Below are 55586 nucleotides of genomic sequence, written 5' to 3' on the forward strand. Positions count from 1 at the left end.
TTCCGCCCCCCCCCCCCCCCCCCCCCGCCCCCCCCCCCCCCCCCCCCCCCTCCCCCCCCCCCCCCCCCCCCCCCCCCCCCAACGCGGTCCGTCACGGCATGCCGCCGCCCCGCCCCGGTGCTTGGCTGAGATCCGGATCTCCGGGCGACGGGCCCGGCGTAGGCGCGCACGCATGGAGGAGCGGGACATCGTGAGTTCCACCGAGGGGACGTCCGCGTCCGGGGCGTCCAAGGACGTGATCCCCAGTCATCTGCTGCGTGGGCAGAAGGCCCTGGTGACCGGCGCGAACTCCGGCATCGGCAGGGCGACGGCCGTGGCCCTGGGCCGCGCCGGGGCCGACGTCGTCGTCAACTACGTGGCCGGCCGCGAGGAGGCCGAGGAGGTGGTCGAGGAGATCACCGGCCTCGGGGTCCGGGCCGCCGCCTACGAGGCGGACGTCTCCGACGAGCAGCAGGTCGTCGCCATGACGGACCGGATGGTCCGGGAGTTCGGCACGATCGACATCCTGGTCGCCAACGCGGGCCTCCAGCGGGACGCCCCGGTCACCGAGATGACCCTCGCCCAGTGGCAGAAGGTCCTGGACGTCAACCTCACCGGACAGTTCCTGTGCGCCCGCGAGGCCACCAAGGAGTTCCTGCGCCGGGGTGTCGTACCCGAGGTGTCGCGCGCGGCCGGGAAGATCATCTGCATGAGTTCGGTGCACCAGGTCATCCCGTGGGCCGGCCACGTCAACTACGCCTCCTCCAAGGGCGGCGTGCAGATGATGATGGAGACGCTCGCCCAGGAACTCGCGCCGAAGAAGATCCGGGTGAACGCGATCGCCCCCGGGGCCATCAGGACCCCCATCAACCGCAGCGCCTGGGAGACGCCCCAGGCCCTGGAGGACCTGATGCGCCTCATCCCCTACGACCGCATCGGCGACCCCGAGGACATCGGCCACGCGGCCGTCGCCCTCGCCTCCGACCTGATGGACTACGTCGTCGGCACCACCCTGTACGTCGACGGCGGCATGACCCTCTTCCCGGGCTTCGCCACCGGCGGCTGACAAGCCGGATCCCGGCTCTGCCGGCGGACCTACCCCTGCCGGGCGAGCCCCGACCGCCGGCTGTCGAGGGCCTGGTCCAGGGTGAGGGCCGAGTCGATGAGGGCGAGGTGGGTGAACGCCTGCGGGAAGTTGCCCAGCTGACGTCCCGTCGGGTCGATCTCCTCGCTGTACAGGCCCAGATGGTTGGCGTACCCCATCATCTTCTCGAACACCAGCCGCGCCCGGTCGGTCCGCCCCGCCCGCGCCAGGGCGTCGACGTACATGAATGTGCACAGCGAGAAGGTGCCCTCCGAACCGCGCAGGCCGTCGGGTGAGGCGTCGGGGTTGTACCGGTAGACCAGGCTGTCGCTGACCAGTTCGTCCTCCATGGCGTCCAGGGTGGTCGACCACATCGGGTCCCCGGGGGTGAGGAACCCGACCGTCGCCATGCGCAGCAGCGAGGAGTCCAGGACCTCGCTGCCGTAGTGCTGGACGAAGGCCTGCCGGTCCTCGCTCCAGCCCCTGGCCATGACCTGTTCGTAGACGGTGTCCCGTTCGGCCTTCCAGCGGTCGGCCGCCGACGGCCACCCCTTCGACTCGGCGAGGCGCAGCGCGCGGTCGAACGCCACCCACGACATCACCCGGCCGTACGTGAAGTCCTGGCGGCCGCCGCGGGTCTCCCAGATGCCCTCCTCCGCCTGGTCCCAGTGGTCGGCCAGCCAGTCCAGGTCCGTCCGCAGCGAGGTCCAGCCCCCGTGCCCGACCGTGAAGCCGTGCCGGTGCGCGAAGTAGATGCTGTCCAGGGCCTCGCCGTAGATGTCCAGCTGAAGCTGGCTGGCGGCGCCGTTGCCGATGCGGACCGGCGCCGAACCGGCGTAGCCCTCCCAGTGGTCGAGGATCCGCTCGTCCAGGTCGGAGGAGCCGTCGACCTTGTACATGATGTTGAGCGGGCCCGTGGTCCGGTCGCCGCCTGCCCCCTCCTTGACCCGGTCGCCCAGCCAGATGATGAACGCCCTGGCCTCCTCCGTGAAACCCAGTCCCAGCAGGGCGTACACGGAGAAGGAGGCGTCCCGGATCCAGGTGAAGCGGTAGTCCCAGTTGCGCTCGCCGCCCAGCTGCTCCGGGAGCGCCGCCGTGGGAGCGGCCACCACCGCGCCGCTCGGGGCGAAGGTCATGAGCTTCAGCGTGATCGCGGACCGCTCCACCACCTCCCGCCAGCGGCCGGTGTAGGTGGACCGCGCCAGCCAGGTCCGCCAGAACAACGCCGTCTCGTCGAAGAGCTGTTCGTGCTCGGCCCGCCGGATCTCCCTGGGCGGACCCTCGGCGCCCGTCTCCAGGATCAGCCCGCGCTGCTCACCGGCGGCCAGGGTGAGCGAGACCCGCAGGTCGGCGTCCTGGTCCGTCATGACGTCCGCGAGCCGCTGGTCCTCGGGCTCCCGGATGGGGTGCACGGTCAGTTCCGTGCCGTCCTCCGCGGCGAAGACGGCTCCGTGCGGGGTGAGGTGCAACTGGTGCTTCATGAGCCCGTAGTCGAACCGCGGGGCGATCTCCACGTCGAAGGTCATGGTGCCGCGGACACAGCGGACCAGACGCACCAGCCGGTGCCGGTCCGTGGCCGTCGTACCGGTCACGGGCATGAAGTCGACCACCTCGCCGGCGCCCGCCTCGGTCATGAACCGGGTGACCAGGATCGCCGTGTCGGGCAGGTACAACTGCTTGGTCGAGCAGGTCGGGTGCGCCGGCCGGACCGTGCAGTGGCCGCCCTTGTCCTTGTCGAGCAGGGCCCCGAACAGACTCGGCGAGTCGAACCGCGGGGAGCAGAACCAGTCGACGGCCCCGTCCGTGGTGACCAGCGCCGCGGTCTGCAGGTCGCCGATCAGCCCGTGGTTCTCGATCAGCGGGTAGTCGTCCATCGGGGCGCCCCTTCCGGTGTGCGAGTCACCCGAACGCACCCCCTCGATCAGCCTATGCCGCGGCCCCTGCTCCGGCTCGTCGGGCGGGACCCCCCGGATGCCGCCGGCCGGGGTCGGCGCTGCGCCGGCTGCCAGTACCGGGCCAGGGCCCCTTCGCGGTACGGGGCCGGCTGACGCTGAGGTCACCGGAGAAGGGGCGGTCCAGGACGAAGACGAGGAGCAGGCTGAAGCCGACGAGCCCGGCGACCGAGGCGACGAAGAGGATCTGGACCCGAAGAGGATCTGGACCCTCGGTTTGCGCATGCCGAACAGGAACGTGAGCGGGACCAGGACCAGTGCGCCCCCGACGGCCAGGGCCTGGAGCAGCGGGGGGAGTTCCTGGCGGGCCATGGTGATGCGGGCGCGCCGCTGGGAGGCGACGTCGTCGAGATGGCTGACGGTCTGCTCGTAGAAGACCTGCGCCTGCTCGCCCTTCGGGTCGTACGTCCGCAGCGCCTGGAAGGCGGCCTGGAGATGGGTCTCCGTGGCCCCGTAGCCGGGGTGCCCGGCGCGCATCCGCGGCCACTGGTCCTCGACGACCGCGTTGGACGTAGCCGCTCGTGGCCGAGTCGAGCCGGGCCCGCACCGCCGCCGGGAACGCGGCCGCGTCGCGGGTGATGAGCGCCGCGTCGGTGGCCTGGGCGGCGACGATGGTCTGGGTCTCCTCCAGCTGCGTCCACAGGGTGTGGATCACGAACGCGAGGGTGATCCCGTAGATGGCGCCGAACATCCCGGGCGTCACGCCTACCATGTCGTCGTGCTCCCGCCGGCCGGCGAAGGGTACCTGCGCCGCAGCAGCACGCTGCCGGCGACGGCCGGCACGACGGTGCCGCCGACGGTGACGACGGCCAGCGTGACGGTGCTGAAGTGGTTGAGCAGCCAGAGCGACATGGGCCCGGAGTCCAGGACGGGCACCACACCCCGAAATCCCAGCTCCGCGGGCAACTGTGGGCGCACCGGGAGAAGTTCACACCACCGAGTGAGCGGACCGGCGCGGTACGCGACCGGAGTGCCGGAGCCTAGTGGGCGGTGGGATCGCGCAGCCGCAGGTGGGCGACGACCAGCTTGCCGGTCTCCTGTTCCAGCGTGACCAGGCGCCCGCACAGCCGGGTGACCAGGTGCAGGCCGTGGCCACCGACACGGCCGGGATCGTAGGTGGACAGTACGGGCGGCCGGTGCGAACCGTCGCTCACGGCGATGCGCAGCAGGCCGGCGTCGGGCGACACCTCCAGGGACAGACCGCCGGGTCCGGGTGCGTGGCGCACCGCGTTGGTGACCAGCTCACTGACGACGAGCTGGGCGTCCTGGCTCGGCCGGTCATCCGGGTGGTGACCGGCCCGAGCCAGCAGGGCGCGTACGGCGACCCGGGCGTCGGCGATCGGGCTGTCCGCGGTGTCCCAGGTGAGGCGATGTCGCAGGGGCGCCCCGGGTTCCTGTTCGTCCGAGGCCCGATACTTCAGCGGGGTGACCATAGAGCTCTTTCCGTAGGCATCCTTGTCATCTCGTCACAGGCGCTCTCGCCGTTCTGCGAATTCGCTTACCCGCCGGTTCCTCGTTCATGAGGCGATCCGGCAAAGCGCCGCGATACCGGCACAACCGGTAAGGCCTCTCCCGGTTCGATCCGGGCCGCGTTCCCGGTGTGTGGACGGCGGTGTGCGTGGGGACCCGGGGTCACCTGCCGGGTACGCGGGGCCGCGGCCGGGAGCCGGGCACTCCGGGCAGAGCGCATGCCAGAACGGACAGGAGCAGCAACCGTGACTCAGGAACCGGCACCCCTGCCGCCCGACGACCCCACCCGTGACCTGGTCGTCGCCGACCCCGACGCGGCCGGCGCGACCCACGTCGCGCTCGCCGGCGACACCTACACGATGCTCGTGACGGGCGCCCAGACCGACGGCAGGTACTGCCTGATCGACATGCACGTGCCGGCCGGCGGCGGCCCCCCGCTGCACCGGCACGACTTCGAGGAGATGTTCACCGTTCTCGACGGCGAGATCGAGTTCGTCTTCCGGGGCACCACGACGAACGCGCGCGCCGGTACCACGGTCAACATCCCGGCCAACGCGCCGCACCACTTCCGCAACCGCTCCGCCGCACCGGCCCGGATGCTGTGCATGTGCACACCGGCCGGCCAGGACGAGTACTTCGAACGGTGCGGCGACAAGGTCGGCGGCCGGACCGCCCCGCCGCCTGGGCTCGGCCGCGGCGAGCTCGACGAGCGCCGGCGGCGCGCCCTCGACCTGGCACCCCACTACGCGACCGAGCTGCTCCCCGACGACGGCATGTGACGCGGCCATGCCGTGAACAGGGTCACAGCCCGAATTCGAGGGGCCCCTCATGTTAGCCTGGAGCCATGAGCCAGCACGTCCTGCCCGCGCCGAAGGAGCCGGCCAAGCCACTGCGCCGTGACGCGCAGCGCAACCGGGACGCGATCGTGGCCGCCGCCCGCAAGGCCTTCGCCGAGCAGGGGCTGGACGCGTCCCTGGAGGGTGTCGCCCGCGAGGCGGGCGTCGCCATCGGGACGGTCTACCGGCACTTCCCCCGCCGGCTCGACCTGGTCGAGGAGCTCTTCACCGCGAAGTTCACCGATCTGCTGGCCGCGGCCGAGGAGGCCGCCGCCATGGACGACGCCTGGGAAGCGTTCTGCCACTACCTGGAGCGGCTCTGCGAACTGCAGGCCTGTGACCGCGCCTTCAACGACCTGGTCTCGGCCCGGCTGCCCCTCCACGCGCTCGGCAGGGGAATGTACGAGCGCGCGCAGGAACGGGGCGCCCAGATCTTCCGCGCCGCCCAGGAACAGGGCGTCCTCCGCGCCGACGTCACCCCGGAGGACCTGGCTTTCGTGATCTGGTCCCAGGCCGGGATCATCCAGGCCACGCGCGCCGTCGCCCCCAACGCCTGGCGGCGCCACCTGCACCTGATGCTCGACGCGTTCCGCGCCCCGTGTGCCCATGAGCTGCCGGAGCCCCCGCTGACCCCGCAGCAGGTCGACCAGACCCTCACCACACTCGAGTGCCCCGAAGCGGACTGCCACGAGTGCCACGAGGAGGCATGAGGCGGCAGGAGACGGCGGCGGCGCCGCCGCGGGTGGGTTCAGTTCCCCGTCAGCAGCTGCGCCAGCTCCGCATCCAGGTCCAGCCGGCCGGGTTCCGTCCCCGGCGGCACCGCGGACCACGTCTCGCGGAGGAAGGACTCCACGTCCTGCGCGGGGAACCGGAGCAGGGCCGATCCGGCCGGTGAACACAGCGCGACGAGGATCACGTCGCGTCCCGAGTCGGTGCTCGGCCACATGTGCACGTCCCCCTGCCCGGTGCGCCCGCTCAGCGCCTCGGCGAGCATGTCGCGGCCGAAGAACCACTCGACCGGCTGTTCCTGGCCCGGGGGATGGAAGACGGTACGGACCGCGTAGGGGTCGTCCGTCTCGTACCGCAGTGCCGCGTGCATCGGCACCGACATCTCAGGTGACAGGACGAGCTCCACGGGGAGCTCGCACGCCACGATTCTGACCGCTCTCACTGCTTCACTCCTGCGTCCGGCCGACGTCGGCCCGGCGAACCGGCCCGGCCGGCCTGTGGCCGCGTCAGCGCTGGTGCAGGTACCAGTCGAGCTGGTCCAGGTACCAGCGGTCGGCACTGACGGTGACGGCGGTGGCCGACGGCCGCGCGTGCTCCGCGGGTGCCGAGGTGGTCGCCGCCGACGCCGAGCCGCCGGCTCCGAGAAGGGCTCCGCCCGCCACTGCCGTGGCAGCGACGGCGATCGAGACGCGCCTGATCCACCTGTTCATGGTCATTTCCTTGCCGTTTCCTTGTGCTGTGCGGCGCTCCGGAGATTCCGGACCGGCCGCCGGGTGCCGAGCCGCGGGAGACATCCGGAGGGACCCCTCATGTTCGACTCCGCCAGCGTACTTGAGGGGTGCCTCATGTTTACGGTGAAGCCCGTCACAGCACGTCGCAAGCGCCGGACCCGTGCAGCGGAAGACCGGATTGCGAGCGCGCCCCCGAACCGCCCGCCAGCCGCCGCCGGCCCGGCGGACAGAGGCGGTGGCCGTGCGGCGCGGCGGCCCGGCGATCGACTCGAAGGTGACCGTCCGCCCGGATGCCGACCCCCTTGCGTACGACCTTCCGGGCGGTCGCGGGCCGACCGTTGACAGATCTGGCTAACAGCATTAGCTTGAGGCTAACAGCGTTAGCCGCACTGGTCTCCTGGAGGACGCAATGACCGAGTACCTCGCCGTCGACGGCGGCACGATCGCTTACGAGGTGGCCGGGTCCGGCCCGCTGGTCGTTCTCGCGCACGGCATGGGCGACAGCCGCGCCGCGTACCGTGCCGTGGTCCCGCGGCTGGTGGCGGCGGGCTACCGGGTCGCCGCGGTCGACCTGCGCGGCTGCGGCGAGTCCAGCACCGACTGGCCCGCCTGGAGCCGTACCGCCATCGCCGGTGACCTGCTCGCCGTGATCCGCCACCTGGGCGGCCCGGCCGTGCTCGTCGGCCACTCGATCTCCGGCGGTGCCGCCACCGTCGCCGCGGCGCTGGAACCCTCGCTGGTCACCGCGGTCGTCGAGCTGGCACCGTTCACCCGCAAGCAGTCGGTCCGCCTGGGCGACCTGCGGGTCGGGCGGTTCCGGCGGGGCATGCTGCGGCTGCTCGGCGCGGGCGTGTTCGGCAGCGTGCCGCTGTGGCGGTCGTACCTCGACGTCGCCTACCCCGGCGTGAAGCCGGCCGACTGGGCCGAGCGGCTGGGCCGGATCGACGCCATGCTCCGCGAGCCGGGCCGGATGAAGGCCCTGCAGGGCATGGGCCGCACCACCCCGGCCGACGCCGGCGCGCACCTGGGCAACGTCCGCTGCCCGGTGCTGGTCGTGATGGGCACCCTCGACCCCGACTGGGCCGACCCGCACGCCGAAGGGGCGGCGATCGTCGACGCCCTGCCCGCCGGCCTCGGCAGCCTGGAGATGATCGAGGGCGCCGGACACTACCCGCACGACCAGTTCCCCGACCAGGTGGTCTCGGGCATGCTCCCCTTCCTCCGCTCGGCCGCCGCCCGTGCCTAGAAGCGGCCTGCACCCGGCGGCCGTCGTCGCGGCCGGTGCCGACCTCGCCGACGAGGTGGGCTTCGCCAACCTGACGATGGGCCTGCCGGCCGAACGGGTGGGCGTACGCACCCCGTCCCTGTACAAGCACGTGGGCGGCCAGGAGGACCTCAACAGGCGCATCGCCGCCAGGGCGTTGGAGGAGGCCGCCGACGCCGTGGGCGGAGCGACCCTGGGGCACGCGGGCGGCGAAGCCCTGGCGGCCGCGGCCCGCGCCTTCCGCGCCTTCGTCCTGGCGCACCCCGGCCGGTACGCCGCCACGATCGGCGCGGAACCGGCCGGCCCCGACGATCCCCTGGCCGTCGCGGGGCAACGGCTGCTCGGCGCGTTCACGGCCGTCCTGAGCGGCTACGAGATCCCCGAGTCCGACGCGGACCACGCCCTGCGCACGCTCCGCAGCCTCTGCCACGGCTTCGCGACGCTGCAGGCGGACAACGGCTTCCGGTGGAGCTCCGGCGTCGACGAGAGCTTCGACTGGCTGATCGCCTTCACCGACCGGGGCCTGCGCGCCACCGCACGGCGCACGTGAGCCTCCGGCAGCCGCGCCGCCCGCGCGCTCGCGTGCGCCACAACCCGACATGGCCGCCCTCGCCTGGCGAGCGTGCCCCCGGGGCCGACCGTCGCCGGTACGGCCTCCCCCGGCTGGTACGAGACACGGACCCGCCGTGACGCCGATGGCCTTTGCCGCCTGGGCACGGCAACGACCCCGACCGCATTCCTAGTCCCAACCTAACCACTTAACTCACCTTGACAGGTTAGATGGGGCGTGCTCGACTGGCGATGTAACCACTCAAGCTCGACAGAAGGGTTAGAGACATGGCACTCGCGGCGCCCGCAGTCCACCACCGCACCACCACCGTCGACGGCCTCGAGGTCTTCTACCGGGAGGCCGGCGACCCGGAGGCCCCCGCGGTCGTCCTCCTGCACGGCTTCCCGACCAGCTCGCACATGTTCCGCAACCTGGTCCCGGCGCTCGCCGACCGCTACCGCGTGATCGCCCCCGACCACATCGGGTTCGGCCAGTCCGCGATGCCGAGCCCCGAGGACTTCCCGTACACCTTCGACGCCCTCACCGAAGTCACCGCCGGCCTGCTCCGTCACCTGGGCGTCGAGCGGTTCGCGATGTACGTGCAGGACTACGGGGCCCCCATCGGCTGGCGGCTCGCCCTCCGGGCCCCGGACCGGGTCACCGCGATCATCACCCAGAACGGCAACGCCTACGAGGAGGGCTTCGTCAAGCCCTTCTGGGACGGCGTCTTCGCCTACGCCGAGTCCCCCGGGCCGGAGACCGAGGCGCCGATGCGCGCGGCCCTGACACTCGAGGCCACCCGCTGGCAGTACCTGAACGGGGTCGCCGACCCCAGCCTGGTCAGCCCCGACAACTGGGTCCACGACCAGGCCCTCCTCGACCGGCCGGGCAACGCCGCGATCCAGCTCGGGCTCTTCCGCGACTACCCCACCAACGTGGACCTCTACCCGCGGGTCCACCGGTACTTCCGGGACTCACAGGTCCCGTTGCTGGCGGTCTGGGGCGCGAACGACGAGATCTTCGGCCCCGCGGGCGCGGAGGCCTTCCGCCAGGACCTGCCCGACGCCGAGATCCACCTCCTCGACAGCGGCCACTTCGCCCTGGAGAGCCACCTCGGCGCCATCACCGAACACATCCGCGACTTCCTCGCCCGCACCCTCGCCTGACCGCAGGACGTCAAGGCGGCAGCGTCCGGTCCCTGCGTAACGCCGCGTCAGGGTCGCTGTGGCAGCGGTGTGGCGGTGAACATCCCGGCGGCGTCGAACGTCGTCTTCGGCACGCCGCGCCGGGGTTTCAGGTGGCCCGCGGTGGCGTCCGCCCATCGCCGGTGGGACCCGCGAGGTGCGCGAGCGGTGGGGCGCGTCATGCGTACACGGTGCTCGCGACCGGTGTCAGCGTCGGCGCCGGCCCGTCCCGCGGCTTCCGGGCGCCGTCGCCGGGCTCCCCGCGTGAGGCGCGTGGTAGCGTCCGTATACTCCGTATACAACGTGTATGCGAGCACTGGGGGTGGCCGTGACGTCCGGGCGGGAGAAGGCGTACGGGTTTCTCAAGGACACGGTACTGACCGACCCCGGCATGCAGGGCGCCTTCCTGTCGGAGCAGGAGCTTGCGGACCGCATCGGCGTCTCCCGCACGCCCGTCCGGGAGGCGCTGCTGCAGCTCGCGGCCGAGGACCTGGTCGAACTGGTGCCCAAGCGGGGCGCCCGGGTGACCCCCCTGACCGGACGGCAGATCCGCGAGCTCATGGAGCTGCGGGGCATCGTCGAGCGGTACGCGGCCGAGCAGCTCGTCGCCGCGGGACGAGCGCCGGTGGCGGAGCTGCGGTCCCTGCTGGCACGGCAGCGTGAACTCACCGGCGCCGACCAGGCCCGCGAGTTCATCGCCGTGGACCACCGCTTCCACTCGGCCCTGGTCTCCGCCGTCGGCAACACCCTCCTCGACCGGCACTACGACGGCCTGCGCAGCCGTCAGGTCCGTACCGGCGTGACCGCCCTCTTCAACCAGCAGGGCCGCCAGGAAGCGGTACTGGCGGAACACGAGGCCATCCTGCACGCCCTGGAAGCCGGTGACGCGCGGGCCGCGTGCGCCGCCATCGACCACCATCTGGAGTCGACCCTCAAGGTGCTGCTCGCGGGCTAGGCGGCGGGGTAGGTGATCACCAGCATGGTGACGCCGTCCGGGGACGTCCAGGGGCCGTGCGGCATCCCGGGCGGACGGCAGGCGTACATGCCGGCGGTGAAGGTCCGGTCCAGCGTCAGGTCGTGCAGGGCGCCCGCCACCAGGTAGACCTCCTCCCAGAAGTCGTGGCGGGTCACCCCGGCCGCCGAGGTGTCGGTGCCCGGCGCCCAGCGGACCAGCGCCGTACGGGACCCGCGTGCCGGGTCGTCGGCCAGGACGCGCTCCTCGACACCCGGACCGGCGCCGGCCGGGGTCCGCCACGGACCGTCGGGAAGGTGGAACTCCAGCTCGGGCTTGCTCATCGCCACACCTCCGGGCGCCGGTTGGCCAGCACCGAGGTCCGCTGCCGGACCGCCGCGACCTCGTCGACGTCCAGGTCCGCCACCAGCAGCTCGGGCCCGGCGCCCAGCGCGTGCCGCACGGTCCCGTCGGGTCCGGCGACGAGACTGTGCCCGATCCCCGTCGGCGCGGTACCCGGTCCGGTGCCGGGGTCGGCCTGGTCGACGGCGGCGAGCCACACGGTGGCGTCCAGCGCGCGGGCCCGCACCAGCAGCTCCCACTGCTCGCGCTTGCCGGGCCCGGCACCCCAGGAGGCGGCCAGCAGCGTGCCGGCGGCGCCGGCGTCGGCGTGCGCCCGGAACAGCTCGGGGAAGCGGACGTCGTAGCAGGTGGCCAGGCCCAGCCGTACGCCGTCCACCTCGATGACCGTCGTGGCGGAGCCCGCGGCCACGGTGTCGGACTCGCGGAAGCCGAAGGCGTCGTAGAGATGGATCTTGTCGTACGACGCCTCGACGCCGGGCCCGGTGGCGAGCAGGGTGTTGGCCACCCGGCCGCCGCCGGCGGTCCCGTCCGCCGGGGTGAACATGCCGGCCACGACGACCGTCCCGGTGGCCAGGGCGATCCGCCGTACGCCGTCGGCCCAGGGGCCGTCCAGGGGTTCGGCGAGCGGTGCCAGGGGGGTGCCGAAGCAGGCCATCGACGCCTCCGGGAAGACGACGACGCGGGCTCCGGCGTCCGCGGCCCGCCGGGTCCACTCCTCGATGAGGACGAGGTTCTTTCCGGGGTCGGGGCCGGTGGTGAGCTGGCTCAGGGCGATGCGCACGGTGCGCTCCTCCTCAGAGGCGGGTGGGGACGGTGTCCGCCGCGGGCGCGGCGAGGGCGGCGTCCTCGTCGGCGGCGGCCTCGGGGCCGCGCCCCAGACAGACGCCGACGAGGGAGACGGCCGAGGCGAGGGCGATGTAGACGGCCAGCGGCGCCCAGGTGCCGTAGGCGCTCAGCAGGGTGGTGAACAGCAGCGGGGCGACGGCGCCGCCGATGATCCCGGCCAGGGTGTAGGCCAGGGACGAGCCGGTGTAGCGCAGCCGGGGCGTGAACTGCTCGGCGATGAAGGCGGCCTGCGGACCGTACAGACAGCAGTGGATCACCAGGCCCACGACGACGCCCGCGGCGAGCGGCAGCCAGGTGCCGCCGCCGATCATCGGGAAGAACACGAAGGGCCACACACCGGCGGCCACCGCGGCGCCGCCGTACAGCAGACGGCGGTCGACCCGGTCGGAGAGGGCGCCGGCCAGCGGCATGAGGAAGACCTGGACCGAGGAGCCGATGAGCACGGCCGCGAGGGCGGAGCCGCGCGACATGCCGAGCTCCTGGGTGGCGTACGTCAGGACGAAGACGGTGAACATGGCGTACAGCACGTCGGGGCCGACGCGGCAGAGGATCGCGGCGAGCAGGGCGCGGGGCTGGGTGGTGAACACCTCGCGGATCGGCGCCTCGGGGCGGGAGTGCTCGGCCTCCATCGCCCTGAACACGGGCGTCTCCTCCAGCTTCGCCCGGATCCACAGCCCGAACGCGACGAGAACGCCGGAGAACAGGAACGCCACGCGCCAGCCCCACGCCTCGAACTGCGCCTCGGTGAGGAGCGCGCCGAGGGCCGCCAGGACACCGTTGGCCAGCAGGTTCCCGGCGGGCGGACCGACCTGCGCGGCGGAGGCGTAGAAGCCGCGGCGGCGCGGGTCCCCGAACTCGCTGGACAGCAGCACGGCACCGCCCCACTCGCCGCCGACACCGACGCCCTGCGCGAAGCGCAGCACCACCAGGGCGATCGGGGCGGCCACGCCGACCGAGGAGTACGCGGGCAGGACGCCGATCAGGAACGTGGCCACGCCGATCAGCACGAGCGTGGCGATCAGCACCTTCTTGCGGCCGATCACATCGCCGAGGCGGCCGAACACGAACCCGCCCAGCGGCCGCGAGACATAACCGACCGCATAGGTGGAGAACGCCAGGAGGGTGCCGGTGAGCGGGTCCTCGGAGGGGAAGAAGAGGTCACCGAAGACCAGGGCGGCCGCGGCGGAGTAGACGGCGAAGTCGTACCACTCCAGAGCCGTGCCGGTCAGGCTCGCGACGAAGGCCCGGCGGACGCCGGAGTGCCGGTCGGAGGCCCGACAGGAGACCTGATCGGACGCCTGGCCGGACGCCTGGCCGGACGCGTGGGCGTCACCCTTCGGGATGTCGGACATGGTTCCCATCCTTGTCGGGGAGAGGCCGGGGACATCGACCTTCCGGCATACTTCTTGTATACAGGTCGTATGCGCAACCCCTGCGCGGAAACTTCACCGCGGCGAAACGCGACGAAACACGGCTGAACGCCGTGAAACGCGGCGAGCGACCGCCGCCGCGGTCCCGTCACCCGATCCCTGGGAGTGCCCTCATGGCCGTGCTGACCTTCGAACTGCCCGACGGATCGACGCGCGAGGTCGACGTCGTCCAGGTCCTCAACGCCGGGTACGCCGGGCGCAGCCAGGAGGACGTCGCCGCACACGTCGCGGAACTCGCCGAGCTGGGCGTACCCGGTCCGTCCGCGACGCCGGCCCTCTACCCCGTCTCCCCCTACCTCGCCCAGCAGACCGACCGCGTCCACGCCCAGCACGGACACACCTCCGGCGAGGCGGAATGGGCGCTGGTCGTGGCGGACGGCGGGGAACTGCTGCTGACCGCCGCCTGCGACCACACCGACCGCGACCTGGAGGTGCACGGCGTGGCCTGGAGCAAGAACGCCGGACCCGACGTCCTCGCCCGCCGCGCCTGGCGGCTGGCCGACGTCGAGTCCCGCCTCGACGACCTCACCCTGCGCGCCTGGGTCACCCACGGCGACACCCGGACCGAGATCCAGCACGGCACGCTCGCCGAGCTCCTCGCCCCCGCCTACTGGATCGACGTCCTGCGCTCCCGGGGCGCGCTCACCCCCGGCACCGTCCTGGTCTCCGGCACCATCCCCATGGCCTCCGGCGTCGACCAGTTCGCCGACGGCTGGAGCGTGGAACTGGCCGACCCCGCCACCGGAGACACGATCCGCCTCCACTACGACGTCCGGCCCATGCCGGCCCCCATCGGCTGACCGACGGCACGCCATGGGCGTCGTCGCAGGAGCACACTGGGGGCGGCTCGGCAATGACGGAACATCTCTGGCGTACGCGCCGACCTGGAGGTGCTGGGATGCGCTGGTGGACCGGGGGATGGATGGTCGCCGCGATGGTCGTCCTGGCCGGATGCCACGCGTCGGAGGGTGGCGGACCGGTGGGAGGCCCCTCGGACGACAGCTCGGTGAGCCCGGCCACGGAAAGCCCGTCCGCGTCGGCCACCGGCCCCTCCGCCGTGCCGGGGAGCTGTGCCGCCGGGCACGAGAAGGTCACCGTCGGTCCTGGTGACGCGGTCGAACGGCGACTCTGTGTGCGGCCCGGGACCGTGATCTCGCTCGTCCTGCGGCCTCGCACGGACGACAAGCGGTGGACGGCCGTGCGGAGTTCCGCACCGGCTCTCGTCCTCGCCTCCGGCTGGCGGGTGGACGCGGACGGTACGTCGCGGGCTTCACTGCGGTGTGCGGGGACCCGGGCCGGTGCGGCCCAGGTCACCGCGTCGGCGAAGGCACCGGACGTGGCGGGTGCCGCGAGGGTCGCCTTCACCCTGCACGTGAGCGTGGTGCCGTACCCGACGCAGGGGTGACCCCGGCGGCCCGGGATCACCCCTGCACGTCACTGCGTCAGCTGCGCCACCTACCCCACTTGCGCCACTTGCTTCAGTGGCAGTCGCGCACGTCGGTGGTGTAGATGCCGCGGCCGTGGGTGGCCGCGTACAGCGTCCTGCCGTCCGGGCTCAGCTTGAGCTGGAGCACGGCGACGGCCGGGAGGCTGCCGACGCGCTTCCAGGTCGTGCGGCCCGGTGCGCGGTAGACGACACCGAGGTCGGTGGCGACGGCGAGGCCGCCGTTCGGTGTGACGACCGCGGAGTTCGTCGGCACGTCGGGGAGGTTCTTCGAGATGTCCTTCCAGGTGGTGCCGCCGTCGGTGGACTCGAATACGTGGCCCACGCCCGCGCCGGGACCCTCGGTCCAGTGCCGGGAGAAGCCGTTGACGGCGAGGAAGACGTGGTCGGCGTTCTTCGGGTCGACGGCGAAACCGGCGAGGTAGCGGTTGGGCACGGTGCCGTCCGCGCCCGTGCTCGGCAGGGTGATGTCGTGCCAGCCGGTGCCGTCCGCGTTGCCGACGGAGATGCCGCGGGCGAAGCCCTGGTTGTTGCAGGGGCCGCACCAGGCCGCGTACACCTTGCCGCCCGAGGCCGCGACGGCGGTCGCGGTGCGGCCTGCGCCGAGGTCGTACACGCTGGTCCACTCGTCGCCGCTGCGGATGGCGTAGCCGTGGGTCTGCACCCAGATGTGGCGGCCGCCGGCGATCCAGGTCGAGCTGTTCTTCGCGTCGGCCGTGATCGGGGCGATGAAGCGGGCCTCACCGGTGGCGTTGTCGGCGGGAGCCACGTTGTACGACGTGATCCTGCTGGGGTCGGTGACCCAGCTCCCGTCGTTCACCGCACAGTTCTGGGTCACCTGGACGGCCAGGTAGACGTACTCCTCGGCGATGTTGCAGCCGTTGGCCGGGTCGGTGAGGGTGTCGCCGCCGTCGCCGCCGAAGTCGGAGCCCATGACCTTGTCGTTGCTGCGCAGGATCGACTGGCCGTTGTCCTGCAGGCCGCCGGTGACGGAGACGCCGCCGTAGGTCAGGTCCTTGCCGACGCCCACCGAGTAGTACTGGAGGGTGTCGATGGTGCCGTCGTTGAGCGAGGTCCAGTCGGTGGCGTGCCCGGAGGCGTCCTGGGAGCCGTTGAGCGGACGCCTGTAGGCGCCGCCGTCGTTGCCGACGTAGACGAAGCTCCTGCCGTGGTAGCTGCCGATCGCCACGCCGTGCTGGTCGGAGTGGGTGGTCTGGTTGCAGTCGCCCGTCTGCTTGGCCGGGTCGATGCTCCAGCACGGGAAGCCGAAGTTCCAGTACGGGCCGACGGTCGACCAGCTGGTGCCGCCGTCCTTCGTCTCGTAGACCTCCTCAAGACCCGCGTACACGTGCTCCGCGTTCGCCGGGTCGACGGCCAGGAACTGGTTGTACCAGGCCTGCACGCCCGGCATGTAGCCGCTGCTGGTGAGCGCCGAGCCGTCGGCGGCCAGGCCCTGGTAGTCGGCGATCTTCGTCCACGGGCCGGTGGGAGAACCGGACTTGGAGACGTAGATGCCCTCCAGGCCGCTGTCCGGGTTGGTGTTCAGCTGTTCCGGGGACTGGTCGATGGCGTAGTAGCGCGAGCCGTCGGCCGAGCGCGCGAAGGTGACGTTGCCGACGTCGTCCGCGTCGGCGGGCAGGTCGCCCAGGCCGCTGGTGATCCGCGTCCAGGTGCCGCCGGAGCCCTTGGTGTAGAAGCCGTTGTAGTCGTCACCGCTGCGCCAGCCGACCGCGAGGACCACCTTGGACGGGTCCTTGGGGTCGATCGCGATGTCGTTGGCGATGTTCTTGTACGCGGCCGAGGCGTCGTTCGCGAGGGAACCGCCCGGCAGGTAGTCGGGGTTGGGCGCGAACTCCAGCTTCCAGGCGCCGGTGAGCTTCTTCGTGGAGTGGCTCCACACGCCCTCGCTGGTCGCCGCCCACACCTTGCCGCCGCCGAAGCGGAGTTCGTGGATGGTGGTGGACTCCAGCTCGTCGCCGCCGACCCGGCTGCGGGAGGCGAAGGTGCCGTGGTGCGGGTCGGACAGGACGTAGACGCCGCTGCCGAGGTAGGCGTCCGCGTTGGTCGTCGCCTCGCCGGTGCCCAGCCACAGCCGCCCGGTGCCGTCCAGCGCGAGCGCGCCGGTGGACTGCGAGGGCAGCCTGTCGCTGATGGGCTGCCAGTGGCCGCCCCCGGTGCGTGAACGCCACACTCCGCCGCCCGCACTGCCCGCGTACACGTATCCGTCGTCGTCGGCGGCCATCGCGGCCATCCGGCCGGTCACGTTGCCCGAGCCGCCGCTGGAGTTGGAGTCGTAGTCCCGGTAACGCGGGTCGTCCGAGTTGTACGGCAGGTCGGTGACGTTGCGCCACCTGTTGCCGGTGCTCGACAGGTTGGTCAGGTCGGTCCAGGCGGCGCCGTACGCGCCGGGTGCGACGACGCCGGGTGAGGTGCGGGCCTCCGCGTACTGGTCCGCGCCCTCGGCTATCTCGTCGGCCTCGTTGCCGTCGTCGCCTCCGTCGCCACCACCGCCGTCCTCGGCCTTCGCTTCGGGGCTTGCGGCACCCACCGAGTGCATCCGCTCGGCGGCCAGCCGGGCGAGCGCGCGGGCCCCGAAGGGACCGCCGTCCGGGCCGGCCGCCGCGCCGGCGGGTACCGCCACGAGCGCGGCGGACGCGGTGATGGCGCAGATCGTGAACCAACGTCTCTTACGGGTCGGTGCTGACACCGGGTCCTCCCCATCGGGAACGGGTACAGCCGTCGGGGACGACCCGACCACCGCCGGCAGGGGCCGTCCGGCTTTTGGACATCCCTTGACCAGAACCTGTCACTTCACATGGCCGGAAAGCCCCCCCGCCCCGTCGCTCCGCCGCCGGGACTCCGGGTGGGACCGCCGGGGACTGCGGGTGGGACCGCCGGGGACTCCGGGTGGGACCGCCGGGGACTCAGTGCGGGGCCCGGCCGGGCCCTACCGGTTGCCGCCGGGCATCCTCACCGCGGCCGAGTCCCAGGTCCCCGGCTTTCCAGCCGGCGAACGGCGCATGCGTCGCCTTGATCACGCACGTCGTCACCAGCCGAGCGCGCCCTCGTCGGCTCGCGCATCCCGGAGCGGCGCGGGCGGGGGCGCGTCGTGGCAGGTGAAGCCGAGCCGGGTCAGGGCGCGCCGCATCTCGAACGACGTGAAGTCCCGGCGGTTCTGCCTGGTGATCACTTCCCCGACCTGCATCACGGGGTAGACGCGGCCCTCGATGGTCACGGAGACGCCGGTGACGGGTTCGGGCGTGATGCCGCCCATCGACTGCTCGACCTCGCTCTTGGTCAGGTCGAAGGGGAAACGGGCAATGACACAGCGCATGGATGCCTCCGCAGGAGTGAGTGAGAACACCGGGGAACGGCTCTGGAGAAGGCCCGACGCGCGTCGGCGGCCGGACGGCGTGGTCAGGGGGTGAGCGCGAGGACGCCCAGGGCGTAGCCGTGGTCGTCGACCACGGGGGAAACGTTCAGTATCCGGACCCGCATGGCCGCCTCCGCGTCGCCGAGCGCGGCCGCCGACGCGGTGAACGGCCCGCGGTCGAGCGGGATGTCGCGCAGCCGGGTCCGGTCGCTGAACCACGAACCGCCGCGGTGCGCGGTGAGCTGGGCCCGGGTGACCAGTCCCGCGCACCGCCCGTCCTCGTCCTGGAGGAGCAGGTGCGGGACGCGAGCCCCGATGAGCACGGACAGGGCCACGTCGACCGCCATGTGGTCGTCGACCTGCGGTCCGGGGGCGTACAGCATGGCGTCGCGGGCGGTCAGACCGGTGCCGTCGGCCTTGCCGGACCGGTGTGCCCGGGGCGGCGGAGTCGGTGTCGTCGGCGTGCTCGGCGTCAAGGGCTTCTCCTCTTCGTCGGGGCGGGCGGGAGCGCGGCGTCTCGGCCTGGCCGGGAGCGGGGGCGCGTTCCCCGTGGCCGGGCTATGCGGTCGGCCCGGGGGCGGAGCGTCGTCCGACGGCGGCCGGCGCGCGGACGGTGACCGGCACGCCGGACGGGGTCCGGGCTCCGGTGATGGCGTGCAGTTCGGGCGCGCCGGGGCGGATCCTGGCCGTGTGCGGGGTGATGCCGGCGTCGGCCATCAGGCGGTCCACCGCCCGGCGCTGGTGCGGCAGGACAAGGGTGACGACGGTGCCGGACTCGCCGGCCCGGGCGGTACGGCCGCCGCGGTGCAGGTAGTCCTTGTGGTCGCCGGGCGGATCGACGTTGACGACCAGGTCGAGGTGGTCGACGTGGATTCCGCGGGCCGCGACGTTGGTGGCCACGAGGGCCGTGACGTGGCCGTCCTTGAACCGGGCGAGCGTCCGGTTGCGCTGCGGCTGGGACTTGCCGCCGTGCAGGGCCGAGGCGCGCACTCCGACGGACAGCAGGTGCTCGGTCAGCCGGTCGACCGCGTGCTTGGTGTCCAGGAACATGATCACGCGGCCGTCGCGGGCGGCGATCTCGGTCACGGTGGTGTCCTTGTCGGCGCCGCGCACGTGCAGCAGGTGGTGCGCCATGGTGGAGACGCTGCCCGCCGGCGGGTCGACCGAGTGCACCACGGGGTCGTGGAGGTAGCGGCGCACCAGGAGGTCGATGTCACCGTCCAGGGTGGCCGAGAACAGCAACCGCTGTCCGCCCGACGGGACTTGGTCGAGGAGCGTGGTCACCTGCGGCATGAAGCCCATGTCGGCCATCTGGTCGGCCTCGTCGAGGACGGTGACGGCGACCCGGTCCAGCCGGCAGTCGCCCCGCTCGATGAGGTCCTTGAGACGGCCGGGCGTCGCGACGACGACCTCGGCCGCGCCGCGCAGAGCACTCGCCTGGCGGCCGATCGACATGCCGCCCACCACGGTGGCGAGCCGCAGCCGGAGGGCGCGGGCGTAGGGCGCGAGCGCGTCGGTGACCTGCTGGGCCAGTTCCCGGGTGGGGACGAGGACGAGGGCAAGCGGCTGCCGGGACTGGGCGCGCTGCCCGTCGAGACGGGCCAGCACCGGCAGGCCGAAGGCGAGCGTCTTCCCCGAGCCCGTACGACCCCGGCCCAGCACGTCCCGGCCGGCGAGCGCGTTGGGCAGGGTGGCCGCCTGGATGGGGAAGGGCACGGTCACCCCCTCGGCGCGGAGCGCCGCCAGCAGCCGTACGGGCATGTCCAGTTCGGCGAACGCCTCGACCGCGGGCAGCGGTTCGGTCAGGGTGACGGGCGGAGCGAACTCCTGTCGCCGTGCGGTGGAGTTCGCTCCCTGACGGCTTTTGCGCCCGCTGCCCGGACGGGGACCCTGGTGGCCCGCGTCCTGCTTGCGGAAACGGCTTCCGTGCGTGGAGCCTGCCGAGTGCGGGGCACTCCCGTTCACGCGGGAGCGACCGGAGGTGCCGGTGGTACGACGGGTGCGGTTCAAGACGGAACCTTCCTCGATACGGCGTATCGAGGAATTCCGTCAGACGGCGGGCGGCCGTACGAGGAATCACAAGAATGAGCCGAAGAAAAAACGGAACGCCTGGCCTCTCGGTACCGAAGCCGGGGCTGTCGTCAATCCGGAGACCCGGAGATCCCGGATACCCGGAAACCCGACGGTCCCGGAAGCCCGGAGATCCCGTAAACCCAAAGATCCCGGAAAGCCGAAGGTCCCGGAAAGCCGAAGGTCCCGGAAAGCCGAAGGTCCCGGATGCCCGGAGATTCCGGAAACCCCGGCAACCCCCGGAAACTACGGAGATCGGCTGTCCAGGTGTCGGGGTGTACGGACAACGCAATGGCTGGGGCCCGCACCCCAGGAGCGCGGGCCCCAGCCACGTGATGCGCGAGCCGCTGGCTCGCGACGCTGCGCGTCGGTCTCAGGCAGCGACGATGTTCTCGGCCTGCGGGCCCTTCTGGCCCTGCGTGACGTCGAAGCTGACCTTCTGGCCTTCCTGAAGCTCGCGGAAGCCGCCGTTGCTGATGATGTTCGAGTAATGGGCGAACACGTCAGCGCCACCGCCGTCCTGCGCGATGAATCCGAAGCCCTTTTCCGCGTTGAACCACTTCACGGTGCCAGATGCCATATTGAATCTCCCTCGGGGGGCAGTATCGGACCCGCACTCTGCGGAACCGAGTCGTCGCAATGATCACCCCTCCGGAAAGATCCGGAAAGCCATGCAAAGAAAAGACCTGTGGTAACCAAAACTGCAACGGCTGTCACGCTAACACAGCCGGGCGAACCCGGCCATACACTTTGGGGGCGGCCAGGCAATTCTCATCCCGCCGGAACCGGTATTTCTGCACCGGCGGAACTAGATATGAGCGTCGCCCTCGTCCAGCTTCCGGCGTATGTCGCGGTTCAGGCGGAGGGCGTCGTCCAGCTGGTCCTCCAGGGAGATGATGCGGCACGCGGCCTCGATGGGGGTGCCCTGGCCGACCAGTTCGCGGGCGCGGGCGGCGACGAGCAACTGGCGGCGGGAGTACCGGCGGTGTCCGCCTTCCGAGCGCAGGGGCGTGATCAGCCCGGCCTCCCCGACGGCCCTGAGGAAGGCGGGGGTGGTGCCGAGCACGGCGGCGGCCCGGCCCATGGTGTAGGCGGGGTAGTCGTCATCGTCGAGGTTTCCGACGACGGGGCCGTTCTCAACGGGCATGACACCTTCGTTCCGGGAGCTCTGCGCAGGACCCAGAGTGCGTGGCACCCGCGCTCAGGAGGAATCAGCACCCTCTGCGTCGTAGCCACAACCCTATCGGCGGCGGGCGCAGACATGTGGACTCGCCGTGACAGATTTCCGTCCGGGCTGCTTCCGCGTACGTGGCACCTGCCGTCAGCCTTCCGTGGGTGCCGTGTCGCGGTCGTGGGCGAGTTCGCCCGCCACATAGGTGGCCCGTACGGCACGGTCGTCGCCCAGGACCGCCAGGACGAACAGCAGTTCCTCGATGTCGGCGACGCGCGTGGTGCGCTGGGCGAGGAGCGGGGTGGCCTTGGGGTCCAGGACGACGAAGTCGGCTTCGTGCCCGGGTTCGAGGGTGCCGATCCGGTCGTCGAGGCCCATGGCCTGGGCACCGCCGAGGGTGGCGAGGTAGAACGCCTTGACCGAGTCGAGCGGGTGGTCGGCCAGTTTGGCCACCTTGTACGCCTCGTTCATGGTGGCGAGCAGCGAGAAGGTCGTACCGGCGCCGATGTCCGTGCCCAGGCCCACGCACAGGGGCCGGCGGGGGTCCTTGGCGTCATCGATGCGGAACAGGCCGCTGCCCAGGAAGAGGTTCGAGGTGGGGCAGTGGGCGAGGGCCGCGCCGGCCTCCGCGCACCGGTCGCGCTCGATGCGGGTCAGGTGCACGCCGTGTGCCAGGACCGCCCGGGGCCCGAGGAGCCCGTAGTGGTCGTACACATCGAGGTATCCCTGTCGCTCCGGGAAGAGGGAGCGCACCCATGAGATCTCTCCGGCGTTCTCCGAGACGTGCGTGTGCATGAGCGCCCCGGGACACTCATGCCACAACGCCGCGGCCGCCTCCAGCTGCTCCGGGGTGCTCGTGGGCGCGAAACGGGGCGTGATCGCGTAGAGGTTGCGGCCCTTGCCGTGCCATCGCTCCAGCAGGCCCTTGGAATCGTCGTAGCCCGTCCTGGCGGTGTCCAGCAGGCGGTCCGGGGCGTTGCGGTCCATCAGTACCTTGCCCGCGGCCATCCGCATGTTCCGCCGGGAGGCCTCCTCGAACAGTGCGTCGACCGACTGGGGATACACGGCGCAGAAGGTGAGGGCCGTGGTCGTCCCGTTGCGCAGGAGCTCGTCGCAGAAGACGGAGGCGGTCCGGCGTGCGTACTCGGCGTCGGAGAACCGCTGTTCCTCGACGTAGGTGTAGTGGTTCAGCCAGTCGATGAGCTGCGAGCCGAACGCGGCGACGATCGCCGTCTGGACGTAGTGGGTGTGCGTGTCGACGAAGCCCGCGGTGATCACGTGATCCGGGTAGTGGACCGGCTCGGTGCCCTCGGGCAGCCGGTCGCGAAGTGCCGCGTAGCCGCCGGCCGCGACGATGACGCCGTTCTCGCACACGAGCAGGCCATCCTCCTCGTGGACGAAGGCGCTCTCACGGTCGGTCAGGAAAGGATCGTCCCGGAACCACACGAGCCGTCCGCGCACCGCCGTCACTGCCGGTGTCACCTCGCCTCCCCTCCCGCTGTCAGAGCTGATGGCCAGTCGGCGCTGCGGATGAGGTGCGGGTGCGGGCGCCGGGGCGACCTGACCAGATGGATGCGGAGTACCCGGTGAGCGCTGATGATTCCTCTGCCGTTGATTCCGGCCGCCTCGTGGCCGGCTGGATTCCCCCACGCGTGTCCGGGCCGGCACCCTTCATGATCAGGACGAGCGGCATCGCCGCCCACCCCTTGCGCGGCTCGGGCGGCTCGGGCGGCTCAGGAGGGGAGATGCCGGAGATGCTCCCCTCAGCGGGTGGGGTTTCACCCACCGGGTGGCACACCGCCGCCCGGTTCGAGTCCGGGGGTTCGGCCCGGTGCGGGATCAGGACCGAGCTGAGCGGTCAGCCGTCGGGCGTGGGCCAGCAGCGCACCGTGCGTCGCCAGGGTGCCGGGATCTGCCTGAACGGCGTCGGGCAGTGTCCGGTGGAGTTCGTCGAGACTCCGGCGCAGTTCCTCGGCGGTCCCGCGCAGCGCCTCCTGGGCGTTCGGCTCCGTGCCGGTCTCCGCGAACCTGGTCCGGCCGTAGAGACCGATCGCCCGGCCCGCGTGGTGCAGGACGTCGGCGTAGGGGCCGGTGATGCGCGGGCCGGGGCGTACCGCCTCGTCGTGGTGGCCGGCGATCTCCCGCACGGTGCGGGTCACGCCTTGGAGGTGCACGGCGACATGGTCCAGTACGGCCAGTGCGTCGTCGTACGTCCTGCCGGGCGGGGACACGGCACGCGGACCGCGACCGCGGTGGTTGCCCCGCATGCTCTCGCGGCTCCAGCCGACCGCGGAACGGGCCTGCTCGACCAGGCGCCCCAGGCGCAGCGCACGCTCGTGCCAGACCCCGGCCACATGCTCGTCCCACTCTCCCCGGGCCAGCCCCTCGGCCACCGCGCAGAGGATCTCCTGCGCTTCTTCGGACGCGTCCTGGAGGGCGGCACGGGTGTCGCGCAGATACACCGGGGGCCGGATCACCGCGTTGACCGTGATACCGACCACCGCACCGAAGACCGCCTCCGCGACCCGCGCCCCCGAAGTGACGAAGGTGACCTGCCCGCTGGTCAGGACGAACAACGCGGCGGTGGCGGCATAGATGCCCTGACTGCCCAGGCGCTGCCACCGCGTCAGCAGCAGCACCGCCGGGAGCACCACCGCCATCGCGGCCATCGTGTTGTCCAGCACCAGCGCGACGAGGGTCGCCGCCACCGTGCCCACCGCGATCGCCGCCAGCTGCTGCAAGCCGTGCGCGAGCGACCGGTACACGGTCGACTCCACGAGTACGACCGCCACCCAGGGAGCGACGAAAGCCACCGGCGCCTGCAGCCACCATCCGGCCACCCCCCACGCCAGACAGGCGGCCAGTGCCGCCTTGACGGCTTGTACCGCCAGATCGCGTTCACGGCCCGGCTCCGTCCACACTCGCCGCACCGCCCGCACGGCGGCTCCGCTCTGCCGCCGCACCGCCCGTGCCGCCCAGCCAGGTCCACTCCACTCCATGACACAGCCAGTGCCACATCGGACGCCCCGGATGCGCCTTGTGACCACCATCACGGGAGTCGGTCGAGCGCGCACGGCAGGTGACGCGAGGATGTCCGGCAGGTCCGCCGGACACCCGCCGGTGTCCGTATCCGATCAGGCCCGGTGCGTACCCTTCGCCAGCGGGGCCGGCCCGCCCGGCACCGCCCAGCACTCCCGCCCGCCTCCCTGGCGCGGCCAGACCTCGGGGCCGCCGCCGTACCACTCCACTCGCCCCGACTCGGCCACGTCCAGCTCGTCCCCGCACACGAGCCCGACGTGCTGAAGGAACAGCGTCAACTCGTGCAGGGAGTACGCCGTGCCCAGGTACCGGCCGTCGAGATACACGCGGCGGCCACCGGATCCGCCGGGCGGCTCCACGACTGCAGACCCCACACCCATGACCCCAGCCTCTCCCCGTCAAAGCCTGTCCGCATCCCACGGCGAGTCACGGCATGAGCTCGTCCTGATGGCCGGCGCGCCATTCGGCGAGGAGCACGGTCGCGTCGTCGTCCAGATGGCCTGCGTGGTGTTCGACGACGGCGTGCATCAGCCGGCGGAGGGTCTCGTGGAGCGTCTGGCGGCCGGAGTGGTGGCGCACGATGAAGTCGACGAAGCGGTCCCGGCCGAACTCGTGGCCCTGCGCGTCGCGGGCCTCGACGATGCCGTCGGTGTAGAGGAGGAGCCGGTCGCCGGGCTGGAGCTGGTGGTGGCGCACGGCGACGGGCAGATCGAGGCTGGTGCCCATCGGTGCGGCGGGCGGGCAGGTGAGCTCGATGGTCCAGCGGTCGTCGCGGACCACGAGCGGCAGGTGGTGCCCGCGGTTGATCCAGGTCAGCGTTCCGGTGTCGAGATCGAGGTCGGCGAGGATGCCGGTCACGTAGCGGGTGGCGCCGAAGTGGGCGGTCAGCAGTTGTTCGACGGCCTGGCTGGTCTCGACGAGCGAAGCGCCCTGGCGCCGGGCGTTGCGGGAGGCTGCGACGGTGAGGGTGGCGGTCAGTCCGGCGGTGGTGTCGTGGCCCATGGCGTCGAAGACGGACAGGTGCAGCGTCCTGCCGCTGACGGCGTAGTCGAAGGCGTCACCGCCCACTTCGTAGGCCGGCTCGATCATGGCGCCGAGGGTCACGTCCCGCCCCGCGTAGGCGGCGGGTGGCATCAGGTTCCACTGCAGCTCCGCGGCCACGTTCATGGGCTCGGTCCGCACCAGCCGGGCGAAGGAGTCACTGAAGGACCGCTTGCTCAGCAGCAGCAACGCCACCAGCGAGGCCAGGTCGCGAAGGTCCTGCCGAGGGTCGTCCCGGTCGCCCGCGGTGGTGTCGGTCCCCTCGGCGGTGTCGGCCCGCAGGACGCCGATCCGTGCGACACCGTCGGTCACCGGAACCCACCAGCGCCGCAACTGCCCCTCACGCGCGGTCTCGGCGACGATGGCGACGCGCTGGTAGGCGCGGCCGGGCACCGTCGCGTCGATGTTCAGCTGCTCACCGCCGCTGCCCGCGTCGTCGCCCTCTCCGGTGAGCTGCCGCAGCACCTTCTCCTGGAGGTCCACCGCGAAGACGGCCACGTCCCGCAGACCGACGCGCGCCGCGTGGGAGGCGATGAGGCCGGGCAGATCGTCGAGCGCCGCCAGGTGAGCAGCCTGCATCAGCTCACGCAGCATCCGCCCGCAGTTCGTGGGGATCGACATGGGGATCGACATGGCTCTTCCCGGCCGCACCACATGCGGCACCGTCCCGGGTACCCGGGTCCGCCCGGTCCATGAGCCTGCCCTGCGGCCGCCGCTTCCCGGCCCGGTTCGACACCCCCGCTCAGGGCGCTGCTGGAGTTCCCCTGCCTCCGCGGCGCGTGCCCCGCGGCCGCGGAAACGCGTGCGAGTGGTGCTTCCGCCGTGGCTGCGGGGGAACTCGGCACGCGGCAGACGGGCCCGAATGTGGAAGGAGAGGCGTCATGCCTGCTGGATCGAGCTCCAAGCGGGAGCGTCAGTACGAACACGTCAAGAAGAGCGCCCAGGACCGCGGTGAGTCGACGAAGCGGGCCGAGGAGATCGCGGCACGCACGGTCAACAAGGAGCGGGCCAGGTCGGGCGAGTCGAAGACCGCGAGCAGGACCTCGACCCGTGACCCGAAGTCGGCGTCGCAGCGCGGCGGGCAGCGCTCGCACAGCGGTGCGGAGGGGCCGACCAGGGACCAGCTGTACGAAGAGGCGAAGAAGCGCAACATCGAGGGCCGGTCGTCGATGACGAAGCAGCAGTTGCAGAACGCCCTCGGCCGGTGAGACCAGACCTCTGCGAGGGAATCACGGTACGTTGCCGCGCAGCGCCGTGGTTCCCTCGCGCCAAGGGGTGAGGAGCCTGGCGGCGAGGCGGTCCTCCAGGCAGCCGGTGGCGCGGATCCCGAAGACCACGTCGGCGTCCAGGTGCGGCTCGCTCTCCAGGAGTCCGCCGACGACGTCGTGGCGTACGACCTGTTCGTGGACGGCGTCGGCCTCGACGTGTTCGGTGTAGAACCGTACGGCCGCGGGGCCCGCGCCGGTCCGGCGCATCGCCTCGGCCAGCCGGCGCGAGGCCGGGGACGAGGTCACCTCGACGGCGGCGAAGTGCCCGACTAGTGCGGCGCGCAGCGAGCGGTGCAGACCGAGCAGGGACATCAGGTTGACGGTGGCGAGCGCCTCGGCCGGTGCGGCGTCGACGTACCGGCCGTACGCCGTGTCCAGGCCGAGGTCCGCCATGAGGGCGGCGAAGAGTTCCGCGTGGATCTCGTCGGCGCGGCCCGCGCCGAACTCGTCGTACTCGACGGCGACCATGGCCGCCTTGGCCCGCCCGCGCAGCCGGGGGATGACCCAGGCGTGCGGGTCGGCCTCCTTGAGGTGGTAGAGCGAGCGCAGCGCGGCGTACTCCCGTAGCTGCTGGAGGCTGCCCTCGGCCTGGAGGAAGTGGGAGACGCTGTCCCCGGGGTCGGTGGCCGGCTCGACCTGGAGCTCGTCGAGAGCCCGCGCGGCGGTGTCCGCGCCCTCCGTCACGGGCACGTCCGTGCGGAGCGCCTCCAGGAAGCGGCCCTCCAGTGCGGCGCGGACGCCCAGCAGTCCGCTGTCCCACTCCCATGCGTCGGGGACGCCGTCGAAGCCCTGGTAGTGCAGTTCGTAGAGGACGTAGAGGGCGAGCTGGAGGTCGTCGCCGTACGGCGAGCAGCGCGCCGGGGACGGCACGCCGGCCGCATCCGCACCGCGCAGAGCGGCGATCACGGCGGCCGAGAGCGGACCGCGGGCCTCGGGCAGCGGCGGGGAAAGCGGTCGGATCACGAGGCATCGCCGCCTTCAGCGGGTTGCTTGCCGCGGCAGCGGTGGCTGGTGTCGCACCAGGGGAAGGTCCGGCTGCGCCGGCAGGTGCAGACGGCCACCACGAAACGCCTGGACTCCGTCACCACGCCGTCCTCACCCACCACCTCGACCGGCCCTTCCACGAGGAGGGGTCCGTCGCGCTGGACGCGGATGCGGCAGGGCCGCTCAGGTGTGTTCGGCACGGATCACCACCAGTTCCTCGGTCGTCCCGTCGGCTGCCAGGCCGCGTTCGCGCAGCCAGTCGAGGCGGGAGCGCAGGACCTGCCCGAAGGGCAGCCTGGTCCGCTCCACCACCTGCGCGCTCAGCCCGGCCGCCGCGAGACGGGTGAGCGTGGCGCCGGTGCCGCACAGATGCGAGTGCACGATCAGAAGCGTTCCCGTGGGCCGCAGGACCCGTGGCGCGGTGTCGCAGATGCGGTCGATCAGCATCCGGCCGTCCGCGCCGGCGTCCCACGCCCGGGCGGAGCCTCGGGGAGGTGCGTCGCCCGGAGCGGGCACATAGGGCGGGTTGGCGATCACCAGGTCGAACCGTCGGCCGCCGGGCAGCGCTGCCGTCAGGTCACCGTGGCGCACCCGCAGGCGCTGCCCGTTGAGCAGGGCGTTGATCCAGGTGACGGCGACGGCCCGCCAGGAGATGTCGACGGCGGTGACCCGGCCGCCGAGCCGGGCCGCCTCCATCGCGAGCATGCCGCTGCCGGTGCCCAGGTCCAGGACATCCGTGTCCCGGGTGATGCGCTCCCGTCGCAGTGCCCGTCGCAGGAGCCGGGTGTCGGTCTGGGGCGTGTACACGCCCCGCGGGGCCCAGCAGCGCAGCGGCCGGACGGCGGGGAGCGAGTCTGCGGTCACCGTGCCCTCCTCAGCCGGACACCCGCACCGGCTGCGCGGTCAGGGCCCGCGCCACGCCGATGAGGTTGTCGGCCCTGGTGCGGCCGGTGGAGGGCTCGGGGGACTTCTTGGGCGTGCGGTTGACGACGAGGGCTTTCACAGGGGCTCCGATGCCAGGGAGACCGCCGGGCACAGGTGCTACGGCGGAGGTCGGTGGTGCCATCGCCGGGTTTCCGAGGTCGTGAGCCGAAAACCCGATAGCTCCTCATACCGGAGACTTGCGTGAAAAAAGCGTCGGCTCACGTCGAATCCGGCCAGGTGGGAGTCGAGCGTTCGCGCGCGGCGCCCCCTGCACACGAGCCATGAGCCATGCGCAACCGGCCGCCGCCGGCTCGCAACCCCGCGTGTCTCACAGTTCTCGCTTCTCCAGCGGCTTCACGGCGGGGCCCTGGAGGATCCGGCCGTCCGGGGCGAAGCGGGAGCCGTGGCACGGGCACTCCCATGCCTGTTCGGCGCGGTTGAAGGCGACGAGGCAGCCGAGGTGGGTGCAGACGGCGGACACGGCACGGAGCTGGCCGCTCTCGTCGCGGTGGACCGCGCAGTGGTGCCCGCCGAGCCGCACCACGGTGCCGTCGCCCGGGGCGAGGTCCTGGGGCCGGGGGCCGGTCACGGAGGGCAGCCGGTCGCCGACGAAGTGGCGGGCGACCTGAGCCTGGTGCTTCAGGAACGAGGCCCCCTCGCGTACGACGGGACCCACCCGCCGCGGGTCGTAGAGCCCGGCCCACTCCACCTCGCGACCGCCGACGAGGTCGCTGATCAGGCGGCCCGCCATGATGCCGCCGCTCAGGCCCCAGCCGCCGAACCCGGTGGCCACGTAGACGTGACGGCTGCCGGGGTGGAGCGGCCCGACCAGGGGCACGGAGTCGGTGGAGTCGTTGTCCTGGGTGGCCCAGCGGTGGGTCGGGGTCAGCCCGGGGAAGTGGTCGGCGGCCCACGCGGAGAGCCGGGCGAAGCGCTCCTCGACGTCGGCGGTGCCGGGCGTGAAGTGCTCGCCGGTGACGATCAGCAGGCGTTTGCCGTCACCGTAGGGGGCGCTGCGCACGGACCGGGTGCCCTGCTCGGGCGTGATGTACATGCCCAGCGGGGCCAGGGCCTCGTCGACGGTACCGGCCACGACCAGCTCGCGGCGCGGGGAGAGCCGGGTGAACAGCAGCGCCCGGTCGAAGACCGGGTAGTGGGTGGCGACGACGACCTTCTCGGCACGCACCGACACGCCCGCGTCCGTCTCCAGCACACAGGGCTCGCCCTCGGTCAGGCCCACCACCCGTGTCCCCTCGTACACCGTGCCGCCACGCCGGCGCAGGTCGTCCGCGAGCGCCAGCAGGTACTTCCGGGGATGGAACTGGGCCTGCCCGGTCACCCGGACCGCCCCGGCCACCGGGAACGGCAACTCCGTCTCCGTCACGAACTCGGCGGGCAGCCCCGCCTCCCGCGCCGCCAGCGCTTCCGCGCGCAGTTCCGCCACCCGCTCGGGATCGCGCGCGTAGGTGTAGGCCGCCGCTTCCTCCCACGCGCAGTCGATGCCCAGCTCCGCCACGAGTTCGGCGGCGCGCCGGATCGCCTCGCTCTGCGACCGCGCGTACAGCCGCGCGCCCTCGGGGCCGCGGGTGCGGCGCAGGTGGTCGTAGACCAGGGTGTGCAGAGCGGTCAGCTTCGCCGTGGTGTGCCCAGTGACGCCGGCGGCCAGCCGACCGGCCTCCAGAACGGCCACCTCGCGCCCCTGCCGGACCAGCTCCCAGGCCGTACTGAGCCCGGCGATGCCCCCGCCGATCACGGCGACCTCGACGGAGAGGTCACCCGACGGTGGCGGTGCGGGTTCGCCGGGCGGCGCCGTCTCCAGCCAGTACGACCCTCGGATTCCGCTCTCGGTGTCTTTCATGGCCGCACCCCTGTCTCGACGTTCATGGCAGCCGGGTTCCCATCCCGATGACGTGACACCGGGAACCAGCGCAGAAGCCACAGGACCACTTCTTCGCCCGGGTTCCCGGACCGCCCACCACCCCGCGGCGGTACCGGGTTCAGACCCATGGTGACGGCGTACGACGGGCCGCCCCGGCGATGCGGCGCAGCGGCGGATCGCGGCCGAGCCGAGCGCCGACCTGCGCCTTGCCCGCCGGATGCGGCAGCCACACCCGGGTTCGCGGCGACTGTGGCTGCCGCGGGCCTGAACTTCCTTCCCCTGCCGCGTGGCGGTGTCGTGGAAGGCTGGGTAGAAGGCTGGTCCGGTGTGGGACGAGCGAAGGAGAACACGGTGGACTGGGGTCGGTTCGCACAGGAGATGGCGTCGATGGCGCGGGATCTGCTGGCCCAGGATTCGGTGGCCGCGACACTGGAACGGATCACCGCTTCGGCCACGGAGCTGGTGGACGGTTGTGACGCGGCCGGCATCCTCGTCCTGCACGACGAGCACGTGGAGACCCTCGCTCCCACCCACCAGTTGGCCATCGACAGCGACCGGCTCCAGGAACGCCTGGGAGAAGGCCCCTGCTTCGACGCCGCCCACAGCTCGCGCGGGGAACGGGTGTTCCGCATCGCGGACCTCACCGCCGAAGTCCAGCGCTGGCCCGCCTACGCCCCCAGGCCCACAAGCTCGGCGTGGGCAGCATGATGGGCTTCCTGCTGTTCACCGAGGACGAAGACCTCGGCGCCCTGAACCTCTACTCCCGCGAGCCCGGCACCTTCACCACCACCAGCGAGACGGCCGGGGTGCTGCTGGCCTCCCATGCCGCGGTCGCCTTCTCCGCCGCCCGCTCCCACGCCCAGCTGGAACAGGCCCTCGCCACCCGGCACCTCATCGGCGAGGCCATGGGCATCGTCATGGGCAGCCACCGCCTCACCGAGGAAGAAGCCTTCAACGTGTTGCGCCGCTACTCCCAGACCAGCAACATCAAACTGCGCGAGGTCGCCCGCCGGGTCTGCGAAGAAGGCGCCCTGTCGTGACCTGAACGACGGCTTCCCGGCGCGGCTCCATCGGGATCGGGCCTTCGGGCAGGGAGCGGCGCCAGACCTCCCCAGGCGCGGCGCCGCTCCCTCACCAGCCTGCCCCGATTACCCCCGGGCTCCGGCCCTACACCCGCGACGTCGCCCTACCGTGCCCTGCACGTCGTGTGCGCGGATGCCTGTCCAGCGAAATGCCCCGAGTTTCCCTCCATAAACAAGGCATCGGCGAAGAATGAACGGGCGACCGCAGGGCAATCGGGGCGCAGGAGGTTGATAACGATGGTTCCCCTGCTTCTCGTCCTGCTTCTGGCACTCATTCTGTTCGGCGCGGGCTTCGCCCTGAAGGTCCTCTGGTGGGTCGCGGTGGTCGTCCTGGTGGTGTGGCTCCTGGGCTTCGTCATGCGGTCCACCACCACAGGGGGCGGCCGGGGTCGCTGGTACCGATGGTGAATTGACGGCACCCCGCGCCTCCGCTGAAGGACCCGTCCGCAACCGTGGGCGGGTCCTTCACTCGTGTGCACGCAGCATCATCGTCGGCCGTCGGGGTACCTGAGCGCCCCGCACGGGCACCGCGCCGACGAACCGCCCTGCCGGCGCTCCGCGTGTTGTGGAAGCGGAGGCGGGCGGCGCTGGAGCGGACGCCCCGTGACCGTCCCCGAAGGAGAGCATCAAAGGAGGGTGAGCCTGATGGCCACCGTGTCACTCACCGGAGCGTCCCAGCAGGACGCCGCCACCGTCTTCGGCGTCCTGCGCACCGCGTTCCCGACCGACCGTCCCGCCGACGACCTGCCCAAGGAGCAGCCCGGCGACCGCTCCACCGTGTGGAGCGCGGAGTTCGAGCCGACGCAGGAGTGGATCCCGACCGATCCGATCCCTCTGGAGGGCTCGGTCTCCGCCACCCTTCAGGGCACCTACCTCGCCGTGGACCGGCTCCGCGAGGCCCTGGGTGCCGCATTCGCCGTGGACGAGCAGGGCACGGCGTCGGGAGACCAGGAGAAGGAGCTCGACCTGCGGCTCGCCACCAAGCGGTGACGGGACGGACGTCCGTCCCCGCACACCCAGACGCCTGAGGAGAGAAGCGCCATGGTGCAGATCGGGTACACGATGATGACCGAGCAGGCCGGTCCACGGGAGCTGGTGGCCCACGTGGTGGGGGCCGAGCAGGCCGGTTTCGACTTCTCGGTCACGTCCGATCACTACTTCCCCTGGCTCGAGTCCCAGGGCCACGCCTCCTACGCGTGGAGCGTGCTCGGTGCCGCCGCGCAGGCCACCGAACGCATCCCCCTCATGACGTACGTGACCTGCCCGACGACCCGCTACCACCCGGCCGTCGTCGCGCAGAAGGCCGCCACCTTGCAACTCCTCTCCGAGGGCCGCTTCCGCCTCGGCCTCGGTTCGGGGGAGAACCTCAACGAGCACGTGGTGGGTGGTGGCTGGCCTGCCGCGCCCGTCCGCCTGGAGAAGCTGGAGGAGGCCGTCGAGATCATCCGTGCGCTCTTCGCGGGCGGGAACGTCAACCATCACGGCGTCCACTTCGATGTGGAGAACGCCACGTTGTGGGACCTGCCCGACGCGCCCCCGCCGATCGGCGTCGCCGTCTCCGGCGACCGTTCGTGCGAACTCGCGGGTCATCTGGCCGACCTGTTGATCGCCACCGAACCCAGGCCGGAGCTGATCTCCGCCTTCGAACGGCACGGCGGCACGGGCAAGCCCAAGGTCGGCCAACTGCCCCTCTGCTACGACACCGACCGCGACGCGGCGATCGCCCGCGCCCACGACCAGTTCCGCTGGTTCGGCGGAGGGTGGCCGGTCAACTCCGAGCTGCCGGGACCCGCGGCGTTCGCGGGGGCCACCCAGTTCGTACGGCCCGAGGACGTGGCCGAGTCCATTCCGTGCGGTGACGACGTGGACGCCGTTGTCACCGCCGTGCGTCCCTTTGTCGACGCCGGGTTCACCGAGGTCGCGCTCGTCCAGATCGGCGGGGAACACCAGGAGCCGTACCTGGAGTGGGCCGAGCAGAAGCTGCTGCCCGCCCTCCGCGAACTGTGAGCATTCGACGCCGCGACACGTACGGCGATCTTCGACGTCGACGGAACGCTCGTCGACGTCGACACCCGCCACCCGCACGTCGTCACCTGGTGGGAGGTGATCCCGCTGACCTGCTCGGGCGCCTGACCACCAACGTCTTCACCGACGAGGAGTGACCCGTCCCTCCCGGTCCCTCCGCCGGCTCCCTCCCGGTCCCTCCGCCGGCGCCGGGGCCGGGTCAGCCGGCGGTGAGCAGGGAGTCGTCCTGGGGGCGGGCGCCGGGCAGTCGGTGCCGGGCCGCGATGAGTGCGGCGTCGACGTCTCGGGTGCCGGTGGCCACACACAGGGTGTAGGCGACGTCGTCCATCCGCTGCCGTGCGGCGTGGCTGCCGTTCTCGGCGTGCAGCGCGCGCAGGGTCTCGTACTGCTCGATGAGGTCCTCCAACACCGCGGGGTGGGCCATCAGCACCGGGGCTCTCCATTCTCGTGAACCTGAACCTGTCGTTCGCGAGGCGGATACCCCCGGCCGATCCGCGTATGCGGTGCAAGTCGGCGACTTCGTACACGGCACCCCCTTCACCGCTCAGCCTCCGAGGTCTCCTCCCAGGTGCGGGACCTTCGCGGCATACTCACCGGCATGAGTTCCGCGAACGGCGGCGAAAGCCGGCCGGACCCGACCACGTCGCAGGCGGCGTCGCTGCCCCAGCTGACCCAGCACGAGCAGGAAGGTGCCTGGGTGGTGGCCGTTCACGGCGCCTTCGACGCCAACTCCACCCCCCTCCTCGCCACAGCCCTGCAGGACGCGGCCACCACCTACGCGACGGTCGTCGTGGACGCGGCCGGGGTGACCTTTGCCGATTCCACCGTCCTGGCCGTGCTGCTGAACTTCCACCACGGCCACCGCCTGCGCCTGGCCAGGCCCGCGCACCAGCTTCGGCGGGTCCTGGAACTGACCGGAGCGGACAAGGTTCTGGACATCCGACCGACGGTGCGGGACGCCATCGTTCCCTGAGGCGAGGCCCGAGCACTGCGGGGCGTACCGCGACGACAACGACGACGTCCCCGGCGACGACCCGCGAAGGTGACGTCGCCGTTCGTGCCGTGCACCGGTCGCCGGGAAAACGGCGTCGGGGCGGCAACCTTCTCGTCCTCTGCGGCAACTGGGAGCCGGAAGACCGAGTCGAACTACCGGATGGACGGGCATGACGGCAACGAAGCACGCCTCGCCGCAACCGTGGCGCGGGCGCGGACTGGTCACGGGCATCCCCTTGGCGCCGCTTTTCACGGCCTGCAGCCGGACGTCGCGCCGGCGACCGGCGTCCGGTTCGCCCGGCATTGACCAGCCGGCCGGTCAGCCTTCACCGCCCCGCAACCGAGCACGACCGCTGTTCGAATGCCCGGCCGGACACTGTTAGGATGCGCCCCCCGTTGTTGTTAAACGTGCAACCAACGCGCACATCATTGCCAGGAGAGGGCGGCCGGGGGATGGTCCTCGATGACGCGTCCGCGGAGTTCCACGAGTTCTTCGAACGCCACTATGCCGAACTCGCCCGTCTGGCACACCTCCTGACCGGGGAGACCGACGCGGCGGACGACCTCGCGGCGGATGCCCTGGTCGCCCTGTGGCAGCGCTGGGACCGGTTGCGGCAGGCCGACCACCCGCTCGCCTACGCCCGCGGTGTGGTGGCCAACATGGCGCGCGGACGGATCCGCAGCACGGTGCGGGAGCGACGTCGGATCACGCTGTTCTGGTCCCGCAGCCCCGAGAAGGTGGAGGGGCCGGACATGGCGGCCGTGCTGGACGTCCGCGCGGCGCTCGCCCGGCTGCCGTTCCGCAAGCGCGCCTGCGTGGTGCTGCGGCACGCCTTCGACCTGTCGGAGAAGGACACGGCGGTGGCGCTGGGCATCTCGGTCGGCACGGTGAAGAGCCAGACCTCGAAGGCAATGGCCGAGCTGGAAAGGATGCTGGGCGCACACGCGGCCGGGGACCTGGTGGCAGGGAGGAGGAACCGGTGAACGAGGAGATCGACCGTCGGCTGCGCGAGGCCGCCGAGGCCCACCGGCCCGACCGCGCGAGGATGCTGGCCCGGGTGCAACGCGGCATGGCCGGCCCCGCCGTCCGTCACCGCGCGCGGCCGTTCGCGAGGTCCTGGATCAGGGTCGCGCTGGCCGGGCTCGCCGCCACCGGCATCCTGGCCACCGGCGGCCTCGCCGTCGCCGCCATCGTCGCCACCTCGTCGCCGTCGCCCACCGTGACCACGCCTGCCAGCCCGTCCCCGACCGTCGGTTCCCCGCACCCGACGTCGGCCCGCCCCACCCCTGTCGCACCGGCCCCCGTCACCACCCCGGGCAGCTCGCGCCCGACTCCGGCGGCCACCAGTCCATCGCCGACCGCCGACGAGAGCGGGAACGGACCATTGTGGTCGGCCGGCTCGGTGGACCCGCGCAGCAACGTCTACTGGACGCAGAGCGACCTCGCCCTCAAGACGACCCAGCCGCTCACCTCGCTCACGATCGAGATCCGGATCGTGCAGACCGGCGGGGTGAAGAACACCGGCACCTGGCAGACCCTGCCGAGTGATGACTTCACCGTCACCACCCAGGAGGCCGGCGGCACGCTGGTCTACCGCTGGGTCCTCAAGCCGGGGCTGACCGTGCCGGCCGGGAGCCATGAGTTCGCCGCCCAGTTCAACAACGGCACCGGTGGGCACGGTGTCGCGGGCGACGGCTACCGCGTCGACGCGCAGGGTTCGGGCGGCTCCTCGTCGGTCCGGGGAGGATTCGTCCCGACCCGGTGAACCGCGCTGTGCGGCAAGGGGACGAGGTCCCCTTGCCGCACAGGCTCGATGGGAGAACAAGTACCCGCGCTGCCGGTACGGGGTCCAGTCGGCCGGCCCGGCGTCGGCCCCGTCGGGTAGGTGGCCTTCAGGTGGCCGACAGGTCGCCGTGGAGCCGGGTCGGGGATGGTGACGGCGGCCGTGAACATCCTTCCCTCGATCGCGGCAGCCTTTGTGTGCGTGGCGGCAACTGGCGGATGACCAGGGCCGGATCAGCGTTCGCCGACGGTGGCAGCGGTCAGCACCGCAGCTCGGTCTTCCAGGACGTGCTGGGCAACGGCTTCATCGAGGAGGCGTCCGCACCGCGCAGGCCGCCGATCCCTCGGCCAAGCTCTGCTACAACGACTACAACATCGAGAACTGGACCGACGCCAAGACGCAGGGCGTCTTCGCGATGGTCAGGGACTTCAAGTCCCGCGGTGTGCCGATCGACCGCACCGACGGCGGCATGGCCGGCGCCGACCGGAGAAGTCCTCAGCCCGACCAGGACGACGAAATGCGCCCCCATCGAAGAGATGGGGGCGCATTCGTCGGCTTCGCCTACTTGAGTGCTGTACCACCCGAGTTGTGGTACGCGATCGTCTTGTTGATCAGGTTTCCGCCGTCGGTTTCGACCGAGGTCTGTTCCTGCTGCCCCGGGCCGAAGAGCAGCCCGGCGACATGGGCGTTCGCCACCTGGTCCATGTGTGCGAAGAACCAGTCCACCTTGTCGTCCTTGTAATGGTTGAGGGTGTTGTTCTGCGCCATGTTGCCCACGGGGATCTGCCACAGGACCACCGGCTTGCCCACGGACTCGGCCATCGTCTTGTAGAACTGCAGCGCGGCCGCGGCCTTTTGGTCGTTCCAGAAGTGGTCACTGCCGCCGTGGGCCGGCTGTGCGTACCAGCCCGCGTCGCGGTCCGACACGTCGGTGGCCAGGAAGTCGGCGTTCTTGGCCCCGAAGCTCTCGTAGGACTTGACGCAAGCCTGCGTGTTGGTCTGCCAGTCGAAGCAGGAGAGGTGCATCCCCACGGCGGTGTTCGGCGCGTACTTGTGCGCCATCGAGATCAGGCACTGGGCGAGTCCGGTGGCGCTGTTCTCCTGCGAACCGCAGTCCTTCGGGTTCGCGCTCGAGACCTGCGCGGGAACCTGGTGCGGATCGCCGAGCGACCGGACGTAGCCCCAGAAGTCGGGCTCGAGGTCGATCGCTTCCTGCGACGTGCCGATCTTCTGGAGGAAGAAACGGTAGTCGTTCAGGTAACGGGTCAGCAGGTCAACCCGGTTGATGGCCTTGACCTCGCCCGGACCGTCGCCCTCGCCCGCCGCGTCCCCGAGGTCGCGCAACGAGTACCAGGTCCAGAGCATCTTCTGCGAACGCGCGCTGCCCTTGTACGTCGCCTGGGACACCACGTCGTCCCGCCAGGTCACGTACGTGCCGGGCGCCGTGGTGCTGCCGTTCCAGCAGCCCCACCAACCCGACCAGTCGTCGTGGCATTTCGCTGCCGTGTAGTAGTCCGAGGAGGGCGCGGGCTGGCTGTGCACATAGGCGTACCGCACGTCGAACGGCGCGGCGGCCGCTGAGGCGTCGGACATCGAGCCGCCGATGAGCACCGTGCTGCTGCCCATGAAACGTGTCGTCGAGCTGCCGCCACCGGCCACGGGAGACGACGTGGACGACGGCGTGGACGACGGGTGCGAGCTGCTCGGAGCCGGGCTGGTGGGAACGCTGCTGCTCGGCGCGGAGGGCGTACCGGAGCTGCCGACACTCCCGGCCGGGACGAGCTTCCACTGCTGGTTGGCGGCGCTCCGGTCGCGGTTCTGGACGACGCCGCTCCCGTCGGCCTTGGCGGCGTTCTGGACGCCGACGGCCATGCCACTGAAGCGATTGACCAAACGCAGGTAGCCGTCCGGCGACTTGGCCAGTTTGAACTGCTGGTTGGTGCCGTTCAGGTCTTTCCACTGCACGAGGGCGGAGCCGGCGGTCTTCGACCAGCCGAGGTCGTCCAGCACCTTGCCGGAGTTCCGGTTCTGCAGCCGGTAGTACCCGTCACCCGCGTCGATGAACCGCCACTGCTGGTTGGGGCCGCCATGACGGCTCCACTGCACCACCGCCGCGCCGTCGTTCCTGGCGGCGGCGCGGTCGTCCAGCACCTTGCCGCTGTCGCGGTTGACCAGCACGTACCACTTCTTCGGATCCGGGGTCTTTTTCTGATCTGCCGAAGCCTGGCCGACCACGACAGCCGAGCCGGCCACGACCACCAGGCTGAGACCCGCCCAGAAACCCCGACGCGCGAGCAGCCGACGGCCACGGTGCTTCGCGCGGCCACCGCGCGCGCCACCGTCGGCGCGGTGGCCGCCGACGCGGGACGCCTCCGATGACGTGGGTGGGCCGGGGACATGTCTGTGCTCTCGTTCCAGGGACACGCCTGTGCTCTCTTTCAGCTGCCGCTCTGACCGGACCACTTGGCCGGACAACGCTGAGTGGTCCGAGAGGCCGAAAAGGTTGCCGCGAAGAGCACAGAATTTTTTTCGCGGATTCTCAGCGGTGAGCGCGACGGTTCCATGACCGGTGGACGTGGTTCGGTGTCAGAGGGTTCGGGCCGCAGCGGCGTCGCGAAGGAGCCCGGCGAAGGTCAGGGCGGCGGGGGTGAGCGAGTGGTCGGCCATGCGCACCAGGAGGATGCGGCGGACGGGTGCCGGTGGCTGGAGGGGCAGGACGTTCACGCCGGGCCGGATGCCCTCAAGGGCCAGGGTGGGAGCAAGAGCGACGCCGATGCCGGCGGCGACCATGGCCTGGGCCTCCTGGTAGTCGTGGGCCTCGTAGGCGATGTGGGGCTCGAAGCCGACGGCGCGGCAGCCCCGGACCAGGGCTTCGGCCACCGGGTGGTGGTCGGCGCGGGTGATCCAGGAATCGGGTGCGAAGTCGGCGAGTGAGGCGGCGTCGCGGCCGGCGAGCGGGTGGTGGTCGCTGACGAGAAGGGCCGGCGGGTCGTCGAGGAGCGGGGTGACGACGATGTCCTCCCGGTCGATTCGGCTCCAGTCGTAGTCCCACATCAGCGACATCTCGATCTCCCGGTTCTCCAGCATGGTCCAGAGTCCGGCGATGCGGGCGCTGCGGACGGTCAGCCGAACGTCGGGGTGGGCGTCCCGGAAGGCGATCACGGCCTGTGGGAGGAGCGAGGCGCCGACGGTGGGGAAGGTACCGATGCGCAGGGTGCCCGCGCGCAGGCCGGCGTAGTCGGCGAGTTCGTTCTCCGCGGCCTGCAGTTCGCGTTCGATCCGTTGCCCTCGTTCGGCCAGCGCCCGTCCGGCGTCGGTGAGGGTGACGCCCCGGGCGTGGCGTTCCAGCAGGGGCTGGCCTGCCTCCGTTTCCAGGCGGCTGATCTGCTGCGACACCGCCGACGGGGTGTAGTTGAGGGCGCGGGCTGTCGCGGTCACCGAGCCGCGCCGGGCGACCTCCGTGAACAGCAGGATGCGCCGGACATCGAGCACGCCGCCACCTCCAGCGTTTACTTCAGCTTAATAGCCATCCAGTTTTCCGAGATTGTACTTCACGCTGCCGTAACCCACCGTGGAGGACACCACGCACGGCGAGACCGTCGGTGGGCTTCGGTGGGCTTCCCCTTTCATGGCTGTGAGGAGTCGGTTGTGCTGCGTCTGCAGGGCGAGATGATCCGCGGAGGAACCAGCAAGTGCTGGATCTTCGACCACCGCGACGTGGCCGCCACGGGCGTGGACGTCGACGCCCTCCTGCTCGCCGCCTTCAATGCCGCCGACCCCCGTCAGATCGACGGCGTGGGCGGCGCCTCCTCCACCACCTCCAAGGCCGCTGTCGTACAGGCGTCGGCCCAGGCCGGCGTGGATGTCGAGTACGCCTTCGCGCAGGTGGGGATCGGCGACGAGCGCGTGGAGTGGGCCAGCAACTGCGGCAACTGCGCCACCGCCGTGGCCCTGTACGCCGTCCACCACCGTCTCGTGCCGATCACGTCGGACACCACCACCGTCCGCATGCTCAACGTCAACACCGGGGCCCGCCTCACCGGCACGATCCCCACCCCCGCGGGTGTGGCCCCGGAGGAGGGCACGGCCGTGGTCCCGGGTACCTCGGCGCCGGGCGTGCCGGTCCTGCTCGGGTTTCAGGACCCGGCGGGCTCGACGACCGGCCGCGCTCTGCCGACCGGCCGGGCACTGGACGAGCTGACCGGCCCGGACGGCCTGGTCGAGGCGTCCCTGGTGGACGCCGGCGCGCCGGCCGCGCTGTTCGAGGCCAAGGCGTTCGGCCTCGACGGCACGGAATCCCTCACCGCGTTCGCCACCGCAGTGCCCGCGCTGACCCTGCTGCGCCGCCAGGCAGCGCTGGCCATGGGCCTGGCCCGCGAGGGCGATCCGGTCAGCCACGCGGTACCGAAGGCGGGCATCGTCGCCCGACCCGCGCTCTATCGCACCACGCAGGGCATCCTCGTCGACCAGGACGAGTACGACCTGGCCGTGCGCATGGTCTCCATGCACGCCCCGCACCCGGCGATCGGCCTGACCTCCGCCGTGGCCCTGGCCACGGCCGCCACCACCCCTGGCACCCTCGCCCACCGCGTAGCCCGGCAGACCGCCGACGGCACGCTGCGCCTGGGCACCCCCGCCGGCGTGATCACCACCCAAGCCGTCCCCGCCCCGGACGGCGCGTCCCCCACGGTGCTGCTGCACCGCGCCGCCCGCCGCATCGCCCGAGCCGAACTCCTCGTTCCCGTCCTGGAAGGACGCCCCGCATGAGCCGCAACGACGCCGCCCCGGGTACCGTCACCCCACCACCGGGCCGCATCCGCCGGATGCTGTCCCACCTCTACGTCCAGTGCCTGCTCGCCGTCCTCCTCGGTGCCGCCGTGGGCGGGCTGTGGCCGTCCGTCGGCGCTGACCTCAAACCGCTCGGCGACGGCTTCATCGCGCTGGTGAAGATGTTCATCGCACCGATCATCTTCTGCACGGTCGTCCACGGCATCGCCTCCATGGGCAACGCCCGCGCGGTCGGCCGCGTGAGCCTGAAGGCCCTGGTCTACTTCGAGGTGCTGACCACCGTGGCCATGGTGATCGGCCTGGTCGTCGTCAACGTCGTCAAGCCGGGCAGCGGTCTGCACATCGACCTCTCGACCCTGTCCACCAAGGCCCTGCCGCCGGAGGCGACCACGGCCCACGAGGGCTTCGCCGCCTTCCTCCTCGCCACCATCCCGGCCACCCTGGTCAGCGCCCTGACCGGCAACGAGATCCTGCCCGTGCTGCTGGTGTCGGTGCTGTTCGGATTCGGCCTGCACGCCAGCGGAGAGGCCGGCCTGGGCATCGCCCGGGGCGTCGAGAAGTTCTCCACGGTCCTGTTCACGCTCATCCGCTGGATCATGCGGCTGGCCCCCGTCGGCGCGTTCGGCTCGATGGCCTTCACCATCGGCCACTACGGCCTGGGCACCCTGCGCCACCTGGCCCTGCTGGTCGGCTCGTTCTGGCTGACCGCCCTCTTCTTCGTCCTGGTCGTCCTCGGGACCGTGATGCGCCTGAACGGACTCCGGCTGCTGCCCTTCCTGCGCTACATCAAGGAAGAACTGCTGATCGTCCTGGGCACCTCCTCCACCGAGCCCGTCCTGCCGCGCATGATGGCCAAGCTCCAGCACGCCGGCGCCTCGAAACCGGTCGTCGGCATCACGCTGCCCGCGGGGTACTCCTTCAACCTCGACGGCACCGCCATCTACCTGACCATGGGCTCGGTCTTCCTCGCCCAGGCCCTCGGCATCCACCTCAGCCTCACCCAGCAGCTGGCCATGCTCGCCGTCATGCTGCTCACCTCCAAGGGCGCAGCGGGCGTCACCGGCTCCGGGTTCATCGCCCTGGCCGCCACCCTCAGCGCCGTCCCGCACGTCCCGCCCGCCGCCCTGGCACTGATCTTCGGCGTCGACCGGTTCATGTCCGAAGCCCGCGCCCTGACAAGCCTGGTCGGCAACGGCGTCGCCACCCTGGCCGTCGCCCGCTGGGAGGGCGAGCTGGACGAGAACCGCGCCAGGGCCGTCCTGCGCGGAGAGCTCCCCTACGCCCCCACCCCCGCTCCCTCCACGGTGACAGCCGAACCCGATCCGGCGGAGACACCAGTACCAACCCACGCCCCCGTCCCCGCCGCACGCTGACGTCGCGGTCCTGACCGACCTCACCGCCGAGGCGGATGCCGTCACCGTGGGCCGCGACAAGTGCGTGCCAGTCAGCCGCACGGCGGGGCCGCGGGCCGTTGTGGCCGCGGCCCCGCTCGGGCGTCGGGGTCAGGACGGGTCGCCGTACTGGAGGCCCCGTCCGTTGGTGCCGATGTAGACGCGGCCGAAGGTGTCGGGGTCGCCGGTGATGATGCCGAGGCTGCCGATGGCGCCCCACTGGTGGGCGTCGTCGTTGACGCGGAGCCAGGTGGCACCCTTGTCGGTGGAGCGGAAGACTCCGGTGACGTCCTTGACGGTGCCGATCAGGTACAGGGCCTGGTAGTTGGCGCCGGGTGCGGCCTTGCCGAAGCCGAGGGCGGAGGCGGACTGCACCGTGGTGAGGGTGGTGAAGGTGCGGCCGCCGTCGGTGGAGTGCAGCAGCCCCCTGTCGCCGGCGGCGATCCACAGGTCACCGGCGATGCCGGGGACGGCGGTGAGCCGGCCGGAGGGCAGGCCGGTGGCGCGGGCGGTGAAGGTCGCGCCGCCGTCGGTGCTGGCGTGAAGCGTGCCGCCGGACAGGGAGTAGAAAATGTTGGCCGAGGATCGGTCGGCGACGACCACGGCGTCGGTGCCCAGGCCGCTGACCTTCGACCAGCTCGCTCCCTTGTCGGTCGAGCGGTAGGGGGCCTGGCCCGCTTCGGCCCAGACGATGGTGGAGCCGTCCGCGGCGAGGGCGACATGGCCGCTGTTCGCGCTGGGGACCGGTTCTGCGGTGAAGCCGTTCCAGGTGCTGCCGCCGTCGGTGGAGTAGGCGCCGTCCTGCGCGCCGCCGGTACCGACGCGGACCATCACGGCGGGGGCCGACTGGGCGAAGTCGATGTCGGTGCTGCTGCTCATCAGCGGGTCCTTCAGCCGTCCGGCGGGCACCTCGGTCAGGGAGTCGTGGCGGAAGCCGCCCTGGTCGCCCATGGAGGTGATGACGGTGGCGCCGCCGGGAGGGGCGATCGCGTCCGCCAGCGAGGTCTCCTCCAGCCCGCGGGCCCCGGAGGTCCAGTGGCTGGTACCGCCGCTGTCGGAGGCGTTGGCGTCCTTGCTCTGCCAGATGCCGTTGCCGGTGCCGTACAGCACGTGCCCGGAGTCGAGGGGATCGATGGCCAGCGCGGTCATCCAGTGCCCGGTGTTGGTGCCGACGTACGGAGCGCCGGAGGCGTCCCGCTGCGACTTGTCGGCCAGCGCCTTCCAGGTCGTGCCGCCGTCGGTGGTCCGGTAGATCTCGTCCTCGGGCCACCACCGGTCCAGGGTGGTGACCATCACCGTGGACGGCTTCTGCGGGTCGACGGCCAGACCGGAGAACCCGTAACCGCCCTGCGAGGGAGAGATGTTCTTCCACGCGCCGCCGGCCGGCGTGTACTTCCACACCGAGCCCGCCGTCGCGTCCATGGGGCCGATGCTGTTGCTGTACGTCAGGTACAGCGAACCGTCACCGGAGACGACACCGTGCTGCGGCATCTGGCCGGTGGGCCGCCCGGAGACGGCCTGCCAGGTGCTGCCGCCGTCGGTGGAGCGGTACAGGGAGGTGTCCTTGTCGTTGACGCCGACGTAGACCGTGTTGCTGCCGGCCGGGCCGTACGTCACGAAGGAGATGCCCGCGCCGCTGCTCGCCCCGTCCTTGACGGGGAACGAGGAGACCTGACTCCATGTCGCGCCGTAGTCGGTGCTGCGCCACAGGCCGTTCTTGCGGGTGCCCAGCAGCAGGGTGCCGTGGTCCGCGGGGTCGATCACGAGCCGCTCGCCCGCCCCCCGGCCGGGTTCGTTGCCGCCCACCTTGAACGGCAGATCGGTCCGCTGGAAGGTACGGCCCCGGTCGGTGGAACGCAGGATCGCGCCGTTGCCCGCCCACTCGTTGGTGTACGTGCCCGTCGAGAGGTAGAGCCGGCCCGGGTCGACGGGGTCGGTGGCCAGCGCGTCGATGCCCAGCAGGTTCCAGTCCTTCTCACCGAGCCAGTCGGTCAGCGGGATCCACTGCTCGGCCGCGGTGTCCCAGCGGTAGGCGCCGCCCATGTCGGTGCGGGCGTACAGCAGACCCTTCTCCTTCTGGTTGAACACCAGCCCGGTGACGTAACCGCCGCCCGCCACCTGGGCGTTCTTCCACACATACGGTCCGGCCGCGGCCGTGGTCCGAGTGCTGCCGGTCCCGGACGCCTGGGTCTCGGCCGTTTGCACCAGCTTCCACTGCTGGTTGGTGCCGCCGTGGCCCGGATACTGGATGACCGCCGCGCCCTCGGCCGTGGAGCCTCCGGAGACGTCCAGGACCTGGCCGCTCCTGCGAGAGGTGAAAGTGACGGCGTCGGAACCGCTCACATCGTCGATCCGCCACTCCTGGGAAGTGGCGGAGCTGTCGGTCTGCTGCTCGGCGGCGGCCGCCTGGGCGGTCGAACCGCCCGCTATGCCCAGCACCTTGCCGCTGTTGCGGTTCACCAGCTCGTAGTAGCCGTCCCCGGTGGGTCTCAGCTTCCACTGCTGGTTGGCGGTGTTCTGGTCGGTCCACTGCTGGATGCGGGTGCCGTCGGCGGTGGAGAAGGCGTTGACGTCCATCACCTTGCCGCTGCGTACGGAGACCAGCCGGTAGTAGGCATTGCCGTCGATCGTCGCGGCCTGCGAGTCGTCCTGCGCGAACAGGAGGTACGGCACGACGGCGGCGGGCACGCCGAGCAGCAGAGCGGTGGCGGTCCAGCGACGGCGGTGCCGCCCGCGGCGTCCGCCGGTCGTGGGGTTGTTCATGGGGAGGTGTTCTCCTTGCCTGCCGTTCACCAGAAGAGGAGTGAATCCGGGCACGGGGGATGGCCGGATCCGACTCCCAGTGGTCACAGACGCCGCACAGGGTTGCCGCGAGCCGGAAGCTTTTTCGGTTCACCTCGTGGTGCGGTAGGCCTTGAGCAGCGTCCAGGGCGGAGTGGCTCCCCTTGGCGTCGACGGCCTCGACCCGGAAGGACACCGGCTGCGAGGACCGCTCTCGGCGGGTCCCCGCCTGAACCGGGGTCCGCCCCGGGCCCTGGACGACGACACCGGTCCGGCGGGCCGGGACGCGGGCCCCTCGGTATCAAGGGCCGTCCCTCACGCTTTCCGGTGTGCAAGGCCGCGAAAGCCGCCGTTCGCGTGCGTCCCTTCCTGCCCGGGCTCGGGAATGTGACATCTCGTCGTCCGGGCGCGCTGATATGTCAGGGCACTCCCGTGACGGCTGTGCCCTGTGATGGCTGATGACAACGACAACGGGGCTTCAGGGTGGGGCATGAGAACTGAACACAGCGTTCGGCACGGTCGCCGTCGATCTGGTCCGAAGAGACCCGGTCCGAAGAAGCGAACGTGGGTGGCGTTGGGGGCGGTCGTGGCCGGAGGCGGCGTGGTCGTGGCGACCGTCGCCATGGCCGGCTCACCAGGGCGTGCAGCACCGGCCGCGCAGGGACCGATCAAGACGCATGTCCACTCGCTGTCCCTGACCGGAGCCGGTGCGTCGCTCAAGACGCTGGGTGCCCGGTCCACGGCTCCGTTCAGCATGGTCGGTGTCACCTGGAACGGTGCGCACGCCGAGCTGCGCGGCACGGTGGAGGTGCGGACCCGTTCCGCCGCCGACGGTCACTGGACCCGGTGGCTGAAGATGCAGCAGCCGGACGACCTCCCCGACGCCGCCGAGCTGAACCGTCCCGGTGTGCGCGGCGGGATGTCCCCGCTGTGGGCGGGACCGTCGAACGGAATCCAGGTCCGCGCGACCGGCGCGGGCAGGACCACCACGCTGCCCGCCGGGCTGCGGGTGGACCTGGTCGATCCGGGCAAGCCCGCCACCGGCGGGACACCGGACTCCGGCATGGGTCTGGCGGGCTACGCCATGGATGCGACGGCCACCGACACCGCCGCCCCGCCGGTCACCGACACCGCCTCGCCGACGGACAGCTCCACCCCGGCCGACAGCGCGACGCCCATCACGGGCACCGGTGCCCCGGACACCGCGACCGCGACGGACTCCACGTCGCCCACGGACACCTCCACGGCCACGGACCCCACCTCCACCACCCCGTCCACCCCGTCCTCCCCCTCCACCGGGACCTCCGCGTCGTCCTCACCGAGTGGGTCCCCGACGGCCTGGCCCGGCCAGCTTCCGACGACGGCCGAGGCGTACCCGTCCTGCACGACCTCCTCCGCCGCCCCGTCCGCGACCCCGCCGGACCCGATGCCGGCCGCGACCGTCTCGACGGTGGCACCGCCCTCCGTGGTGACCCGGGCCGGCTGGGGTGCGGACGAGTGTGCGCGGGACTCCGGTTACCCGTCGTACGGCTCGGCGGTGAAGGTGATGTTCGTCCACCACACGGACACCACCAACAACTACTCCTGCGCCGACTCCCCGGCGATCGTGCGCGGCATCTACGCCGAGCACCTCAACCAGGGCTGGCGCGACCTGGGTTACAACTTCCTCGTCGACAAGTGCGGCACCATCTTCGAGGGCCGCTTCGGCGGAATGGCGCTCCCCGTCGTCGGCGCCCAGACCTACGGGTTCAACACCAACAGCATGGGCGTGGCCGCCATCGGCACGTACACCGACCTCAGCGGCGGCGACTCCACGGCCAGCACCTTCACCGGGGCCGCGCCGAGCCAGGCGATGCTGGCCTCCATCGCCCGCATCGCGGCCTGGAAGTTCGGCATGACCGGCGTGAACCCGGGCACCGGTACCGCGTCCCTGCCCGAGGGCTCCTCCGACAGCCACGGCTTCACCCTGGGCAGCAGCTACACCTTCAACGCGATATCCGGGCACCGCAACGGCTTCGCCACCGACTGCCCCGGCAACCAGCTCTACAACGCCCTGAGCACGATCCGCTCCTACGCGGCAGGCCCGGTCGGCACGGTCTCCGTCACCGGGATGTCCGGCGGGGCGGCCAAGTCCGGGACGAACTACTACACCAAGGGCGCGGCCACGGTGAGCTGGACGACCGCCACGCCGTCCGCGGTGATCTCCGGCTTCGACGTCCTGGTCGACGGCAAGGCGGTGGCCCACACCTCCGGCTCCGCCCGCTCCGCCTCGGTCACGGTCGCCTCCGGCAGCCACACCGTCCAGGTGCGCGCCACCCACGTCCGAGGGGCGGCCACGCTGTCCGGCTCGGTCACCCTGGTCGGCGACACCACCGCGCCCACCTTCCCGACCGCTCCCGGCGTGCAGCTGCGCACGGGCACGGTGAACTCCACCTCCGTCCCGGTCTCGGTGACCTGGAAGGCCGCCGACAACGCGGCACTCGCCAAAGTCACGTCGACCTCGCCGTCCTCGGCCACCTTCGGCCCGACGGTGACCTCCTGGTCGGCCAGTGCCAAGCCCGCCACGTCGGACCTGTTCGCCCTGAAGGCGTACGACGTGGCCGGCAACGCCGCCGGCGCCTCCGTCCAGCGGACGCCGAGCATCGTCCAGGAGACCTCCACCACCCGGACCGGCACCTGGACGCGCAAGAGCAGCACCAGCTACCTGGGCGGTTACTCCTACGGTTCCTCGTCCGCCAAGGCCTCGATCAGCTGGACCTTCACCGGACGCTCGGTGGCCTGGATCGTCTCGCGGGCCGCCACCTCGGGCCAGGCGTACATCTACGTCGACGGCACCAAGGTCACCACGGTGGACCTGAAGTCCTCCACGACCCTCTACCGCCAGGCGATCTGGACCAAGACCTGGTCGGCCTCCGCCAAGCACACCCTGAAGATCGTCGTGGTGGGCACCGCGGGCCGCCCGACCGTCACCACCGACGGCATCGCAACCATCGGCTGAACCGCCGCCCCCACCTCACGAAGGAGCCCTCCGCCCGCGGGAAGTCCGCGGGCGGAGAGCGCCGCGATCGGCGAAGTCCCGCAGCGCCCGGCCGAGGGCCTCCTCGCTGGAGGATCTCCTCGCTGGGCCCCGCGAGCACACGTTCGCCGTGTCGAAGAAGTGGACACGCAGGACATCCGCGTGCTGCGCGCCGTCGCGCAAGAACGCAGCATTCAGCCGGAGCAGTCGGGGCTCACCGCCGCACTCGACGGCCCACCGCCGGCCCCGAAGCCGAAGACATGCACCCCCGAACCCTCCTCGCCGCGAGCCTCACCGCGCTCGCGACTCCGCCCACCTCGGCCGCCGCCCACGACGACCTCGTCCAGGCTCTCCTGCCCGGCCTGAGGCCAGCAGGCACCGAGGCTCCTCTCGACCCGTTCGGACGCCACCCCCGAGGACACGATGGTCCGCGCCGACGTCCTCCGAGAAGGCCGCGATGATCTACCGGCACTCCGACCACGACCGCCAGCGGGAGGCCGCCGCAAGGCTGGACGGGAGGCTGCGGCAGTGGTGTCGGCCGCGATGCCCGCCGTTCGACCACGGGCTCGGCGGTCAGGACGCACCGGTCGTCGTCTGCGCCGGCTGCGTGGTGGACGCCGGGGCGTTCGCCGGGAGACGCGCAGGGTCGCGGACGGGGTGCTCGACCGCACCGGACGCCAGGCGGGAGATGTCCGGCAGCGCGTGCGCGTAGCCGGCTCCGAGCAGCAGGGCCGCGGCCGTCGCGGCAGTGGCGGTCCGGCGGGTCGTGGTGCTCACCCGCCGAAGGCCGCGTTCGCGTCGACGCAGGGCGGCGGGGTCGTGCGCGGATCCGGACATGGGCATGAGCCGGCCTCCTTCGGGGCGAAGGCGGTACCACGAGGCGATCGTCCGACTCGTGGGCGCCATGTCATCAGCTTGCGCCGCACCGCGTCGGAGAGCCGTTCAGGAAATCCTCAGATGTGGCAAAGCCGGCCGGAGAGGGCGGTGGCCCCGGCGCGTGCCCTCCCCTCGGCCGATCCGGAGCGCCCTTCACGTCGTCCTACGCTGGATGCCGTGGAACAGGAAACCGGCCCCCGCGCCGTTCCCGAAGAGCTCACCGTGCTGGTCGTCGAGGACGACCCCGGGCTCGCCGGATCGCTGGTGCGCGGCCTGGAGCGAGCCGGGTACCGGGCGACCTGCGTCGGCACCGGACGCGGTGCGCTCACCCACGTACCGTCGCCCGACGTGGTACTGCTCGACCTCGGTCTGCCGGACATGGAGGGTGTCGACGTCTGCCGCCTGCTGCGCCGCCAGTCGGACGTCGCGATCATCGTGGTGACCGCCCGCGGCGAGGAGGGCGACCGGGTCGCCGCACTCGACGAGGGCGCCGACGACTACCTGGTCAAGCCCTTCGGGCTGGCGGAGCTGCTGGCGCGGATCAGGGCCGTACTGCGGCGCATCCGCCCGTCCGGGTCCGAACTGCTGACCCACGGCCCGCTCGCCGTCGACCCGCGCACCCGCAAGGTGACGGTCGGCGGTGAGGACGTCGCCCTGACACCGAAGGAGTTCGACATCCTCCAGTGCCTCGCCGCCGATCCGGGCCGGGTCGTGACGCGGCAGGAGATCCTGGAGCGAGCCTGGGACGCCCACTGGTACGGGCCCACGAAGGTGCTGGACGTCCATATGGCCGCACTGCGCCGCAAGCTGGGTGTGCCCGGGCTGGTCGAGACCGTCTACGGGCGCGGTTTCCGCCTCGGTGAAGTCGGCTGACGCGCCGTGACCCGCCGTATCGCGCTCAGCGTCATCGCCCTGATCACCGCGGTCCTGGTGCTGGCGGTGGTGCCGCTCGGGCTGCTCATGACGCAGCGCGAGCAGACCTCGTTCCGGGACGAGGCGGCCGCGAAGACGAGGTCGATCGCCTCCGCCGCCGAGGAGCATCTGTCCGACCACAAGTCGGACGCGCCGGCGCGGAGCCTCGTCGAGGAGGCCCACCGCAGAGGCGACTGCGCGACCGTCTACGACAGCGCGGGCCGTGTGGTGCTGTCGACCGCGTGTTCCGACGTGGCCGGGGACGACTCCGCGGGGCTGGTCTCCTCCGTGCTCGCCCACCCCGACACCCGGGTGCGGCAGGACGATCAGTGGCTGACCACCGCCGTGCCGATCGGTGACACCTCGGACCCCGTCGGGGTGGCCGTGCTGAGCCGGTCCGCCGATCCCCTGCACGACCGGATCCTGGCGATGTGGGGCTGGCTCGCGCTGATCGGCGTCGGCGGCCTCGGCGCCGCCGTGCTGGTATCGGTGCTGCTGGCCCGCTGGGTCGGCCGCCCGCTGCGGGTACTGGACGAGGCGGCAGGACGGCTGGGCGAGGGAGCGCTGGACGCGCGGGCGCCCGCCGGGGCCGGGCCGCAGGAGGTGCGCCGTCTGGCGGCGACGTTCAACACGATGGCCGCGCGAACGGAGGCCCTGGTGCACGGCCACCGCGCCGTGGTCGCCGACGTGTCGCACCAGTTGCGCACCCCACTCGCGGCGCTCCGGCTGCGCCTTGACCTGCTCGCCACCGACGCCGAAGGGGACACCGCCGCCGAGCTGGCCGACGCGCAGGGCGAGATCGCCCGGCTGTCCCGGCTGGTGGACGGCATGCTGGCGGTGGCGCGCGCCGAGCACGCGGTGCCGCAGCCGGTCCCGGTCCGGGTGGACCGGCTCGTGGCCGAACGGATCGCCGCCTGGGAGCCCGTCGCCGACGCGGGCCGGGTCCGGCTCGCCGTCGACTGCCGCGCCGGGCTCACCGCCTTCCTCGGCGAGGGCGATCTGGAGCAGGTGCTCGACAACCTGATCGCCAACGCTCTCGACGCGGTCCAGGAGGGCGGACGGGTGTTGATCTCCGGCAGGCGGCAGGGCGAAACCGTTGAGCTGCGGGTCGCCGACAACGGTCCCGGGATGGGCCGGACCGCACGGGAGAACGCGTTCCGCAGGTTCGGAAACCCCGAGGCGAGCGGCACCGGGCTGGGCCTGGCCATCGTCCACCGGCTGATCACCGCCAACGGCGGTACCGCCGAGCTGCTGGACTCTCCAGGCGGCGGGTTGACCGTGGCGCTGTCTCTGCCGGCGTCGCGGCGCCGACGCGACCGGGGCGGGGAGTCCGGAGCCGCCGGTGCGCGGGCGGCGCCTGGTCCGGTCCCGGACCGGCATTCCCCTGACCTGCCCTGACCTGCGGTTTCACCGATCTTTGCGGGTTCTGAAGGATTCCTGAACCGGATCCCGACAGCCGCCCGCGCAGGCTGATGGTCGGACAGCCACAGGCGTGGCCGCGAGGTGCCGGACGCTTCACCGGGGCACACCGACGGCCGAGGAGGAACCGTGTCCCACCCCGACCACCCCACATCCGCCGGTGCCGCCCGCCGCCGTGACCGCGGCCTGCGCCGGGTCGGAAACACCACTGGCTGGGTGGCCGCTGCGGCAGCCGTCGGCTCCGTGGCGCTCGCAGCCGGATACGCCCATGCCCTGCCGGGGAAGTCCGCACCCCCGCCCGGGAACACTTCACGACCGTCCGTCCCCGCGTCCGCGTCCCCGCCGAGCCCGTCCGCGACTCCGAGGGCATCCCACTCGGCGGCCCCGGCAAGGACCCCCGTACCGCCCTCGCGTACGGCACCGCACACGACCGTCCCGCGACGAACGGCCGCTCCCGCCCTCACCCGGTCGGCGGCCCCCGCCACCACGAAACCACCGGCAGCGACCCCGCAGCCCTCGCACACCACCTCGGGTGCGTCATGACCCCCGGCACTCCGGCGTCGGTCTCCTTCCCCGCGCTGGGCACCACCGCCTCGCTGCTCGTCACCGACCCCGGTGCCATGAGTGCAGCACGCCAGGTGCTCGACGACGAACTCACCGCCGTCGACGCGGCGTGCAGCCGTTTCCGGCCCGACTCGGAACTGTCCCGCGCCAACGCCGCGGCGGGAGCCGCCGTGCACGTGAGTGCCCTGTTCGCCGAGGCGCTGGACGTGGCGCTGCACGCGGCGCAGGTGACCTCGGGTGTCGTGGACCCCACCGTCGGAGCCGCCGTGCGTGCGCTCGGCTACGGCGTCACGTTCGCCGCGCTGCGCCCGCAGGATCTGGGCCCCGTACACGTCGCCGGACCCTCCGCGGGCTGGCGGGCGGTGGACTGGGACCGGGCCGCCCGGCGGCTGCAGCTGCCCCCGGGCGTCGTGCTCGACCTCGGCGCGACGGCCAAGGCCCTCGCCGCCGACCGGGCGGCCGGCCGCGCCGCCGAGGTGACGGGCTGCGGTGTCCTGGTCAACCTCGGCGGTGACCTCGCGGTCGCGGGTGATCCGCCGCCGGGCGGCTGGCGGATCGCCCTCGCCGACGACCACGCGGCACCCGGTACGGCGGCCCGGCCCACGGTGAGCATCACCGAGGGCGGACTCGCCACCTCCGGCACCACCGTGCGGACCTGGCGCCGCGAGGAGCGGCGCGTGCACCACATCGTCGATCCCGTCACCGGCGACAATCCGACGCCGGTCTGGCGGACCGTCAGCGTGGCCGCCGCCAGTTGCGTGGCCGCCAACACCGCGAGCACCGAGGCCGTCGTCCTCGGCGACCGCGCCCTCGGCCGACTGCGCCGGGCGGGACTGCCCGCGCGGCTGGTCCGCATGGACGGAACCGTCGAGCGGGTCTGCGGCTGGCCCGCGGACACGGCGGAACGGACCGAGGACACCGCCCCGGAGACCCTCACCGGAGGCGCCCGATGACCGGACTCGTCCCGCTGGCCGCGGCCGGTCCCAGCCCGCTGTGGTACGTGACCCGGGCCGGCGGCACCGTCGCCCTGGTGCTGCTCACCGCGACCGTCGCACTCGGCATCGCCGTCGGCGGCCGGTACACACCCCGGCGGCTCGCCCGCTTCGAGGTGCACGCGCTGCACCGGAACCTGTCGGTGCTGACCCTGGTCTTCCTGGCCCTGCACATCGTCACCGCGATCCTCGACACCTTCGTCCACCTGGGCTGGCTGGTGACCGTGGTGCCGTTCACCGCCTCGTACCGGCCGCTCTGGCTGGGCCTGGGCACGGTCGCGTTCGACCTGCTGCTCACGGTCGCCGCCACCAGCGCGGTACGGCTGCGCATGGGGCAGCGACGGTGGAAGGCCGTGCACTGGCTGGCCTACGCGGCCTGGCCGGTGGCGCTCTTCCACGCCGCCGGAACCGGCACCGACACCCGGCTCACGCCACAACTCGCCCTGTACGCCGGATGCGTGGCCCTCGTGGTCGCCGCCGTCTGGTGGCGGCTGTACCGGGCGGGTCCGGGGCGGTTCGCGGTACGGCTCTGGGCGGGCCTCGCCGCGGTGGCCATGCCCGTAATGCTGGCCGCGTTCTTGAACTCCGGTCCGCTGCAGTCGGGGTGGGCACACCGCGCGGGCGGCGCCACGAGCGCAGGAACAGGAACAGGCACCGGAACAGGCACCCGCACCGGCACAGGCACAGGCACCGTCCACCCGGCGCCCGCGCCGACCGACGACGAGGGAGGCGAGCAATGACCGACGCGATGACCGAGGGCCCGGCAACCGTCCGGGCCGAAGACGGCCGGGACGGCATGCTGGGCCCGTACGGCTCCCGGCTGCTGCACGGCTGGTACGCCACCGGCCGCGCGGCCGACCTGGACGAGCACCTCCACCGGTACGGTCCGCCGCCCTTTCCCCGCACCGCCGACGCGGCCGACCGGCTGGTGCGCGCGGTGGAGGACGCGGGACTGACCGGCAGAGGCGGCGCCGCCTTCCCCACCGGGCGCAAACTGCGCACCGTCGCCGCGGGCCGGGGCACCGCCGTGGTGGTCGCCAACGGCATGGAGAGCGAACCGGCCAGCCGCAAGGACGAGACCCTGCTGGACCTCGCCCCGCACCTGGTGCTGGACGGCGCCGCACTGGCCGCCGTGGCGGTGGGCGCCGACGTGGCGCACCTGTGTCTGCCGCGCACCAGGCGAGACCAGGCACAGGCACTGCGCGAGGCCGTCGAGGAACGGCTGAGGAGGGGCCTTTCCCCGGTGCCGGTGCTGGTGCACGAACTGCCCCACCACTACGTCTCCAGCGAGGAGACGTCGCTGGTGCGCTGGCTGAACGGAGGCGACGCCCGCCCGCTGGCGACACCGCCGCGCCCCTTCGAGCAGGGTGTCGGCCGGCGCCCCACTCTGATCGACAACGTCGAGACCCTCGCCCACCTCGCGCTGATCGCGCGCTACGGTCCCGGCTGGTTCCGCAGCGCCGGGCGTCCCGACGCCCCGGGCACCACGCTCGTGACCCTCTCCGGTGCGCTGCGCACACCGGGCGTCTACGAGGTGCCGATGGGCCGGCCCCTCGCGGATGTGCTGGACTTCGCCGGGGGACCGGCGGAACCGCTCGGATCCGTGCTGCTGGGCGGCTTCTTCGGCAGCTGGTTGCCGGCGGCGCAGGCGCTGCGCGTCCCGTTCGCCAAACAGGACCTGTCCCCGCTCGGCGCGGGACCCGGTGCCGGAGTGATCGTGGCGCTCCCCGTCCGCACCTGCGGTCTGGCCGAGGCGGCGAGGGTGCTCGGCCACCTCGCCGCGCAGAGCGCACGCCAGTGCGGACCGTGCCGGCTCGGGCTGCCGGCCGTCGCCGCGGACTTCGCCGACCTCGCCTGGGGCCGTTGCACCCCGGAGTCGGCACGGCGTCTGGAGGACAGGGTCGGCCTGCTCGCCGGGCGGGGTGCCTGCCGGCACCCCGACGGCGCGTCCCGGTTCGCCGCGACCACCCTGCGGGTCTTCGCCGCCGACGTACGGCACCACCTGAGCCTCGGCCCGTGCGCTGCGGCCTGGGACGAGCCCGTACTGCCCGTTCCGGACTCACCGGCACCCGACGACCGGGAATGGAGGTGATGGGCATGCCCGGCGCCCACTCCCTCGGCATCGACCGCATCGCCTGCGACGGCTACGGCCTGTGCGCGGAACTACTGCCGGAAATCGTCGAGTTGGACGAGTGGGGCTACCCGGTCGTGGGATCGGCCCCGCTTACGGGTGAAGCCCTCCGACACGCACGGCGCGCCGTGGCCGCGTGCCCGGCACTGGCACTGCGCCTGGACCCGGCACCGGGGCGAGCCACGGACCGGCAGCCGGCCGAGCGGTCGTGAACGAGTTCTTAACCCCACGTCGGACATACTTCAGCCCGCTCCGGCGCACGGTGCGGG

54 protein-coding genes and 4 pseudogenes are annotated in these 55586 nt (G+C 72.0%); 27 read left to right on the top strand and 31 right to left on the bottom strand.

Translation table 11 applies throughout. The annotated features are described in order from the left end of the window. The first annotated feature begins 250 nt into the window (after positions 1-250). On the top strand, positions 251-1045 hold the full coding sequence (locus tag ACZ63F_RS26645) for an SDR family oxidoreductase (protein ID WP_469714553.1): 795 nt from the start codon (positions 251-253) through the stop codon (positions 1043-1045). A gap of 29 nt (positions 1046-1074) precedes the next feature. On the opposite strand, the gene ACZ63F_RS26650 is transcribed toward ACZ63F_RS26645, so the two are convergent. The 5 genes and pseudogenes from ACZ63F_RS26650 to ACZ63F_RS26670 all read right to left on the bottom strand — a co-directional run bounded on the left by ACZ63F_RS26650 (position 1075) and on the right by ACZ63F_RS26670 (position 4448). Next, the gene (locus ACZ63F_RS26650) at positions 1075-2937 is read right to left on the bottom strand and encodes a glycoside hydrolase family 15 protein (RefSeq protein WP_469714555.1); all 1863 of its coding nucleotides are present in this window, start codon (positions 2935-2937) and stop codon (positions 1075-1077) included. A 333-nt stretch (positions 2938-3270) separates the two neighbouring features. Next, positions 3271-3492 (bottom strand): annotated as a pseudogene (locus ACZ63F_RS26655) (bestrophin-like domain); the annotation flags it as partial. 49 nt (positions 3493-3541) lie between these two features. Further along, positions 3542-3727 (bottom strand): annotated as a pseudogene (locus ACZ63F_RS26660) (bestrophin-like domain); the annotation flags it as partial. Next, the gene (locus ACZ63F_RS26665; protein ID WP_469714277.1) at positions 3721-3867 is read right to left on the bottom strand and encodes a hypothetical protein; all 147 of its coding nucleotides are present in this window, start codon (positions 3865-3867) and stop codon (positions 3721-3723) included. The pseudogene ACZ63F_RS26660 and the gene ACZ63F_RS26665, both read right to left, overlap by 7 nt. Positions 3868-3995: 128 nt before the next feature. Further along, complete coding sequence (locus ACZ63F_RS26670) at positions 3996-4448, bottom strand: ATP-binding protein (RefSeq protein ID WP_469714279.1); 453 nt, start codon at positions 4446-4448, stop codon at positions 3996-3998. Positions 4449-4730: 282 nt separating this feature from the next. On the opposite strand from ACZ63F_RS26670, the gene ACZ63F_RS26675 reads away from it, so the two are divergent. Both ACZ63F_RS26675 and ACZ63F_RS26680 read left to right on the top strand, forming a co-directional pair. Continuing rightward, positions 4731-5264 carry a cupin domain-containing protein gene (locus ACZ63F_RS26675; protein WP_469714282.1) on the top strand — a complete coding sequence of 178 codons (534 nt, stop codon included), beginning with the start codon at positions 4731-4733 and terminating at the stop codon, positions 5262-5264. 65 nt (positions 5265-5329) lie between these two features. Further along, the gene (locus ACZ63F_RS26680; RefSeq protein WP_469714284.1) at positions 5330-6031 is read left to right on the top strand and encodes a TetR/AcrR family transcriptional regulator; all 702 of its coding nucleotides are present in this window, start codon (positions 5330-5332) and stop codon (positions 6029-6031) included. A gap of 38 nt (positions 6032-6069) precedes the next feature. Here the strand turns inward: ACZ63F_RS26680 and ACZ63F_RS26685 are convergent, their stop codons facing one another. Then, positions 6070-6492 (bottom strand): SsgA family sporulation/cell division regulator, encoded by a 423-nt coding sequence (locus tag ACZ63F_RS26685; protein WP_469714286.1) that lies wholly within the window; start codon positions 6490-6492, stop codon positions 6070-6072. Positions 6493-6556: 64 nt separating this feature from the next. Then, entirely contained in the window at positions 6557-6760 is a 204-nt protein-coding gene (locus ACZ63F_RS26690) for a hypothetical protein (protein ID WP_469714288.1), read from the bottom strand. A gap of 430 nt (positions 6761-7190) precedes the next feature. Between ACZ63F_RS26690 and ACZ63F_RS26695 the strand changes: the two genes are divergently transcribed. The 4 genes from ACZ63F_RS26695 (at position 7191) to ACZ63F_RS26710 (ending at position 10734) form a co-directional block, all read left to right on the top strand. Continuing rightward, entirely contained in the window at positions 7191-8027 is an 837-nt protein-coding gene (locus ACZ63F_RS26695) for an alpha/beta fold hydrolase (protein WP_469714291.1), read from the top strand. 76 nt (positions 8028-8103) lie between these two features. Beyond that, entirely contained in the window at positions 8104-8595 is a 492-nt protein-coding gene (locus ACZ63F_RS26700; protein ID WP_469714556.1) for a TetR-like C-terminal domain-containing protein, read from the top strand. A 287-nt stretch (positions 8596-8882) separates the two neighbouring features. Then, positions 8883-9761, top strand: coding sequence for an alpha/beta fold hydrolase (locus tag ACZ63F_RS26705; RefSeq protein WP_469714292.1), 879 nt, complete (start codon positions 8883-8885; stop codon positions 9759-9761). A 325-nt stretch (positions 9762-10086) separates the two neighbouring features. Further along, on the top strand, positions 10087-10734 hold the full coding sequence (locus ACZ63F_RS26710) for a GntR family transcriptional regulator (protein WP_469714293.1): 648 nt from the start codon (positions 10087-10089) through the stop codon (positions 10732-10734). On the opposite strand, the gene ACZ63F_RS26715 is transcribed toward ACZ63F_RS26710, so the two are convergent. Genes ACZ63F_RS26715 through ACZ63F_RS26725 form a run of 3 tightly spaced genes read right to left on the bottom strand, consistent with a single transcriptional unit; the run spans position 10731 to position 13292 of the window. Continuing rightward, complete coding sequence (locus ACZ63F_RS26715; protein WP_352356504.1) at positions 10731-11075, bottom strand: cupin domain-containing protein; 345 nt, start codon at positions 11073-11075, stop codon at positions 10731-10733. The two genes, ACZ63F_RS26710 and ACZ63F_RS26715, sit on opposite strands and share 4 nt — an antisense overlap. Continuing rightward, a complete protein-coding gene (locus ACZ63F_RS26720; RefSeq protein ID WP_469714295.1) occupies positions 11072-11875 on the bottom strand; it encodes a carbon-nitrogen hydrolase family protein in 804 nt (267 codons plus the stop codon). The genes ACZ63F_RS26715 and ACZ63F_RS26720 overlap by 4 nt, the downstream gene beginning before the upstream one ends. A gap of 13 nt (positions 11876-11888) precedes the next feature. Next, positions 11889-13292: an MFS transporter gene (locus ACZ63F_RS26725; RefSeq protein WP_469714297.1), complete on the bottom strand. Its 1404-nt coding sequence runs from the start codon at positions 13290-13292 to the stop codon at positions 11889-11891. A 191-nt stretch (positions 13293-13483) separates the two neighbouring features. On the opposite strand from ACZ63F_RS26725, the gene ACZ63F_RS26730 reads away from it, so the two are divergent. Both ACZ63F_RS26730 and ACZ63F_RS26735 read left to right on the top strand, forming a co-directional pair. Next, positions 13484-14170, top strand: a complete 687-nt coding sequence (locus tag ACZ63F_RS26730) for a DUF2848 domain-containing protein (protein ID WP_469714299.1) — start codon at positions 13484-13486, stop codon at positions 14168-14170. Between the two features lie 98 nt (positions 14171-14268). Next, entirely contained in the window at positions 14269-14775 is a 507-nt protein-coding gene (locus tag ACZ63F_RS26735) for a hypothetical protein (protein ID WP_469714300.1), read from the top strand. Positions 14776-14848: 73 nt separating this feature from the next. On the opposite strand, the gene ACZ63F_RS26740 is transcribed toward ACZ63F_RS26735, so the two are convergent. The 11 genes from ACZ63F_RS26740 to ACZ63F_RS26790 all read right to left on the bottom strand — a co-directional run bounded on the left by ACZ63F_RS26740 (position 14849) and on the right by ACZ63F_RS26790 (position 26141). Further along, a complete protein-coding gene (locus ACZ63F_RS26740) occupies positions 14849-17521 on the bottom strand; it encodes a WD40/YVTN/BNR-like repeat-containing protein (protein ID WP_469714302.1) in 2673 nt (890 codons plus the stop codon). A 339-nt stretch (positions 17522-17860) separates the two neighbouring features. Next, positions 17861-18148: an SCO5918 family protein gene (locus tag ACZ63F_RS26745; protein ID WP_469714303.1), complete on the bottom strand. Its 288-nt coding sequence runs from the start codon at positions 18146-18148 to the stop codon at positions 17861-17863. 83 nt (positions 18149-18231) lie between these two features. Then, on the bottom strand, positions 18232-18570 hold the full coding sequence (locus ACZ63F_RS26750; RefSeq protein WP_469714558.1) for a CBS domain-containing protein: 339 nt from the start codon (positions 18568-18570) through the stop codon (positions 18232-18234). A 175-nt stretch (positions 18571-18745) separates the two neighbouring features. After that, positions 18746-20197: a DEAD/DEAH box helicase gene (locus ACZ63F_RS26755; RefSeq protein ID WP_469714305.1), complete on the bottom strand. Its 1452-nt coding sequence runs from the start codon at positions 20195-20197 to the stop codon at positions 18746-18748. A 433-nt stretch (positions 20198-20630) separates the two neighbouring features. Continuing rightward, positions 20631-20837, bottom strand: a complete 207-nt coding sequence (locus tag ACZ63F_RS26760) for a cold-shock protein (RefSeq protein WP_352356523.1) — start codon at positions 20835-20837, stop codon at positions 20631-20633. Positions 20838-21065: 228 nt separating this feature from the next. Further along, complete coding sequence (locus tag ACZ63F_RS26765) at positions 21066-21404, bottom strand: helix-turn-helix domain-containing protein (protein ID WP_469714307.1); 339 nt, start codon at positions 21402-21404, stop codon at positions 21066-21068. 174 nt (positions 21405-21578) lie between these two features. Further along, positions 21579-22910 carry a guanine deaminase gene (gene guaD, locus ACZ63F_RS26770; RefSeq protein ID WP_469714309.1) on the bottom strand — a complete coding sequence of 444 codons (1332 nt, stop codon included), beginning with the start codon at positions 22908-22910 and terminating at the stop codon, positions 21579-21581. Between the two features lie 19 nt (positions 22911-22929). After that, entirely contained in the window at positions 22930-23226 is a 297-nt protein-coding gene (locus ACZ63F_RS26775; protein WP_469714311.1) for a DUF6480 family protein, read from the bottom strand. After that, positions 23207-24427 (bottom strand): FUSC family protein, encoded by a 1221-nt coding sequence (locus ACZ63F_RS26780; RefSeq protein WP_469714313.1) that lies wholly within the window; start codon positions 24425-24427, stop codon positions 23207-23209. Before ACZ63F_RS26780 ends, ACZ63F_RS26775 begins: the two co-directional genes overlap by 20 nt. A 135-nt stretch (positions 24428-24562) precedes the next feature. Beyond that, entirely contained in the window at positions 24563-24847 is a 285-nt protein-coding gene (locus ACZ63F_RS26785; protein WP_469714315.1) for a hypothetical protein, read from the bottom strand. 46 nt (positions 24848-24893) lie between these two features. Next, positions 24894-26141: a PP2C family protein-serine/threonine phosphatase gene (locus ACZ63F_RS26790; RefSeq protein ID WP_469714317.1), complete on the bottom strand. Its 1248-nt coding sequence runs from the start codon at positions 26139-26141 to the stop codon at positions 24894-24896. A 248-nt stretch (positions 26142-26389) separates the two neighbouring features. Between ACZ63F_RS26790 and ACZ63F_RS26795 the strand changes: the two genes are divergently transcribed. Beyond that, complete coding sequence (locus ACZ63F_RS26795; RefSeq protein WP_469714319.1) at positions 26390-26716, top strand: plasmid stabilization protein; 327 nt, start codon at positions 26390-26392, stop codon at positions 26714-26716. A gap of 21 nt (positions 26717-26737) precedes the next feature. On the opposite strand, the gene ACZ63F_RS26800 is transcribed toward ACZ63F_RS26795, so the two are convergent. The 5 genes from ACZ63F_RS26800 to ACZ63F_RS26820 form a co-directional block, all read right to left on the bottom strand. Continuing rightward, positions 26738-27739 carry an iron-containing redox enzyme family protein gene (locus ACZ63F_RS26800; protein WP_469714321.1) on the bottom strand — a complete coding sequence of 334 codons (1002 nt, stop codon included), beginning with the start codon at positions 27737-27739 and terminating at the stop codon, positions 26738-26740. Further along, positions 27736-27960, bottom strand: a complete 225-nt coding sequence (locus ACZ63F_RS26805; protein ID WP_352356541.1) for a CDGSH iron-sulfur domain-containing protein — start codon at positions 27958-27960, stop codon at positions 27736-27738. The genes ACZ63F_RS26800 and ACZ63F_RS26805 overlap by 4 nt, the downstream gene beginning before the upstream one ends. Then, entirely contained in the window at positions 27944-28624 is a 681-nt protein-coding gene (locus ACZ63F_RS26810; protein ID WP_469714323.1) for a HemK2/MTQ2 family protein methyltransferase, read from the bottom strand. The genes ACZ63F_RS26805 and ACZ63F_RS26810 overlap by 17 nt, the downstream gene beginning before the upstream one ends. A 10-nt stretch (positions 28625-28634) precedes the next feature. Then, a complete protein-coding gene (locus ACZ63F_RS26815) occupies positions 28635-28763 on the bottom strand; it encodes a hypothetical protein (RefSeq protein ID WP_469714324.1) in 129 nt (42 codons plus the stop codon). 249 nt (positions 28764-29012) lie between these two features. After that, positions 29013-30542 (bottom strand): FAD-dependent oxidoreductase, encoded by a 1530-nt coding sequence (locus ACZ63F_RS26820; protein WP_469714326.1) that lies wholly within the window; start codon positions 30540-30542, stop codon positions 29013-29015. Positions 30543-30941: 399 nt separating this feature from the next. Here ACZ63F_RS26820 and ACZ63F_RS26825 point away from each other — a divergent pair. The 4 genes and pseudogenes from ACZ63F_RS26825 to ACZ63F_RS26840 all read left to right on the top strand — a co-directional run bounded on the left by ACZ63F_RS26825 (position 30942) and on the right by ACZ63F_RS26840 (position 33652). Further along, positions 30942-31603 (top strand): annotated as a pseudogene (locus ACZ63F_RS26825) (GAF and ANTAR domain-containing protein). Positions 31604-31882: 279 nt separating this feature from the next. After that, on the top strand, positions 31883-32053 hold the full coding sequence (locus ACZ63F_RS26830) for a hydrophobic protein (protein WP_093498613.1): 171 nt from the start codon (positions 31883-31885) through the stop codon (positions 32051-32053). A 237-nt stretch (positions 32054-32290) separates the two neighbouring features. Continuing rightward, complete coding sequence (locus ACZ63F_RS26835; protein ID WP_457696309.1) at positions 32291-32635, top strand: hypothetical protein; 345 nt, start codon at positions 32291-32293, stop codon at positions 32633-32635. Positions 32636-32686: 51 nt separating this feature from the next. Then, the gene (locus ACZ63F_RS26840; protein WP_469714329.1) at positions 32687-33652 is read left to right on the top strand and encodes an LLM class F420-dependent oxidoreductase; all 966 of its coding nucleotides are present in this window, start codon (positions 32687-32689) and stop codon (positions 33650-33652) included. Between the two features lie 217 nt (positions 33653-33869). Here the strand turns inward: ACZ63F_RS26840 and ACZ63F_RS26845 are convergent, their stop codons facing one another. Beyond that, entirely contained in the window at positions 33870-34100 is a 231-nt protein-coding gene (locus ACZ63F_RS26845; protein ID WP_352356553.1) for a DUF5133 domain-containing protein, read from the bottom strand. A 168-nt stretch (positions 34101-34268) separates the two neighbouring features. Here ACZ63F_RS26845 and ACZ63F_RS26850 point away from each other — a divergent pair, with 168 nt between their 5' ends. The 4 genes and pseudogenes from ACZ63F_RS26850 to ACZ63F_RS26865 all read left to right on the top strand — a co-directional run. Then, entirely contained in the window at positions 34269-34643 is a 375-nt protein-coding gene (locus tag ACZ63F_RS26850) for an STAS domain-containing protein (RefSeq protein WP_469714334.1), read from the top strand. A gap of 473 nt (positions 34644-35116) precedes the next feature. After that, positions 35117-35647, top strand: coding sequence for a SigE family RNA polymerase sigma factor (locus tag ACZ63F_RS26855; RefSeq protein ID WP_469714336.1), 531 nt, complete (start codon positions 35117-35119; stop codon positions 35645-35647). Further along, positions 35644-36429: a hypothetical protein gene (locus tag ACZ63F_RS26860; protein WP_469714339.1), complete on the top strand. Its 786-nt coding sequence runs from the start codon at positions 35644-35646 to the stop codon at positions 36427-36429. The genes ACZ63F_RS26855 and ACZ63F_RS26860 overlap by 4 nt, the downstream gene beginning before the upstream one ends. A 254-nt stretch (positions 36430-36683) precedes the next feature. Then, a pseudogene (locus ACZ63F_RS26865) lies at positions 36684-36901 on the top strand (endo-1,4-beta-xylanase); the annotation flags it as partial. 107 nt (positions 36902-37008) lie between these two features. Here ACZ63F_RS26865 and ACZ63F_RS26870 read toward each other — a convergent pair. Next, a complete protein-coding gene (locus tag ACZ63F_RS26870) occupies positions 37009-38700 on the bottom strand; it encodes an RICIN domain-containing protein (protein ID WP_469714341.1) in 1692 nt (563 codons plus the stop codon). Between the two features lie 333 nt (positions 38701-39033). Continuing rightward, positions 39034-39939, bottom strand: coding sequence for a LysR family transcriptional regulator (locus tag ACZ63F_RS26875; RefSeq protein WP_469714342.1), 906 nt, complete (start codon positions 39937-39939; stop codon positions 39034-39036). Between the two features lie 156 nt (positions 39940-40095). Here ACZ63F_RS26875 and ACZ63F_RS26880 point away from each other — a divergent pair, with 156 nt between their 5' ends. Together ACZ63F_RS26880 and dctA are read left to right on the top strand one after the other, a co-directional pair. Further along, a complete protein-coding gene (locus tag ACZ63F_RS26880) occupies positions 40096-41214 on the top strand; it encodes a PrpF domain-containing protein (RefSeq protein ID WP_469714344.1) in 1119 nt (372 codons plus the stop codon). Continuing rightward, positions 41211-42608, top strand: a complete 1398-nt coding sequence (dctA, locus tag ACZ63F_RS26885) for a C4-dicarboxylate transporter DctA (protein ID WP_469714346.1) — start codon at positions 41211-41213, stop codon at positions 42606-42608. Before ACZ63F_RS26880 ends, dctA begins: the two co-directional genes overlap by 4 nt. Positions 42609-42737: 129 nt before the next feature. On the opposite strand, the gene ACZ63F_RS26890 is transcribed toward dctA, so the two are convergent. Further along, positions 42738-45389 carry an RICIN domain-containing protein gene (locus ACZ63F_RS26890; protein WP_469714348.1) on the bottom strand — a complete coding sequence of 884 codons (2652 nt, stop codon included), beginning with the start codon at positions 45387-45389 and terminating at the stop codon, positions 42738-42740. Positions 45390-45975: 586 nt separating this feature from the next. Between ACZ63F_RS26890 and ACZ63F_RS26895 the strand changes: the two genes are divergently transcribed. After that, positions 45976-48405, top strand: coding sequence for a peptidoglycan recognition protein family protein (locus ACZ63F_RS26895; RefSeq protein ID WP_469714350.1), 2430 nt, complete (start codon positions 45976-45978; stop codon positions 48403-48405). Positions 48406-48996: 591 nt separating this feature from the next. On the opposite strand, the gene ACZ63F_RS26900 is transcribed toward ACZ63F_RS26895, so the two are convergent. Further along, positions 48997-49266, bottom strand: coding sequence for a hypothetical protein (locus tag ACZ63F_RS26900; RefSeq protein WP_469714352.1), 270 nt, complete (start codon positions 49264-49266; stop codon positions 48997-48999). 210 nt (positions 49267-49476) lie between these two features. On the opposite strand from ACZ63F_RS26900, the gene ACZ63F_RS26905 reads away from it, so the two are divergent. The 6 genes from ACZ63F_RS26905 to ACZ63F_RS26930 all read left to right on the top strand — a co-directional run bounded on the left by ACZ63F_RS26905 (position 49477) and on the right by ACZ63F_RS26930 (position 55529). Beyond that, positions 49477-50172: a response regulator transcription factor gene (locus ACZ63F_RS26905; RefSeq protein ID WP_365701071.1), complete on the top strand. Its 696-nt coding sequence runs from the start codon at positions 49477-49479 to the stop codon at positions 50170-50172. 6 nt (positions 50173-50178) lie between these two features. After that, the gene (locus ACZ63F_RS26910) at positions 50179-51609 is read left to right on the top strand and encodes a sensor histidine kinase (RefSeq protein WP_469714354.1); all 1431 of its coding nucleotides are present in this window, start codon (positions 50179-50181) and stop codon (positions 51607-51609) included. Between the two features lie 560 nt (positions 51610-52169). Further along, positions 52170-53147, top strand: coding sequence for an FAD:protein FMN transferase (locus ACZ63F_RS26915; RefSeq protein WP_469714356.1), 978 nt, complete (start codon positions 52170-52172; stop codon positions 53145-53147). Continuing rightward, positions 53144-53926: a ferric reductase-like transmembrane domain-containing protein gene (locus ACZ63F_RS26920; protein WP_469714357.1), complete on the top strand. Its 783-nt coding sequence runs from the start codon at positions 53144-53146 to the stop codon at positions 53924-53926. Before ACZ63F_RS26915 ends, ACZ63F_RS26920 begins: the two co-directional genes overlap by 4 nt. Beyond that, a complete protein-coding gene (locus tag ACZ63F_RS26925; protein ID WP_469714359.1) occupies positions 53923-55278 on the top strand; it encodes an NADH-ubiquinone oxidoreductase-F iron-sulfur binding region domain-containing protein in 1356 nt (451 codons plus the stop codon). The genes ACZ63F_RS26920 and ACZ63F_RS26925 overlap by 4 nt, the downstream gene beginning before the upstream one ends. A 5-nt stretch (positions 55279-55283) precedes the next feature. Continuing rightward, positions 55284-55529, top strand: coding sequence for a ferredoxin (locus ACZ63F_RS26930; protein ID WP_469714361.1), 246 nt, complete (start codon positions 55284-55286; stop codon positions 55527-55529). The last annotated feature ends 57 nt before the right edge of the window (positions 55530-55586 follow it).

This window comes from Streptomyces sp. NPDC104761, assembly GCF_055583445.1.

Excerpts from the sequence above, each read along its gene's own strand:
- ACZ63F_RS26650 (WP_469714555.1), bottom strand. The coding sequence starts at position 2,937 with ATGGACGACTACCCGCTGATCGAGAACCACGGGCTGATCGGCGACCTG.
- ACZ63F_RS26665 (WP_469714277.1), bottom strand. The coding sequence starts at position 3,867 with ATGTCGCTCTGGCTGCTCAACCACTTCAGCACCGTCACGCTGGCCGTC.
- ACZ63F_RS26670 (WP_469714279.1), bottom strand. The coding sequence starts at position 4,448 with ATGGTCACCCCGCTGAAGTATCGGGCCTCGGACGAACAGGAACCCGGG.
- ACZ63F_RS26680 (WP_469714284.1), top strand. The coding sequence starts at position 5,330 with ATGAGCCAGCACGTCCTGCCCGCGCCGAAGGAGCCGGCCAAGCCACTG.
- ACZ63F_RS26690 (WP_469714288.1), bottom strand. The coding sequence starts at position 6,760 with ATGAACAGGTGGATCAGGCGCGTCTCGATCGCCGTCGCTGCCACGGCA.
- ACZ63F_RS26695 (WP_469714291.1), top strand. The coding sequence starts at position 7,191 with ATGACCGAGTACCTCGCCGTCGACGGCGGCACGATCGCTTACGAGGTG.
- ACZ63F_RS26700 (WP_469714556.1), top strand. The coding sequence starts at position 8,104 with ATGGGCCTGCCGGCCGAACGGGTGGGCGTACGCACCCCGTCCCTGTAC.
- ACZ63F_RS26705 (WP_469714292.1), top strand. The coding sequence starts at position 8,883 with ATGGCACTCGCGGCGCCCGCAGTCCACCACCGCACCACCACCGTCGAC.
- ACZ63F_RS26710 (WP_469714293.1), top strand. The coding sequence starts at position 10,087 with ATGCGAGCACTGGGGGTGGCCGTGACGTCCGGGCGGGAGAAGGCGTAC.
- ACZ63F_RS26715 (WP_352356504.1), bottom strand. The coding sequence starts at position 11,075 with ATGAGCAAGCCCGAGCTGGAGTTCCACCTTCCCGACGGTCCGTGGCGG.
- ACZ63F_RS26725 (WP_469714297.1), bottom strand. The coding sequence starts at position 13,292 with ATGTCCGACATCCCGAAGGGTGACGCCCACGCGTCCGGCCAGGCGTCC.
- ACZ63F_RS26730 (WP_469714299.1), top strand. The coding sequence starts at position 13,484 with ATGGCCGTGCTGACCTTCGAACTGCCCGACGGATCGACGCGCGAGGTC.
- ACZ63F_RS26735 (WP_469714300.1), top strand. The coding sequence starts at position 14,269 with ATGCGCTGGTGGACCGGGGGATGGATGGTCGCCGCGATGGTCGTCCTG.
- ACZ63F_RS26745 (WP_469714303.1), bottom strand. The coding sequence starts at position 18,148 with ATGCGCTGTGTCATTGCCCGTTTCCCCTTCGACCTGACCAAGAGCGAG.
- ACZ63F_RS26750 (WP_469714558.1), bottom strand. The coding sequence starts at position 18,570 with ATGCTGTACGCCCCCGGACCGCAGGTCGACGACCACATGGCGGTCGAC.
- ACZ63F_RS26760 (WP_352356523.1), bottom strand. The coding sequence starts at position 20,837 with ATGGCATCTGGCACCGTGAAGTGGTTCAACGCGGAAAAGGGCTTCGGA.
- ACZ63F_RS26765 (WP_469714307.1), bottom strand. The coding sequence starts at position 21,404 with ATGCCCGTTGAGAACGGCCCCGTCGTCGGAAACCTCGACGATGACGAC.
- ACZ63F_RS26780 (WP_469714313.1), bottom strand. The coding sequence starts at position 24,427 with ATGGAGTGGAGTGGACCTGGCTGGGCGGCACGGGCGGTGCGGCGGCAG.
- ACZ63F_RS26785 (WP_469714315.1), bottom strand. The coding sequence starts at position 24,847 with ATGGGTGTGGGGTCTGCAGTCGTGGAGCCGCCCGGCGGATCCGGTGGC.
- ACZ63F_RS26790 (WP_469714317.1), bottom strand. The coding sequence starts at position 26,141 with ATGTCGATCCCCATGTCGATCCCCACGAACTGCGGGCGGATGCTGCGT.
- ACZ63F_RS26795 (WP_469714319.1), top strand. The coding sequence starts at position 26,390 with ATGCCTGCTGGATCGAGCTCCAAGCGGGAGCGTCAGTACGAACACGTC.
- ACZ63F_RS26820 (WP_469714326.1), bottom strand. The coding sequence starts at position 30,542 with ATGAAAGACACCGAGAGCGGAATCCGAGGGTCGTACTGGCTGGAGACG.
- ACZ63F_RS26830 (WP_093498613.1), top strand. The coding sequence starts at position 31,883 with ATGGTTCCCCTGCTTCTCGTCCTGCTTCTGGCACTCATTCTGTTCGGC.
- ACZ63F_RS26835 (WP_457696309.1), top strand. The coding sequence starts at position 32,291 with ATGGCCACCGTGTCACTCACCGGAGCGTCCCAGCAGGACGCCGCCACC.
- ACZ63F_RS26840 (WP_469714329.1), top strand. The coding sequence starts at position 32,687 with ATGGTGCAGATCGGGTACACGATGATGACCGAGCAGGCCGGTCCACGG.
- ACZ63F_RS26850 (WP_469714334.1), top strand. The coding sequence starts at position 34,269 with ATGAGTTCCGCGAACGGCGGCGAAAGCCGGCCGGACCCGACCACGTCG.
- ACZ63F_RS26855 (WP_469714336.1), top strand. The coding sequence starts at position 35,117 with ATGGTCCTCGATGACGCGTCCGCGGAGTTCCACGAGTTCTTCGAACGC.
- dctA (WP_469714346.1), top strand. The coding sequence starts at position 41,211 with ATGAGCCGCAACGACGCCGCCCCGGGTACCGTCACCCCACCACCGGGC.
- ACZ63F_RS26890 (WP_469714348.1), bottom strand. The coding sequence starts at position 45,389 with ATGAACAACCCCACGACCGGCGGACGCCGCGGGCGGCACCGCCGTCGC.
- ACZ63F_RS26900 (WP_469714352.1), bottom strand. The coding sequence starts at position 49,266 with ATGCCCATGTCCGGATCCGCGCACGACCCCGCCGCCCTGCGTCGACGC.
- ACZ63F_RS26915 (WP_469714356.1), top strand. The coding sequence starts at position 52,170 with ATGACCCCCGGCACTCCGGCGTCGGTCTCCTTCCCCGCGCTGGGCACC.
- ACZ63F_RS26920 (WP_469714357.1), top strand. The coding sequence starts at position 53,144 with ATGACCGGACTCGTCCCGCTGGCCGCGGCCGGTCCCAGCCCGCTGTGG.
- ACZ63F_RS26925 (WP_469714359.1), top strand. The coding sequence starts at position 53,923 with ATGACCGACGCGATGACCGAGGGCCCGGCAACCGTCCGGGCCGAAGAC.
- ACZ63F_RS26930 (WP_469714361.1), top strand. The coding sequence starts at position 55,284 with ATGCCCGGCGCCCACTCCCTCGGCATCGACCGCATCGCCTGCGACGGC.